This is a genomic window from Actinotalea caeni (assembly GCF_009733795.1).
Lineage (GTDB): Bacteria > Actinomycetota > Actinomycetes > Actinomycetales > Beutenbergiaceae > Pseudactinotalea > Pseudactinotalea caeni.
Genome location: NZ_WNXX01000022.1, coordinates 1 through 54,079, shown reverse-complemented (window position 1 = coordinate 54,079; position 54,079 = coordinate 1). Strand labels below are relative to the sequence as shown.

The 54,079-nt window shown below is 73.7% G+C and carries 46 protein-coding genes, 1 tRNA gene, 2 pseudogenes and 1 riboswitch; of the genes and pseudogenes, 23 read left to right on the top strand and 26 right to left on the bottom strand.

The annotated features are described in order from the left end of the window. Positions 1-112: 112 nt before the first annotated feature. A complete protein-coding gene (locus tag GPA02_RS15780) occupies positions 113-1,192 on the bottom strand; it encodes a thiamine ABC transporter substrate-binding protein (protein WP_156201397.1) in 1,080 nt (359 codons plus the stop codon). Positions 1,193-1,248: 56 nt separating this feature from the next. Beyond that, a riboswitch (TPP riboswitch) is annotated at positions 1,249-1,351 on the bottom strand. Between the two features lie 58 nt (positions 1,352-1,409). On the opposite strand from GPA02_RS15780, the gene GPA02_RS15775 reads away from it, so the two are divergent. Together GPA02_RS15775 and GPA02_RS15770 are read left to right on the top strand one after the other, a co-directional pair. Beyond that, on the top strand, positions 1,410-1,661 hold the full coding sequence (locus GPA02_RS15775) for a DUF4235 domain-containing protein (RefSeq protein WP_156201396.1): 252 nt from the start codon (positions 1,410-1,412) through the stop codon (positions 1,659-1,661). Positions 1,662-1,731: 70 nt separating this feature from the next. Beyond that, positions 1,732-2,964, top strand: a complete 1,233-nt coding sequence (locus GPA02_RS15770) for a glucose-1-phosphate adenylyltransferase family protein (protein ID WP_204986647.1) — start codon at positions 1,732-1,734, stop codon at positions 2,962-2,964. A gap of 30 nt (positions 2,965-2,994) precedes the next feature. Here GPA02_RS15770 and GPA02_RS15765 read toward each other — a convergent pair whose 3' ends face one another. From GPA02_RS15765 to pgi, 11 genes and pseudogenes are all read right to left on the bottom strand, one after another. Beyond that, entirely contained in the window at positions 2,995-4,863 is a 1,869-nt protein-coding gene (locus tag GPA02_RS15765) for an asparagine synthase-related protein (protein WP_156201394.1), read from the bottom strand. A 176-nt stretch (positions 4,864-5,039) separates the two neighbouring features. Continuing rightward, positions 5,040-5,399, bottom strand: coding sequence for a monovalent cation/H(+) antiporter subunit G (mnhG, locus tag GPA02_RS15760; RefSeq protein WP_156201393.1), 360 nt, complete (start codon positions 5,397-5,399; stop codon positions 5,040-5,042). Next, on the bottom strand, positions 5,396-5,800 hold the full coding sequence (locus tag GPA02_RS15755; protein ID WP_193567879.1) for an MrpF/PhaF family protein: 405 nt from the start codon (positions 5,798-5,800) through the stop codon (positions 5,396-5,398). Before GPA02_RS15755 ends, mnhG begins: the two co-directional genes overlap by 4 nt. Then, on the bottom strand, positions 5,797-6,375 hold the full coding sequence (locus GPA02_RS15750; RefSeq protein WP_156201392.1) for a Na+/H+ antiporter subunit E: 579 nt from the start codon (positions 6,373-6,375) through the stop codon (positions 5,797-5,799). The genes GPA02_RS15755 and GPA02_RS15750 overlap by 4 nt, the downstream gene beginning before the upstream one ends. Next, a complete protein-coding gene (locus GPA02_RS15745; RefSeq protein WP_156201391.1) occupies positions 6,368-7,933 on the bottom strand; it encodes a Na+/H+ antiporter subunit D in 1,566 nt (521 codons plus the stop codon). Before GPA02_RS15745 ends, GPA02_RS15750 begins: the two co-directional genes overlap by 8 nt. Further along, positions 7,930-8,613: a Na(+)/H(+) antiporter subunit C gene (locus GPA02_RS15740; RefSeq protein WP_156201400.1), complete on the bottom strand. Its 684-nt coding sequence runs from the start codon at positions 8,611-8,613 to the stop codon at positions 7,930-7,932. Before GPA02_RS15740 ends, GPA02_RS15745 begins: the two co-directional genes overlap by 4 nt. Positions 8,614-8,713: 100 nt before the next feature. Then, positions 8,714-11,593: pseudogene (locus GPA02_RS15735) on the bottom strand (Na+/H+ antiporter subunit A); the annotation flags it as partial. Positions 11,594-11,789: 196 nt separating this feature from the next. Continuing rightward, a complete protein-coding gene (locus GPA02_RS15730; protein ID WP_156201390.1) occupies positions 11,790-12,710 on the bottom strand; it encodes a hypothetical protein in 921 nt (306 codons plus the stop codon). Continuing rightward, positions 12,710-13,288 (bottom strand): dCTP deaminase, encoded by a 579-nt coding sequence (gene dcd / locus GPA02_RS15725; protein ID WP_156201389.1) that lies wholly within the window; start codon positions 13,286-13,288, stop codon positions 12,710-12,712. The genes GPA02_RS15730 and dcd overlap by 1 nt, the downstream gene beginning before the upstream one ends. A 152-nt stretch (positions 13,289-13,440) precedes the next feature. Continuing rightward, positions 13,441-13,869 (bottom strand): VOC family protein, encoded by a 429-nt coding sequence (locus tag GPA02_RS15720; RefSeq protein ID WP_156201388.1) that lies wholly within the window; start codon positions 13,867-13,869, stop codon positions 13,441-13,443. 102 nt (positions 13,870-13,971) lie between these two features. Then, positions 13,972-15,678, bottom strand: a complete 1,707-nt coding sequence (pgi, locus tag GPA02_RS15715; protein WP_156201387.1) for a glucose-6-phosphate isomerase — start codon at positions 15,676-15,678, stop codon at positions 13,972-13,974. A 165-nt stretch (positions 15,679-15,843) separates the two neighbouring features. On the opposite strand from pgi, the gene GPA02_RS15710 reads away from it, so the two are divergent. Beyond that, a tRNA-Gly gene (locus GPA02_RS15710) sits at positions 15,844-15,914 on the top strand. 250 nt (positions 15,915-16,164) lie between these two features. On the opposite strand, the gene GPA02_RS15705 is transcribed toward GPA02_RS15710, so the two are convergent. From GPA02_RS15705 to GPA02_RS15695, 3 genes are all read right to left on the bottom strand, one after another. Further along, positions 16,165-16,383, bottom strand: coding sequence for a hypothetical protein (locus GPA02_RS15705; protein WP_156201386.1), 219 nt, complete (start codon positions 16,381-16,383; stop codon positions 16,165-16,167). Positions 16,384-16,448: 65 nt separating this feature from the next. Continuing rightward, entirely contained in the window at positions 16,449-17,813 is a 1,365-nt protein-coding gene (locus GPA02_RS15700) for a hemolysin family protein (RefSeq protein ID WP_156201385.1), read from the bottom strand. 87 nt (positions 17,814-17,900) lie between these two features. Further along, entirely contained in the window at positions 17,901-18,356 is a 456-nt protein-coding gene (locus GPA02_RS15695; protein WP_156201383.1) for a VOC family protein, read from the bottom strand. A 68-nt stretch (positions 18,357-18,424) separates the two neighbouring features. Here GPA02_RS15695 and GPA02_RS15690 point away from each other — a divergent pair, with 68 nt between their 5' ends. Beyond that, positions 18,425-19,318 (top strand): acyltransferase domain-containing protein, encoded by an 894-nt coding sequence (locus GPA02_RS15690; protein WP_156201381.1) that lies wholly within the window; start codon positions 18,425-18,427, stop codon positions 19,316-19,318. A 33-nt stretch (positions 19,319-19,351) separates the two neighbouring features. Here the strand turns inward: GPA02_RS15690 and GPA02_RS15685 are convergent, their stop codons facing one another. Beyond that, positions 19,352-20,149, bottom strand: coding sequence for an endo alpha-1,4 polygalactosaminidase (locus tag GPA02_RS15685; protein ID WP_156201379.1), 798 nt, complete (start codon positions 20,147-20,149; stop codon positions 19,352-19,354). A 33-nt stretch (positions 20,150-20,182) separates the two neighbouring features. Here GPA02_RS15685 and GPA02_RS15680 point away from each other — a divergent pair, with 33 nt between their 5' ends. Then, positions 20,183-20,647 carry a pyrophosphohydrolase domain-containing protein gene (locus GPA02_RS15680; protein WP_156201377.1) on the top strand — a complete coding sequence of 155 codons (465 nt, stop codon included), beginning with the start codon at positions 20,183-20,185 and terminating at the stop codon, positions 20,645-20,647. On the opposite strand, the gene GPA02_RS15675 is transcribed toward GPA02_RS15680, so the two are convergent. From GPA02_RS15675 to GPA02_RS15665, 3 genes are all read right to left on the bottom strand, one after another. After that, positions 20,640-21,341 carry a M50 family metallopeptidase gene (locus tag GPA02_RS15675; protein ID WP_156201375.1) on the bottom strand — a complete coding sequence of 234 codons (702 nt, stop codon included), beginning with the start codon at positions 21,339-21,341 and terminating at the stop codon, positions 20,640-20,642. The genes GPA02_RS15680 and GPA02_RS15675 overlap by 8 nt on opposite strands. Before the next feature lie 100 nt (positions 21,342-21,441). Then, the gene (locus GPA02_RS15670) at positions 21,442-21,981 is read right to left on the bottom strand and encodes a DinB family protein (protein WP_156201373.1); all 540 of its coding nucleotides are present in this window, start codon (positions 21,979-21,981) and stop codon (positions 21,442-21,444) included. Between the two features lie 71 nt (positions 21,982-22,052). Beyond that, complete coding sequence (locus GPA02_RS15665; protein WP_156201371.1) at positions 22,053-22,715, bottom strand: hypothetical protein; 663 nt, start codon at positions 22,713-22,715, stop codon at positions 22,053-22,055. Between the two features lie 239 nt (positions 22,716-22,954). On the opposite strand from GPA02_RS15665, the gene GPA02_RS15660 reads away from it, so the two are divergent. The 3 genes from GPA02_RS15660 to GPA02_RS15650 are packed head-to-tail and all read left to right on the top strand — an operon-like array spanning position 22,955 to position 26,921. Beyond that, positions 22,955-25,453 carry a circularly permuted type 2 ATP-grasp protein gene (locus GPA02_RS15660; RefSeq protein WP_156201369.1) on the top strand — a complete coding sequence of 833 codons (2,499 nt, stop codon included), beginning with the start codon at positions 22,955-22,957 and terminating at the stop codon, positions 25,451-25,453. Further along, the gene (locus GPA02_RS15655; protein WP_156201367.1) at positions 25,450-26,433 is read left to right on the top strand and encodes a transglutaminase family protein; all 984 of its coding nucleotides are present in this window, start codon (positions 25,450-25,452) and stop codon (positions 26,431-26,433) included. The genes GPA02_RS15660 and GPA02_RS15655 overlap by 4 nt, the downstream gene beginning before the upstream one ends. A gap of 20 nt (positions 26,434-26,453) precedes the next feature. Next, complete coding sequence (locus GPA02_RS15650) at positions 26,454-26,921, top strand: PPOX class F420-dependent oxidoreductase (RefSeq protein WP_156201365.1); 468 nt, start codon at positions 26,454-26,456, stop codon at positions 26,919-26,921. A 12-nt stretch (positions 26,922-26,933) separates the two neighbouring features. Here the strand turns inward: GPA02_RS15650 and map are convergent, their stop codons facing one another. Then, positions 26,934-27,701, bottom strand: a complete 768-nt coding sequence (map, locus tag GPA02_RS15645) for a type I methionyl aminopeptidase (RefSeq protein WP_156201362.1) — start codon at positions 27,699-27,701, stop codon at positions 26,934-26,936. Positions 27,702-28,647: 946 nt separating this feature from the next. On the opposite strand from map, the gene GPA02_RS15640 reads away from it, so the two are divergent. The 6 genes from GPA02_RS15640 (at position 28,648) to GPA02_RS15615 (ending at position 32,907) form a co-directional block, all read left to right on the top strand. Beyond that, entirely contained in the window at positions 28,648-29,061 is a 414-nt protein-coding gene (locus tag GPA02_RS15640; RefSeq protein WP_240134088.1) for a (deoxy)nucleoside triphosphate pyrophosphohydrolase, read from the top strand. 68 nt (positions 29,062-29,129) lie between these two features. Beyond that, on the top strand, positions 29,130-29,720 hold the full coding sequence (locus tag GPA02_RS15635; RefSeq protein ID WP_156201358.1) for a TetR/AcrR family transcriptional regulator: 591 nt from the start codon (positions 29,130-29,132) through the stop codon (positions 29,718-29,720). 48 nt (positions 29,721-29,768) lie between these two features. After that, on the top strand, positions 29,769-30,482 hold the full coding sequence (locus GPA02_RS15630) for a dienelactone hydrolase family protein (RefSeq protein ID WP_156201356.1): 714 nt from the start codon (positions 29,769-29,771) through the stop codon (positions 30,480-30,482). A gap of 45 nt (positions 30,483-30,527) precedes the next feature. Next, on the top strand, positions 30,528-31,214 hold the full coding sequence (locus GPA02_RS15625) for an LmeA family phospholipid-binding protein (protein ID WP_156201354.1): 687 nt from the start codon (positions 30,528-30,530) through the stop codon (positions 31,212-31,214). Beyond that, entirely contained in the window at positions 31,211-32,158 is a 948-nt protein-coding gene (locus GPA02_RS15620; protein WP_240134087.1) for a DUF3626 domain-containing protein, read from the top strand. Before GPA02_RS15625 ends, GPA02_RS15620 begins: the two co-directional genes overlap by 4 nt. Positions 32,159-32,268: 110 nt before the next feature. Beyond that, the gene (locus tag GPA02_RS15615; RefSeq protein ID WP_156201352.1) at positions 32,269-32,907 is read left to right on the top strand and encodes a zinc ribbon domain-containing protein; all 639 of its coding nucleotides are present in this window, start codon (positions 32,269-32,271) and stop codon (positions 32,905-32,907) included. 46 nt (positions 32,908-32,953) lie between these two features. Here the strand turns inward: GPA02_RS15615 and GPA02_RS15610 are convergent, their stop codons facing one another. Next, positions 32,954-35,071, bottom strand: a complete 2,118-nt coding sequence (locus GPA02_RS15610) for a S9 family peptidase (RefSeq protein WP_156201350.1) — start codon at positions 35,069-35,071, stop codon at positions 32,954-32,956. 93 nt (positions 35,072-35,164) lie between these two features. Here GPA02_RS15610 and GPA02_RS15605 point away from each other — a divergent pair, with 93 nt between their 5' ends. Beyond that, positions 35,165-35,344 (top strand): hypothetical protein, encoded by a 180-nt coding sequence (locus GPA02_RS15605; protein WP_156201348.1) that lies wholly within the window; start codon positions 35,165-35,167, stop codon positions 35,342-35,344. Positions 35,345-35,347: 3 nt separating this feature from the next. Here the strand turns inward: GPA02_RS15605 and GPA02_RS15600 are convergent, their stop codons facing one another. The 3 genes from GPA02_RS15600 to GPA02_RS15590 all read right to left on the bottom strand — a co-directional run bounded on the left by GPA02_RS15600 (position 35,348) and on the right by GPA02_RS15590 (position 44,459). Continuing rightward, positions 35,348-37,333: a bifunctional copper resistance protein CopD/cytochrome c oxidase assembly protein gene (locus tag GPA02_RS15600; RefSeq protein ID WP_240134086.1), complete on the bottom strand. Its 1,986-nt coding sequence runs from the start codon at positions 37,331-37,333 to the stop codon at positions 35,348-35,350. A gap of 53 nt (positions 37,334-37,386) precedes the next feature. Beyond that, positions 37,387-39,894, bottom strand: coding sequence for a LuxR family transcriptional regulator (locus GPA02_RS15595; RefSeq protein WP_156201344.1), 2,508 nt, complete (start codon positions 39,892-39,894; stop codon positions 37,387-37,389). 284 nt (positions 39,895-40,178) lie between these two features. Continuing rightward, complete coding sequence (locus GPA02_RS15590) at positions 40,179-44,459, bottom strand: DUF7927 domain-containing protein (protein WP_156201342.1); 4,281 nt, start codon at positions 44,457-44,459, stop codon at positions 40,179-40,181. 808 nt (positions 44,460-45,267) lie between these two features. Between GPA02_RS15590 and GPA02_RS19475 the strand changes: the two are divergent. The 7 genes and pseudogenes from GPA02_RS19475 to GPA02_RS19360 form a co-directional block, all read left to right on the top strand. Beyond that, positions 45,268-45,798, top strand: a pseudogene (locus GPA02_RS19475) (DUF5979 domain-containing protein); the annotation flags it as partial. Between the two features lie 447 nt (positions 45,799-46,245). After that, positions 46,246-47,265, top strand: a complete 1,020-nt coding sequence (locus GPA02_RS15585) for an AAA family ATPase (protein WP_156201398.1) — start codon at positions 46,246-46,248, stop codon at positions 47,263-47,265. Between the two features lie 32 nt (positions 47,266-47,297). Beyond that, positions 47,298-48,185 (top strand): DUF58 domain-containing protein, encoded by an 888-nt coding sequence (locus tag GPA02_RS15580; protein WP_156201340.1) that lies wholly within the window; start codon positions 47,298-47,300, stop codon positions 48,183-48,185. Next, positions 48,172-48,669: a DUF4381 family protein gene (locus GPA02_RS15575; protein WP_156201338.1), complete on the top strand. Its 498-nt coding sequence runs from the start codon at positions 48,172-48,174 to the stop codon at positions 48,667-48,669. The genes GPA02_RS15580 and GPA02_RS15575 overlap by 14 nt, the downstream gene beginning before the upstream one ends. Next, entirely contained in the window at positions 48,663-49,700 is a 1,038-nt protein-coding gene (locus GPA02_RS15570) for a vWA domain-containing protein (RefSeq protein WP_204986646.1), read from the top strand. Before GPA02_RS15575 ends, GPA02_RS15570 begins: the two co-directional genes overlap by 7 nt. Before the next feature lie 43 nt (positions 49,701-49,743). Then, positions 49,744-50,820 (top strand): vWA domain-containing protein, encoded by a 1,077-nt coding sequence (locus GPA02_RS15565; RefSeq protein WP_156201334.1) that lies wholly within the window; start codon positions 49,744-49,746, stop codon positions 50,818-50,820. Next, entirely contained in the window at positions 50,817-51,722 is a 906-nt protein-coding gene (locus tag GPA02_RS19360; protein ID WP_156201332.1) for a hypothetical protein, read from the top strand. The genes GPA02_RS15565 and GPA02_RS19360 overlap by 4 nt, the downstream gene beginning before the upstream one ends. A 49-nt stretch (positions 51,723-51,771) precedes the next feature. Here GPA02_RS19360 and GPA02_RS19355 read toward each other — a convergent pair whose 3' ends face one another. After that, positions 51,772-52,251 (bottom strand): hypothetical protein, encoded by a 480-nt coding sequence (locus GPA02_RS19355; protein WP_240134085.1) that lies wholly within the window; start codon positions 52,249-52,251, stop codon positions 51,772-51,774. A 304-nt stretch (positions 52,252-52,555) separates the two neighbouring features. On the opposite strand from GPA02_RS19355, the gene GPA02_RS15550 reads away from it, so the two are divergent. Continuing rightward, positions 52,556-53,029, top strand: a complete 474-nt coding sequence (locus tag GPA02_RS15550) for a Rossmann-fold NAD(P)-binding domain-containing protein (protein WP_156201328.1) — start codon at positions 52,556-52,558, stop codon at positions 53,027-53,029. A gap of 7 nt (positions 53,030-53,036) precedes the next feature. On the opposite strand, the gene GPA02_RS15545 is transcribed toward GPA02_RS15550, so the two are convergent. After that, on the bottom strand, positions 53,037-54,079 hold a 1,043-nt coding region (locus GPA02_RS15545; RefSeq protein WP_156201326.1), incomplete at its 5' end, for a dihydrolipoamide acetyltransferase family protein.

Sequence of the window (54,079 nt, the reverse complement as noted above, 5' to 3'; positions counted from 1 at the left end):
CCCCGCGGACCGCGCGCGAGCGGGCGCCGTGGCCGCGGGCGCGCGGCTGCCGCCCGGACCCCGCTCGGCGGCGACGTCCGGCCGGTGGGGTCGGGGTCCGGGGTGGGCACGGTCAGTCGAGGACGGTCTCGGTCCAGGTCTCGATCCAGGCGTCCCGGCCGGCGTCGATCGCCTCCGGCGCGACCTCGATCGGGTCGTCGGCCAGCGGTGCGAACGCGACCCACGACTCGGGCAGCTCGACCCCCTCGTCGACCGGGTAGACGTACATGCTCTCCGGCAGCGACGCCTGCACCTGGGGGCTCAGCATGAAGTCGACCCACGCCCGGGCGCCGTCGGGGTTGGCGGCGCCGGCGAGCACCCCGACGTACTCGACCTGGCGGAAGCAGGTGTCGAGCAGCGCGCCGGTCGGGGCCTCGGTGTCGCCCTCGCCGACCTCGAACGCGGGCGAGGTCGAGTACGACAGCACGATCGGCCGGTCGCCCTCCCCCTCGGAGCCGGAGAAGTCGACGTAGTAGGCGTCGGACCACCCGCTGGTCACCTTGAGGCCGTTCTCGCGCAGCTGCGCCCAGAACTGCGCGTACCCGTCCTCGCCGAACGCGCCGACGGTCGCGGTGAGCATCGCGAGCCCGGGCGACGACGTGGCGGGGTTGCTCACGACCAGCAGGTCGGCGTACTCGGGCCGGGTGAGGTCCTCGAACGTGCTCGGCTCCGGCAGCCCGGCCTCGGCGAACCACGCGTGGTCGACGTTGAGGCAGACGTCGCCGATGTCGACCGGCGTGAGCGCCTCCGACCCCGGCAGCAGGTACTGCTCGGCGCCGGCCGGCAGCGCCGGCGAGCGGTAGGGCTCGAACACCTCCTCGGCGACCGCGCGCGAGGCGAAGGTGTTGTCGATGCCGTAGGCGACGTCGCCGAGCGGGGCGTCCTTGGTGAGGATCAGCTGGTTGACGAGCGCGCCGCCGTCGCCGGGCGCGCTCAGCTCGACCTGGTAGCCGGTCTCGGCCTCGAACTGCGCCACCAGGTCCTCGGGGACGTGGAACGAGTCGTGCGTGACCACCCGCACGGTCTCGCCTGCGGAGGCGGAGCCGCTCGGCTCCGCCCCGCCGCCGGCCAGCGAGCACCCGGTCAGGGCGGCGGCCGCGGCGACGGCGAGGGTCGTGACGAGGCGCGGGACGCCCCGGGTGTGGCTGCTCACGTGATGTGACCTCCTCAGGTTCGCTGAGAAGGGGTGCCGCCACCCGGCGGGTGGACGGCGAGAGATGCTCGACTCCCTTCGCCGGTGCTAACCGGAGCAGGTTCGAGGGTCTGCGGCGTACCGCACTCTCAGCGCTGGAGCGCTCCCCTGTCGTGGTGACCACGCTAGCGCACCGCACGACCCCTAGGGTGGGTGTGACCGGCCACAGGAGGTTGCAGTGAACCCGCAGAAGCTGATCACGACCGTCATCACGCTCGGCACCGGGCTCGTCGCCACCAAGGCGCTCTCGCTGGTGTGGAAGGGCGTCACGGGTCACGAGCCGCCGAAGGAGATCGACGACGACGGCGAGATCTCGGTGACCGAGGTGGTCGTGTTCGCCGCGGTCAGCGCGGCCGTCGCGGCGATCGTGCGCGCCTACGCGACGCGCGGCGCCTCGAAGTGGCTCGGCTCCAGCATCGCCAAGTCCTGAGCCGGACGATCGGCCTGGAGGGTCGTCTCGCCCGGCCCCTGGCACCACCCCGCGCACTAGCATGGCGCGGGTGGCCCGACACGACGTCCTCGCGCTCGTCCTCGCCGGCGGCCAGGGCAACCGCATGGAGGTCCTCACCCAGGACCGCGCCAAGCCTGCACTCCCGTTCGCCGGTGTCTACCGACTGCTCGACTTCCCGCTGAGCAACCTGCGGCACAGCGGCGTCGAGGACGTCTGGATGGTCGTCCAGTACGAGACGCAGAGCATCATCGAGGTGCTCGCGGGCGGGCGTCCGTGGGACCTCGACCGCAGCCACGGCGGGCTGCGGGTGCTGCCGCCGCAGCAGGAGGCCGACGGCGAGGGCGGCTGGCACGACGGCAACGCGGACGCGATCTACGCCCACCGCGACGCCATCGCGCGCGAGGAGCCCGAGACGCTGCTCGTGATGAGCAGCGACCACGTCTACAGGCTCGACCACAGCGAGCTGCTCGCCCAGCACCGCGCGTCGGGCGCGGTGGCCACGGTCGTGACCACCCGGGTGCCGGTTGCGCAGGCCGGGCACCACACGGTGATCGACGTCGACGACGACGGCCGGGTCACGGGGCTGGCCGACAAGCCCGAGAAGCCCGCGCACGGCGTCGTCGCGACCGAGGTGTTCGCGTTCGACACCGCCGTCGTGCTCGAGGTGCTGGAGGAGCTCGCGAGCGAGGACCGCAGTCTCGGGGACTTCCCGGACCGGCTGCTGCCCGCGCTGGTCGAGCGCGGCACCGTGCGGGAGATGCGGCTGCAGGGCTATTGGAAGGACGTCGGCCGGCCGGAGACGTACTTCGAGGCGCACCACGACGTGCTGGTGTCGCGCACCCGACGGCGCAGCACCGACCTCCGGCTCGACGACCCCGCGTGGCCGGTCCTCAGCCGCGACGTGCCCCGGATGCCGGCGTTCGTCGAGCAGAGCGGCCGCGTGATCGACAGCCTGATCAGCCCGGCGTGCCGTGTCGCGGGGCGGGTCGAGCGCAGCGTGCTCGGGCCGGGCACGGTCGTCCAGGAGGGTGCGATCGTGCGCGACTCGGTGCTGCTGCACGACGTCACCGTGCGCGCGGGCGCACGGGTGCACCACGCGATCGTCGACGACGGCGCCACGATCGGGGCCGAGGCCGTCGTCGGGAGCGCGCGCATCGCGGGTGCCCTGCCGACGACCGAGGAGCTCACGCTGATCGGTGCGCGGGCCCGCATCTCGGCCGGCGCGAAGGTGCCTGCGGGCGACCGCGTCGACCCCGGCGGCCGACGTCGCCAGGCCGGCTGACCTGCTGATCGAGCGACCAGCGCTACGCCCTCAGGGGCGGAGCACCCTGCCCACCCGGCGGCGGACACCGCGGACGACCTGTCGCGCCCGACGCCACGCCGCCGCGAGGACCTCGCCGGGCCGGTGGCGCACCACCGCGGTGCTCTCGGGACGCCCTGGCTCCACGTGCACCGGGCGGCTGGCCGTCGCCGCCCGACCCTCGGTGCCGAAGCGGCTCGCGAGCGCCCAGGCGACGGTCGCCAGGTGCCAGGTCTGCACCGCGTCCTTCCGGGACGGGGTGCCGGCGCGGCCGAGGAAGCCCTCGACCCGCCGCCGGTCGACCAGCTCCCAGAGCTCGGGCGGCGCGTCGAGCACCACCTCCCGCAGCACCTCCCTCACCTGGTTGAGGTCGGTGCGCCAGTCGAGGCCGGCCCGGCCGCCGTGCCGGCCGCCGACCGGCTCGCGCTGCTCCCACGCCGCACGCGCGGCGGGATCGGTGGGCGCCGTCCGGTCGAACGCCCACCGCTGGCCTGCGAAGCGGATGCCGGCGAGCTCGGGCGCCAGCCGGTCGAGGACGTCGGCGACCAGGCGCTCGCTCGTGCGCGTGGGCAGCGGCACCCGGCGTGCGGTCGCCACGACGTGGTGGTCGAGGAACGGACGCCACCCGAGCGAGCCCGTCGACGTGGCGCTGCGGGCCGCGCCCTGCCACCGCGCGATCCGCTGCCGCACGTAGAAGTCCTCGAGCGCGGCACCGGCGTGCTGGCGCGCGCTCTCGAGCCAGGGAGCGACGTCCTCCTGGTAGGCCGCTCCCAGGTCCGGGTTCAGCCGGCGCACGCCGACGAGCAGACGCGCCCGCAGCTCTCGCTCGGCCTCGACAGCGTCGTCGAGGTCGGCCATCGAGGAGGCGAAGTAGCCTCGGAGGATCTCCCCGCCGCTGCCGGAGAAGGGCACCAGCTCGGGCCGGTAGACGTCGTCGACCTTGCCGACGCGGTCGTAGGCGCCGAGCATGCCCTCGCCCAACCGGACCGCCGCGTGCAGCCGCTCGAGCGGGTCGACGTCGATCGCGCCGTGGCGCATCCCGCTGGGTGGGTGCACGTGGTGCGGGGTCCCCAGAGCGGCCGCGACCTGTGTCGCGACGACGACGTCGGGGTCGTCGGCAGCGCCGGTCGTGCGGGCCTGCACGGGCACGCCGGCCGCATGCAGGAGCGCGAGGATCAGCCGCGAGTCCCGACCGCCGGTGAGGCCCAGCCGGACCGGCTCGGCGAGGCCGGCCAGCGGTCGGACGCTCGCGATCAGGCGCTCGGCGACGTCGGCCGTCGTCGCCGTGCCGAGGTCGGTCGAGGCGAGCGGGTGCACGGCGACCTCGTGGGCGTCGGCGCGCAGCCGTGACGCGGGCGCGAGCGCCCGCACCCCGACGAACGCGGTGCGATCCGTCACGGGGTACCCGGTGGCGACCACGCCCGCCAGCCCGACGAGATCGGCGGTGGGTCCCGCGGCGTCGGCGACGAGGTGGACGAGCAGCGCGCGGTTGCCCACCACGACGGCGTCGGCCGTGCGGGCGTGGTAGACGACCTCGGCTCCGGACGCGCAGGTCTCGGCGGTGAGGCCGTGCTCGTCGGCCGCCAGCCGCGCCCAGACCCCGGCGACGTCACCGGAGCGCGCCGGGCCCGCGGGCTGCACCATGTACCCGGACCACCCGGTGGCGCCGTGCCCGTCGGGGGCGCTGGTCAGCAGCGGGCGGTCCAGCTGGTGCGGCTCGTTGTGCCACGCGTGCAGGTGCACCCGGCCGTCGGCGGAGCGCCACGAGGCGTCCGGTCGGCCGTCGGTCCGGAACGGCAGGCCGCGCCGCGCGACGTCCGCGACCGCGGTCTCGTCCACGGCGCGCCCGTCGAGCCGCAGCACACCGAGGTAGACGCGCAAGGGGCTCTCGCCTCCTCGGTCCCGACCGGCACCGGCGCCGGCTCGCTCACCACTGTAACCAGCGGCACCACGGCACGGCCCGACGTCGGACGGCGTCGAGCACCTCGAGACGACACCGGCCGCTCAGCCGGTCGGGGCGACGAAGCCCTGAGCCGGTCCCGGGTGTCGGGGCGGGCTCAGCCCGGCGTCTCGTCGGCCTTGGCGCGCTCGAGGTCCTCGGTGAGCTCGTCGACCTCGAGCAGGTCCTCGCGGACCTTGCCGGTCCGGTAGCCGGCGCGGCCCACCATGTGCGCCGACACCGGCGCCGTCATGAACTGGAAGACGATGACGAGGATGAGCTTCCACGCCACCTGGCTCGACCCGATCGACAGGCCCAGCCCTGTCATCGAGAGCACGAGCCCCAGCACCTGCGGCTTGGTGCCCGCGTGCATGCGGGCCAGCAGGTCGGGGAACCGCAGGATGCCGATGGCGGCCACCAGCGTCAGCGCGCACCCCAGGAGGAAGCACGCCGACGCCACCCACTCCACGACGCTCACTGCTGCTCCCCCTCCGGGTGGGCGCGCTGCGCTGCGGAGTCCCGGCCCGCGGCGGAGCGGTCCCGCTCGCGCTCGAGCGCCTCGCGCAGCCGCGCGTCGTGGATCCGGACCTCCTCGGGGGTCAGGATCCGCCCCTCGTCCTCGGGCTCGACGGCGACGAACCGCGCGAGCGTGACCGAGCCGATGAACCCCACCAGCGCCAGCACGACGAGCACGTTGACCAGGTCGCTGCGCCCGGTGGCGGCGCTCCACATCGCCAGCCCGCCCATGAGCGATGCGACCAGCGCGTCGAGGGCGATCGCGCGGTCGAGCATCGACGGGCCGCGCTCGATGCGCGCGACGATGAGCAGCGCCGCGACCGCGAGCATCGCGCCGCCGGCCCACATGACCACCGGGCTCATGCGGACACCTCCTGGGAACGACGGCGCAGCAGCCTGCGCCGCGGCGGCAGGCCGGCCTCGGCGATCTCCTCGTCGGTGGCCAGCGCGTAGATGACGCGTCGCTCGATCTCGAGCGCGTGCGCGCGAGCGCCGTCGATGCCGCCGGCGTCGTCGACGTCGAACACGTGCACGTAGAGGGTTCCCGAGAGCCGGTGCGCCTCGACGATGATCGAGCCCGGCACGAGCGAGCACAGCTGCGCGGTGATCGTCAGCAGCAGGTCGGAGTGCGAGCGCAGCCGCACCCGGATGACGGCGGCGCGCGGGTGCTGCCCGAACGCGAGCGCCTTCTTGGCCACCTGCACCGACGCCATGATCACGTCGACGAAGAACCGCACGACGAGGACGACGATGCCGGGCAGCCACGGGCGCCCGTCGAAGCCGACGCGCGGCATCGGCAGCAGCACCATGACGAGGGCGCCCAGCACCAGCCCGGCGAGCACGTTGGCGAGCGTGAGGTCGCCCCACAGCAGCACCCAGGTGGCCGCGAGCCACACGATCATCGGCCAGCGGGTCCAGAGCCTCACGCGCTCAGCCATCGTCGTCACCCCCGGCGTCGGCGGGCTGGTCGCCGACGGCCTCGTCGCTCGAGCCGTCGCCCCGCTCGCCGTCGACCAGCACCGAGGCGATGTACGGGTTGCGCGACTGCAGGTCGGCGGCCGCGGAGTCGGTGTAGGAGCCGAGGGGGCCGGCGACCACCGCGAACGCGACGCCGACCGCCGCCAGCACGGCCGCGGGCCCGAACATCGTGCGCGGCACGGTCGTGTCGGGCAGCGGCTCGGGCGCCTCCTGCCAGAACGCGCGGTTCCACGCCTTGACGATCGCGTACAGCGTGAGCAGCGAGGTCAGCAGACCGGCGGCGACGCCGGCGTAGGCCAGCGGCGTGCCGAGCTCCGCGCCCGCCTGCAGCAGCCCGATCTTGCCGAGGAAGCCCGACATCGGCGGGATGCCCGCGAGGTTCATCGCCGGCACGAAGAACAGCACGGCGAGCGCTGGCGTCAGCCGCCCGAGGCTGCCGAGCTTCTCCAGCGACGTCGTGCCGCCCCGGCGCTCGATCAGACCCGCGACGAGGAACAGCGCGGTCTGCACGGTGATGTGGTGCGCGACGTAGAAGATGGCGGCCGACAGCCCCGCCTTGTTGGCGAGCGCCACCCCGAACACCATGTATCCGATGTGGCTGACGAGCGTGAAGGAGAGCAGACGTTTGAGGTCGTCCTGCGCGACCGCGCCGACGATCCCGACGAGCATCGTGACGATCGCCGCCACCAGCAGGATGTCGTCGAGCCGCCCGGACGGGAACAGCAGTGTCTGGGTGCGGATGATCGCGTAGACGCCGACCTTGGTGAGCAGGCCCGCGAACACGGCCGTGACCGGCGCGGGCGCCGTCGGGTAGGAGTCCGGCAGCCACGCCGACAGCGGGAACACCGCGGCCTTGATGAGGAAGCCGAGCAGCAGCATCACCTGCAGCACCAGCGCCATGCCGGGGTCGATCCGGTCGATCCGCTCGGCGAGCTGAGCGAGGTTGAGGGTGCCGGTCGTCGTGTAGACGAACGCGATCGCGACGAGGAACAGCACCGACGACAGCAGCGAGACGACGACGTAGATCGACCCTGCCCGGATGCGCTCGCCGGTGCCGCCGAGCGTCAGCAGCACGAAGCTCGCGCCGAGCAGGATCTCGAAGCCGACGTAGAGGTTGAAGAGGTCGCCGGAGAGGAAGGCGTTGGCGACGCCCGCCGCCAGCACGAGGTAGGTCGGGTGGTAGATCGCGATCGGGGCGCCCTCGTTGCCGTCGGCGAGGCCCTGGGCGAGCGAGTAGAGGAGGACGCACAGCAGCACGATCGCGGACACGAACAGCATGAGCGCCGACAGCCGGTCGCCGACGAGCGAGATGCCCACGGGGGCGCTCCACTCGCCGACGTTGACCACCTGCGGGCCCTGCGTGTGCGCCACCAGCATCAGTGCGCCCGCGGCGAGCAGCACGAGCGTGATCGCGACGGCCGAGATGATCGACTGCAGCTTGCTGCGACCGCCGAGGGCGAGCGCGAGCCCGGCGGCCACGAGTGGGATGACCACGGGGAGGGGGACCAGCCAGGTCACGGCGCATCACCCTCTCGTCGCGGCGGCTCGGCGCCGCTGTCGTCCGTGTCCTCGGCCGGTGCGCCGGCGTCGCCGGCTCCCTGGTCGACGGCGTCGGGCTCCTCGGTCTCGGCGCGTCCGGGGTCCGGCGGGCCGTCGGGCTCGGTCGGGTTGCCGCCGCTGCCCACCGGGTCCTCCCCGTCGAGCGTGACCTGGTCCGACGGCGGGGCCGGCGGCACCGGGGTCTCCTCGGTCTCGTCGCGGGCCTCGGCGGCCTCGACGTCGAGGTCGGCGGCACCCTCGTCGGCGCGGTCGACCGGTTCGCCGACGCGTGCGAGGCGCGCCGCGATCCGGCGGTCCTCGAGGTCGTCCTGCACCTCGTCGTGGCCGTGCAGCTGCCAGCTGCGGTAGGCCATCGCCAGCACGAAGGCGCTCAGCCCGAGCGTGATGACGATCGCGGTGAGGACCATCGCCTGCGGCAGCGGGTCGGCCATCTCCTCGGTCGGGGTGGTGCCGACGAGAGGCGGGCCGCCGGCACGGCCGCTCGCGATGAGGAACAGCGTGTTGACGCCGTTGCCGATGAGGATGAACCCGACGATGACGCGCGAGAGGCTGCGCTCCAGGACGAGGTACACGCCGCAGCCGACGAGCACGCCGGCCGCCAGCACGAGCACGAGGGCGGGGCTGATGTCGAGCTCCATCACGCGCCCCCGTCCCGCTGCCGACCGGCTCGGGGGCCGGGCGGACGTCGTCGGGCGTCTCGCGCGGGGAGTCGTAGGCGATCTCGGGTGCGGTGGTGCCGGCGACCTCGCCCTGCCGGTCGACCTCGGCGCCGAGGGTGCGCAGGATGTCGAGCACGAGGCCGACGACGACGAGGAAGACGCCGATGTCGAACAGCAGTGTCGAGACGATGTGGATGTCGCCCAGCGGACCGGCGGCGATGTCGACGACGACCGACTGCAGCACGGTGCCGCCGAACAGCATCGGCACCATGCCGGCACCGGCCGACAGGAACAGCCCGCCGCCCAGCAGCGCACCGGGCAGCACCGGCGCCGCCTCCCCGAGCTCGTAGCGGCCGCCCGCGAGGTAGCGCAGCGTCAGCCCGATGCCCGCGACGATGCCGGCCACGAACCCGCCGCCGGGGGCGTTGTGCCCGCTGAACAGCAGGAACAGCGCGAACACGAGCATGGTGTGGAACACGAGCCGGGTGGTGACCTCGAGGATCACCGACCGGCGCCGCGGCGAGAGCGTCGCGCCGCCCGAGAGCCACTGCCGCCCGCGACCGGCGCGCACCTCGCCGGTGGCCATCGCGCTCGCGACCGCCGCGTAGCCCTTGACCTTCTGCGGCAGCGCCTCGGCCCACACGGTGCCGCCCCGCGCGTCACGAGCTCGCTCGACGCCCCCCGAGCGGGTGCGGAGGAAGATGAGCGACGCGATGCCGGTGGCGGCCGCCAGCAGCACCGAGATCTCGCCCATGGTGTCCCAGGCGCGGATGTCGACGAGCGTCACGTTGACGACGTTCTTGCCGTAGCCGAACGTGTAGGCCTCGTCGGGGAACAGCGGCCAGATCGGCTCGTCCACGCGGTAGCCGGGCGCGACGAGCGCGACCGCCATGACGACGAGCGCGACCGCGACCGCGAGCACGACCCGCCACCACCGGTCGGCGGCCAGCGGTCGGTTGGAGTAGTACGCGGGCAGCCGGCGCAGCACGAGCACGAAGACGACGATGGTGACGGTCTCGACGAGCGCCTGGGTGAGTGCGAGGTCGGGGGCGCCGTGCAGCGCGAACAGCACGACCAGGCCGTACCCGGTGATGCCGAGCAGCACGACCGACTTCAGGCGGCGGCGGGCGCGCGCCGTCAGCACTGCGCCGATGATGATGATCGTCGCCACGACGGCCTGGACGGCGGTGTCCCACCATCGCCACGACGTCACCTGAACGCCACCGACGACCATCGCGGTCGCGACCGAGGCGACCATGACCGAGAGGATGACGGCGAGGTAGAGCGGCAGCGAGCCTCGCTGGGTGCGCGACGTCACGACGACCGAGACGCGGTCGATGCGGCGCATCGTGTTGCGGTAGGCGCGGTCCATGTCGGGCGGGCTGACGACGGCGTCCTGGAGCCGCTCGACGCGGTCGCGCAGCACGAACAGCACGACGCCCGCGACGACGATCGCCACGGTCAGCAGCAGCGGCAGCTCGAACCCGGCCCACAGGGTCAGGTGCCCGGCCTCGCCGACCGGGTAGGTCTCGGCGTAGGGGCCGAGCAGGGTCTCGCCGACGACCGGGAACAGGCCGGTCGCCAGCCCGAGGAGCGCGAGCACGTTCGGCGGCACGAACAGGCCCACCGCCTCGCGGTCGACCTCGGTGTCCGGCTGGCCCTTCTTGGTGCCGAACGCGCCCCACACGAAGCGGGCGCCGTAGGCGAACGTGAGCACCGAGCCGAGCACGACGACGATGCTGGTGACGACCGCCGTCGGCTGGTCGGAGTGCAGCAGGCCGGCGAGTGCCGCCTCCTTGCCGACGTAGCCGGCTGCGGGCGGCAGCCCGACCATCGACGCGGTCGCCAGCAGACCGGGCACGAACGCCCACCGCAGCGACCGGTGCAGGCCCGAGAGCTCGCGCAGGTCACGGGTGCCGGCGGCGGCGTCGACGACACCGACCGTGAGGAACAGGGCGGCCTTGAACATCGCGTGCGCGCCGATCAGCGCGATGCCGGCGAGCGCGACGCCGCGGTCGGGCTGCCCGACCAGCAGGATGAGGAAGCCGAGCTGCGACACCGTGCCGAAGGCGAGCAGCAGCTTGAGGTCGTGCTGCCGCAGCGCCCGGTAGCCGCCGAGCAGCATGGTGGCGCCCGCGCTGACGAGGATCACCCAGCGCCAGGCGGGGACCTCGGCGTAGCCGGGCGCGAGCCGCGCGACGAGGTACACGCCCGCCTTGACCATGGCGGCGGCGTGCAGGTAGGCCGACACCGGCGTCGGCGCGGCCATCGCGCCGGGGAGCCAGAAGTGGAACGGCAGCAGCGCGGACTTGCTGAGCGCGCCGACGAGCACGCACACGAGCGCGACCGGCAGCAGCGGCCCGGAGACGGGGTTCTCGACGAGCTCGCGCAGCGAGTAGGAGCCGCCGTCGACCTGGCCGAGGATCACGATGCCGGCGAGCATCACGAGGCCGCCGAACGTCGTCACGATGATCGCCTGCATGGCGGCGCGGCGGGCGCCCTTGCGGTCGAAGTAGTGGCCGACCAGCAGGTAGGAGAAGACGGTCGTCAGCTCCCAGAACACGTACAGCACGAGCGTGTTGTCCGTGGTGACGAGCCCGAGCATCGCACCCGCGAACGCGACGAAGATGCCGGCGAAGCGGCCGAGGTACTTGGCGCCGGTGGCGAAGTACCAGGCGCAGTAGAAGAGCACGCACGCGCCGACGCCACCGACGATGACGACCATGAACCACGACAGCACGTCGAGCCGCATGTCGAGGTTCATGCCGATCGCGGGCATCCACGACATCGACACCGTGGGGCCCTCGCCGCGCAGCACCGCGGAGGTCTGCGTGACCGCCCAGATCGCGGCCGCGGCCGGTGCTGCGGCGAGCACGAGGAACCCGCGCCGCCCCATCAGCTTCATCAGTGCGGGCGCGACGAGAGCCGCGGCCAGGTGCACCAGAAGCAGCAGCAGCACGTCCGCTCCGAACGGTTGGGGTGGGCGTGGTCAGGAGTTGTGACGTCGGGAGCCCTACGAAGACCGGGCGAACCGACACTGCCGAGCTGCCGCGACCGGACCATTCTACCGGCGCACGGCCGTGCTCCCGCGCGCCGTCTCGATGCGACCGGGCGCTCCGGTGACGGGATCGTCGCAGGTGGGCGTGGCGCCCGGGTCAGCCGAGGTCGACGAGGAAGCCGTCGTCGTCGACCGCCTGGCCGTCGACGGCGGCGAGCACCGCGCGGGCGGCGGCGTCGACCCGCGCGACCGCGTCCGCCGGCAGCGTGCCCGAGGGGCCCGGGTAGCAGCGCACCTCGTAGACGATCGGACCCGTCCACTCGCGCCCGCCCAGCACGACCGGCAGGGTCGGCGCGGGCTCGACCGCCACCGTGTAGACCGCGCCGTCGGCGGCCGGTGCCTCGACGCCGTAGGACTCGCTGACCTGGGGCTCCTCGAGCGCGGCGGCGTCGTAGGCATCGGCCTCGGCGTGCCACCAGCGGCGCTCGGCCTCGTCCTGCAGCAGCGGCGCACCGGTGACGGCGTCCGGGGGCACGGCGGCCGCCGTCCCGCCCTGCACGACCACGCCGGGCAGGTGCGGCTCGAGCACGTGCAGCAGCGCGTCCGGCTCCAGCCACACCTCGCCGTAGACGAGCAGGTCCGGCAGCGCCGTCGGCACGAGCAGCATGCCGTCGGCGCCGCTGACGCGCAGGCCGCCGCCGGTGCGGCGGGCGACGGCGAGCGCGAGCTCGACCAGCTGGCGCTCGTCGGCGACGGGCTCGCCGTCGGCGAAGGCGTCCAGCAGGTCGCCGCGGCCGCGCAGCTCGGGCGGCACCGGGTCGCCGCGCTGCTCGGGCGCGACCAGCCGGTAGACGCTCACCACCCAGTCCGGCAGCGGCAGCGGCGGTGGCGGCCAGGGACCGTCGACGGCGCACCCTGGCAGGACCTCGACGAGCAGCCGGTCGCCGCCCTGCACGCTCGCCTCGGGGAACCTGCTGAGGACGAGCGCCTCGACGTCGGTGGCCGTGACGCCGTCGGGCACCACGAGGAGGTGGTGGGCGGCCGCCTGCGCGGCGTCGAGGCCGAGCGGCGGGGTCATCAGCCGACGTCGGTGCGGTGGAAGCCCAGGTGCGACCGCGACGCGGTGGGGCCGCGCTGGCCCTGGTAGCGCGAGCCGGTCGCGCCCGAGCCGTAGGGGTTCTCGGCGGGGCTGGTGAGCCGGAAGTAGCAGAGCTGGCCGATCTTCATGCCGGGCCACAGCGTGATCGGCAGCGTGGCCACGTTGCTCAGCTCGAGCGTCACGTGCCCGGAGAAGCCGGGGTCGATGAACCCGGCGGTCGAGTGGGTCAGCAGCCCGAGCCGGCCCAGCGAGGACTTCCCCTCCAGACGCGCGGCGACGTCGTCGGGCAGAGTGACGAGCTCGTAGGTCGAGCCGAGCACGAACTCGCCCGGGTGCAGCACGAACGGCTCGTCCGGTGCCACCTCGACCAGCCGCGTGAGGTCGGGCTGGTCCGCAGCCGGGTCGATGACGGCGTACTTGTGGTTGTCGAACAGTCGGAAGTAGCGGTCGAGCCGCACGTCGACCGAGGACGGCTGGACCATCGCCTCGTCGTAGGGGTCCAGACCGATGCGTCCGGATCCCAGCTCGGCGCGCAGGTCGCGGTCGGAGAGCAGCACGGGCGACACGCTACAACGCCGGGCGCGGGCGCCGGTGCGGGCTGGCCGGCCTGCAGCGAGGGCGCGAGCTCGTACGCCGGTGCCGAGCTCGTACCGTGCACACCACGAGCTCGGCACCGGGGTACGAGCTCGTGCCCCGTGGCGGGCCGGGGTCAGGCGGCGGGCGCGCTGATGTTGATCATCCAGGTGACGCCGAAGCGGTCGGTGAGCATGCCGAAGGAGTCGCCCCAGGGCGCCTGCGTGAGCGGCTCGATGATCGTGGCGCCCTCGGCGAGGCCGTCCCAGTAGCCGCGCAGCTGGGCCTCGTCGTCGCCGGAGATCGAGATCGAGACGTTGCCGGCGCCGGGTGCGGGACTGCCGCCCGGGGCGTCGGCGACCATGAGCGCCAGCCCGCTCGGGCTCTCGAGGCAGCTGTGCATCACCTTGTCCCCCTCGCTCGGGTCGCCGCCCGCCTCGGCGGCGAACCCCGAGTCGGCGTAGGTCATGATGCTGGGCTCCCCGCCGAGCACGCGTGCGTAGAACGCCACCGCGTCGCGGGCCTCGCCCCCGAGGGTGATGTACGGGTTGAGCAAGCTGGCCATGGCGGTCTCCTCGATCCGGCCGAGCGCGTCGTCGCGTGCCTCCAGCGTCCCACCGGCGCGCGCGGGGCGGAAGGGGTCAGCGGGCCGACGGCGCGGCGGGTGTCACCGGCGCAGCTCGCGGTAGCGCCGGATCAGCGCCTGGGTCGAGGGGTCCTGGGCGGCGAGGGCGTCGTCGTCGCCGGTGACCGCGGGCGCGATCTCGAGCGCGAGCTTCTTGCCGAGCTCGACGCCCCACTGGTCGAAGGAGTCGATGCCCCACACGACGCCCTGCACGAACGTGATGTGCTCGTAGAGCGCCACGAGCTGACCGAGCACCGACGGCGTGAGCGCGGGGGCGAGGATCGACGTCGTCGGGCGGTTGCCGGGGAAGGTGCGTGCGGCGACGACCGCCGGGTCGGCGCCCTCCCCCATCTCCTCGGCGACCTCCTCGGCGGTCTTGCCGAAGGCGAGCGCGCGGGTCTGGGCGAAGAAGTTCGCGAGGAACAGCGCGTGCACGTCGATCGTCTCGTCGCCGTTGCTGCCGGTGTCGACGAGCGGGTGGGCGGGGGTGGCGACGGCGATGAAGTCGGCCGGGATCAGGCGGGTGCCCTGGTGGATCAGCTGGTAGAAGGCGTGCTGCCCGTTGGTGCCCGGCTCGCCCCAGAACACCTCGCCGGTGTCGTAGCCGACGCCGGCGCCGTCGCTGCGCACGGACTTGCCGTTGGACTCCATCGTGAGCTGCTGGAGGTAGGCGGCGAAGCGGTGCAGGTGCTGGGCGTAGGGCAGCACGGCGTGGGTGTGCGCGCCGAGGAAGTTCGTGTACCAGACGTTGAGCAGCCCCATGAGGACGGGGACGTTGCGCACGAGGTCCGTGGTGGCGAAGTGGACGTCGACGGCGTGGAAGCCGGCGAGCATGTCGGCGAACGCCTCCGGGCCGATGGCGATCGCGAGGCTGAGCCCGATCGCGGAGTCCATCGAGTAGCGGCCGCCGACCCAGTCCCAGAACCCGAACGCGTTGGCGGGGTCGATGCCGAAGTCGGCGACCTTGTCGAGCGCAGTCGAGACGGCGACGAAGTGCTTGGCGACGGCGGCGCTGCGGGCGGTGTCGGTGTCCTCGATGGCGCCGGCCTCCTGCAGGCCGCGCCACAGCCAGGCGCGCGCGAGCCGGGCGTTGGTGAGCGTCTCGAGGGTGCCGAACGTCTTGGACGCGACGACGAAGAGGGTGGTCTCGGGGTCGAGGTCGGCGGTCTTCTGCGCGATGTCGGTGGGGTCGATGTTGGAGACGAAGCGGCAGCGCAGGCCGGCCTGGACGTAGGGCTGCAGCGCCTCGTACGCCATCACGGGGCCGAGGTCGGAGCCGCCGATGCCGATGTTGACGACGGTCTCCACACGCTTGCCGGTGACGCCGGTCCACTCGCCCGAGCGCACCTGCTCGGCGAAGGCGTACATCTTGTCGAGGACCTCGTGGACGTCGTGGTCGACGTCCTGGCCGTCGACGACGAGCCGCGGCTCGGCGCCCCGGGGGCGGCGCAGGGCGGTGTGGAGGACGGCGCGGTCCTCGGTGGTGTTGATGTGCTCGCCGGCGAGCATCGCGCCGATGCGGTCGCGCAGGCCGACGTCCTCGGCGAGCTGCACGAGCAGCGACAGCGTCTCGTCGGTGGCGAGGTTCTTGGAGAGGTCGACGTGCAGGTCGGCGAGCTGGTGGCTCATCCGCTGCGCCCGCTCCGGGTCGGCGTCGAACCAGCCCCGCAGGTCGGGCACGAGCTCGTCGCGGTGCCGGGCGAGGTCGGCCCAGGCGGGCGTAGTGGTCGGGTCGATGGGTGCGCTCACGTCAGCTCCTGCCGTCCAGATGCGTCGACGCGATCAATCTAGACGGCCACCGCACGCGCCGCGCGGGCTGCCCGCCGGCTGGTTCACCGGGTGGCGGGCCGGGTTGAGATCGCGCCCGTGGGACTGGGTACACTGACCACTGCTGCGGGCCAGGGGCCCGCGCACGCGGGTGTAGTTCAATGGTAGAACTTCAGCTTCCCAAGCTGACAGCGCGGGTTCGATTCCCGTCACCCGCTCGCATGACAAGGCCGCCCGACGAAGTCGAGGCGGCCTTCGTCATGCGAGCGCGGTGCCGGGACTCGGGAGGAGGAGCGCCCGGCGAGGAACGAGCCGGTCGCGACGACGGCTCCCGTCACCCGCTCCATGCGAAGGCCGCCCGACGACGTCGAGGCGGCCTTCGTCATGCGAGCGCGGGGGCGGGACTCGGGAGGGCGGCTGGGCTCGGGAAGAACGGACCGCCGCGCGGTTGCCCGGCTCCGCCGCGACTCACCTGCTGCGTGGCGGCACCCTCGGCGCCGCCCCGTCGCGCCGGGGCCGCGGGCCGCGGGGTCTCCTGTCGAGCCACACGCAGGCGGCCACGACCACTGCCACGACCACGGCGACCTCCAGCACCGCGAGGGTGTGCTGGAGCCACGGCGGCAGCCCGTCGGTCGCGCCTGTCGCCGCGCCGGTCCCCGCGGTCGGCCAGCCGGTCGTCGTCACCATGGGGCGAGCCTGACCGGCCCCGCTTTCACGGCGCTTTCCTGGCTCCGCGACCGGCGTGGACCGACCTACTCGGCGGGTGGCCCCTCGCCGTCGCCGGCGGGCACGGGCGAGACCCGCACCCGGACGATGCGGTTGCCGTCGATCTCCGTCACCTCGATGCGGTGGCCGTCGATCTCGACGACGTCGCCCACCGCAGCCACCCGTCCCAGCCGGTCGAGCACGAACCCCGCGACGGTCTCGTAGTCGCCCTCGTCGGGCAGCTCCAGACCGCTCGCCTCGGCGAAGTCCTCGAGGTTGAGACCCCCGTCGAGCGACACCTCGCCGGTCGGGAGCCGCCGCCCGGCGGCGCGCGCGCCACGGTCGAACTCGTCGTCGATCTCCCCCACCAGCTCCTCGACGAGGTCCTCGAGCGTGACGATGCCGTCGGTGCCGCCGTGCTCGTCGATGACGAGGGCGATGTGGATCCGCTCGCGGCGCATCATCGCCATCGAGGGCAGCAGCGCGTTGGTCGAGGGCAGCACGAGGATGCGCCGCACCAGGTCCCGCACGGTGCGCGGCTCTCCGGTGAGCTCGGCGACCGGGTGGGCGCCGCTGTCGTCGTCGCCCGCGTGCGCGCCGAGGTCGGCGAGCAGCAGGTCGCGCACGTGCACGAAGCCCAGCACGTCGTCGAAGTCGGTGCCGATGACCGGGAATCGGGAGTAGGGCTGCTGGACGATCTCGCGGATCGCGTCGTCGAGGTCCAGGTCGGCACGCAGGAAGACGACGTCGTGCCGCGGCCGCATCACCTCGCCCAGCGTGTGCTCGGTGGCGTCGAAGACGTCGCCGAGGATCTTGCGCTCGTCGGCCGGCAGCGACTGGTTGGTGATGACGAGGTCGCGCAGCTCCTGCTCGGTCATCTGCTCGCCGGTGGCCCTCGGGTCGCCGCCGAGCAGCCGCACGACGACGTTCGTCGAGCTCGACAGCAGCCAGATGACCGGGCGCATGATGCTCGCGAACCGGTCCAGCGGCGGCCCGACGGCGAGCGCGATCGTCGACGCGCGCTGCAGCGCGAGCCGCTTCGGGACCAGCTCCCCCAGCACCAGCGAGAGGTAGGCGATGAGCAGCGTCATCACGACGAACGCGACGTTGTCGGCGGCCGCCTGCGGCAGCCCGAGCGCGACGAACGCGGGCGCGACGGCGGGCGCGATCGTCGAGGCGCCGTAGGCGGCCGAGAAGAACCCGGCCACCGTGACACCCACCTGGACCGCGGAGAGGAACCGGTTCGGGTTGCGCGCGACGGCGGCGACGCGCGCACCCCGGGCGCTCTGCTTCTCGAGCTGGCCCAGCTGGCTCTCGCGCAGGGACACCAGCGCGAGCTCGGTCCCTGCGAACACGCCGCCGATCAGGATGAACACCAGCACGAGCGCGATGTTCGTGAGCAGACCGTCCATCAGGTCGCGGTCGCCCGTCTCTCAGGGTCCATGGCCGACACGCTATCCGACGCGCCCTCGCGGCCCACGTGGCCGCGGCGCCGCTCGTCAGCGGCCGGTCGCGAACCCGTCGCGCGCGGTGCGCTCCTCGCGGGACTCCAGCTCCTGGAACAGGGTGATCTGCAGGCCTGCAGGCGCGTCGAGACGCGAGTTCAGCGACCGCCACGGCGTCTCGACCGGCTCGGCGACGACCGTGGCGCCCGCCTCGGCGAGCTCCGCCGTCGCCGTGGCGGCGTCGTCGACCTCGAAGGCGAGCCGGATCCGCTGGCTGGGCCGCCCGCCCGCCTCGACGCGGTCGATCGCGCGCTTGTGAGCGGGGCTCGCGATCTCGAGCGTGGCGACGCCGGCCTCGAGGATCGCCACCCGGTCCTCCTCGCCCTCGGCGAACGCCGCCTCCTCGGGCATCCCGAGCACGTCGCGGAAGAAGTGGACGGCGGCGTCGTAGTCCTCGGCCTCGACGACGACACGCAGCTGGCGGACCTTGGCGGGTGCGGGATCGGTCATGCCCACGCAACGTGCGTCCACCGGCGAGCATTCCGCACGAGCCCGCCGATCTCGTAGCGTGTGTGCCCGTGATCGACTCGACGGAGGTCCGGCGCCGGCTGGCCGACGACGCGCTGCCCGAGCTGCTGGTGCACCTCGGCTTCCGGGACGACGACGCCGTCGACGCGGTCGCCGCGGCCACCACGGTGCGGCGACGCCCGAGCGAGCTCGCGCAGGTCGCACGGTTCGCGTCGCTGCTCGCGGCCGGCGTGGGACGGTTCCGCCCCGACGAGGCGCCTGACCCGTGGGAGCAGCTGCCGTCGGACCGCGAGGACCTGGCGCTGCTCGCGCTGCTCGCCTCGGTGCCGGAGGTGCGCGCCGAGCACGCGCGCCGGCGCATCCCCGACGAGGTGTCCTGGCGGTCGCTGTCCGACCTCGGCCAGCAGGTCTCCGTCAACCGGCGCACGCACGGCCGGTTCGGGCTCGACACCTACGGGTGGATGCGCACCGCGTGGTCCGGCGGGCTGATGTGGCTCGGCCGGTTGCAGATGGTGCCGAAGCCGACGACGACCGGTTGGGTCCTCGACACCCACATCCCGGCCACCGGGCCGCTGACCCCGGAGAGCGTCGACGACTCCTTCGCGCGCGCCGTGGGGTTCTTCCGCCGCCACTTCCCCGACTGCCCGGCGACCGCGTTCGCGTGCACGAGCTGGCTGCTCGACCCGACGTTGGCGGAGGTGCTTCCCGAGTCGTCGAACCTCGCCCGGTTCCAGCGCCGCTGGACGCTCGTCGGGCAGGGCTACCAGGCCGACGAGAGCGTCCTGTACTTCGTGTTCAACCGCCGCGCGGACCCCGAGCGGGAGATCGACCACGAGGCGCTGACGCCGACCTCCCGGCTGCAGGAGGTCGTGCTCGAGCGGTGGCGCTCCGGGCAGCACTGGTCGGTGTGGTCCGGCACCGCGCCGCTGCCGCAGGTCGACTGACGCCACCGCCGACCGATGGCCGGACGGCGCCGCTCAGCAGGTGCCGTGCACGTACCCCGGGTCGTCCGGTGTGACGAGCTCGCGGTCACGCAGCACGACGCCCGCGACGTCGCCGATCGCGGCGCACGCCGCCGCCAGCCCCTCCTCGGTGTGCTCGACGGCGTAGACCCGGCCGTCGTAGGTGTCGACGAAGGCCTGGCACTCGTCGTGCTCGCCGCACTCCTCGACGATCGCGAACCCGAAGCCGATCTCGGTGCGCGCGACGTCCAGCAGCTCGGGGGTGTTCTTCTGCGCCACCGCGAGCCCGAGCGAGGTGGCCTCCTCGACGACGAGCCGCGCGTAGGCGACCGCGTCGTCGCGGTCGAACGGCGCGTCCGGGTACCGCAGCCAGGTGTCGAGGTTGTCGAGCTCGACCGCCTGGAAGCCGCGCACCACGCACTCCTCCAGACGGGCGGTGAGGAACTCGACCGCGAGCCGCCGCTGCCGGTTGCTGCTGATGTCGACCGGGTGCTCGCCCGGCCAGGCCGGGTCCTCGCCCTCGAACCAGATCGTCCCCGGCGGCCAGTTGCTCGCGTGGTCGGGGTGCCCCTCGGCGGCCTCCGTCTGGAAGGCGTTGAGGTAGCAGACCGAGTACGCGTCCGGCTCCGCCTCGCCGTCGCGCCACTGCCGCACGACGAGCTCGGCACCCTCCGGCAGCGGGTAGTCGCCGCCCAGCTGGTAGTCGAGACCGACCCCCGGCGGCGGCTGCACGGGCTCGGGCGCGGGCGAGCAGGCGGCCACCGTGAGCACGAGCGCCCCGGCGAGCACCGCCGTCGTCCATCTCCCGCGCACCGGCCCAGGGTACGGCTCGCCTACCGTGGGCGGATGGACGGACGCGACCCCGAGGCCCTGGTGCGGCAGTTCCACGCCACCTACGACGTCCCGGTGGCCGACGGCGCCGCGAGCGTCGCGACGGACCGTGTGCACATGCGGATGGCGCTCGTCGCCGAGGAGTTCGCCGAGCTGGTCGCCGCCGTCTACGGCGCTCGCGCCGGCGAGCACGTCGCCGCCGCGTTCGCCGCGGCCGTCGCCGACGACGACGGCACGCGCGACGTCGTCGCGGCGGCCGACGCGCTGGCCGACCTCGTGTACGTCGTCTACGGGATGGCGCTGGAGTGCGGCATCCCGCTGCCCGAGGTGCTGGCCGAGGTCCACGCCTCGAACCTGTCGAAGCTCGGCGCCGACGGTCGGCCGGTCCACCGCGCCGACGGCAAGGTCCTCAAGGGGCCCTCCTACGCGCCGCCCGACGTCGCCGGCGTGCTCGCGCGGTCCGCCGAGCGGCTCACCTGACCGCGTCGAGGACCACCCAGGCCGCGCCCGCGCACACGAGCACGAACGTCGCGAGCCACACCACGCGCGGCAGCCGGGTCAGCCGCGCCAGCACCCGGGCGTCGTTGCCCGGGCTCGGGTCGCGCGCCGCGACCACCACGTGCCGCCAGGCGCCGACCAGCAGCACCGCCGCGGCGCCGACGAGCACCTGCGCCTGCAGGTGCGCCTCGCCCCACCACCACAGCGCCACGACACCCGCGAGCGTGCCGACCGTGACGACGCCGGTCAGCACCGAGCGCACCCGCACCAGCGCCACGACGAGCACGAGCCCGAGCACGGCGAGCACGGGCGCGGCCCAGCCACGGCCGGTGGCGGCCGCCAGCCCGGCGGCCAGCAGGGCCGGCGCCGGGTACCCCGCCCAGGTGGTCGCGGCGAGCCCGGGCCCACGGCCGCGACCGTGGGTGACCGCGTGCCCGGACGCGTCGCCGCGCAGCACGAAGCCGGTGAAGCGGCGGCCCACCGCCACCCCGACCACCGCGTGACCCAGCTCGTGCACCAGCGTCACGCCCAGCCGGGCGACGCGCCACGCCTGCGGCACGAGCACGACCGCGAGCGCGACGGCGGCCACCACCGCCAGCTCGGTGCCCCCGAGCACGACCGGGTCGCCGGGGCGCACGCGCCGCAGCGCCTCGGCCACCCAGGAGCTGGCGGACATCCCCCGAGTGTAGGAAGCGGCCCGGCGCGCGGTCGCGGCCCCGTCGGCCCTGAGGAGATCACCCCATGCGACCGTCGTCGACCCTCGGGCTACCGGAGGGTCATCGCCCTCCGGCCACGGCGCCGACGTCGTGCAGGTGGTGCTCGAGGTCGTGCAGCGCGTAGACGCCGAGCGTCCACGCGGTGAACACCGACCCGTTGCTGCGCAGCCCCGGCCGGTCCCACTCCTCGTCGGCCACGGCGCCGTAGGCGGCGGCGAGGGCGCCGACGGCGGCCTGCAGCTCGGTGGTGACGCGGGCCGGGTCGGTGCTCGGGTAGTCGCCCTCGACGGCGGCCGCGTCCTGGTCCCAGCTCGGGAATCGCGGGTCGTCCTCGTCGAGGATGAGGCGCAGCCGCGCCGCCATCACCCCGGCGACGTCGCGCACGTGCGCGGCGTACTCGGTGGGCGACCACACGGTCGGGTCGGGGCGGTCGCGCGCGTCGGGGCGGGCGAGCCGGTCGGGCCAGGGGGCCGCGGCGGCCGCGATCCTCGCGGGCAGCGTGCCGCGCGTGACCGAGCCCGGGTCGAACCCGCACTCGGGACAGGGGCGCTCGACGACCCAGGTCCAGTCCTTGGTGTCGGGGGTGATCGGTGTGCTCATGGACTCACCCTGCCGCGCGCGGGCGGTCGCCGGCGGGCCGGACGGCGGTCGTCTCGCCGGCGGGTGCGCGCTCAGCCAGCGGCCCGCACCAGGCCGCGCCAGTCGTCGGCGACGAGGTCGGGCGCCTCACCGGCCTGGACGAGGTGGCGCGCGAACGAGACCGCCTCCCGCAGGAGGGCCTCGAGGCGGTCGTCGGCGTCGGGGACGCACGCGACGGCCAGCGCCGTCACGGCGACCTCCAGCAGCGCATGGGCCGGCGACTGCCGGTGCGGCACCGAGACCCGGCCGAGGAAGCGGGCAGCCCACCGGTGCGCGTCGGGGACGTCGCGCAGCGCCGCACGGGCACGCGTGCGCAGCTCGGGCGAGGCGGTCGCGCCGTCCGTCTCGAGCAGCCGCAGCGTGCCCACGGCGAGCGCGCGCTGGTGGGAGGCGGCGACCACCCTGATGCTGTGGTCGACCGCGAGCAGGGCGAGGTCGCCCGCGAACGTCGGCGGCATCCCGGTGACGCCGACGACCGACGGCACGAGCGGCGCCAGGGACGGCCGGGCGCCGTCCGACATCGCGTCGTTGACCATGCGGGCGAGGCCCGCGAGCGACGGGTCGGTGCACGCCGGTGCGTCGCTCCAGCGCTCACCGGCGAGGTAGGAGGCGAGCTCCATGAAGCACGCACCCCGGCGGGGGCTGCGGTGCCGGCCACGCGCGAGCATGGGGAGCAGGTCAGGGGACGTGGTCACGGTGGCCTCCTGGGTCGGAGATCGTGCTCCCAGTGTGCCCCGGCGCCCGCGGTTGCGCCAGGGAGATGCGGGGGACCGACCGATCGCGGGGATCGCGGGCGCGCCGCCGGCGGCGTCGTCGGGCGCGTCCCGGCGCGGCGCGGTGGACACCGTGGCACCGCGTGGCAAATCACCCGTAAAGTGATGAGTGGAGCGTCTCGCACGCCCCTCCCGACCTTTACCGCTCCTTGGAGAACCGCGTGACCGACCTCCTCGCGTCCTACCGCGCGGCCGGGCCGGGCCACGACGAGATGCTCCAGTCGACCGGGGCCACCCGGGCCGCGTGGGACCAGATGGCAGCGCTCGCGGGGCTCGACTCCTGGGACCGGCTGCGGCTGCGCAGCGACGACGTCGTCACCCTGCTGGAGGACCACGGCGTCCGCTACGGCACCGACCCCGACGACGTGCCGTGGCCGCTCGACCCCCTGCCGGTCATGATCGACGAGGAGGAGTGGACCGACCTCGAGGCGCGGCTGCGCCAGCGCGCGGAGCTGCTCGACGCCGTCCTCACCGACCTGGTGACCGACCGACGGCTGCTCTCATCCGGGCTGCTGCCCGCCGAGATCGTGCTCGCCCACCCGGGCTTCCTCCGAGCCGCCGACGGCATCACGATCCCCGGCCGCCACCAGCTGTTCACCCACGCGGCCGACGTCGTGCGCAACGCCGACGGCGCCTGGGCGGTGCTGGCCGACCGCACCCAGGTGCCCGGTGGCATGGGGTACGTCATGGAGGACCGGCGGGTCGTGGCACAGGTGCTCGCGGGTCTGTACCGGCAGGCCCGCATCCGGCGCGTCGGGCCGTTCTTCCACGCGATGCGGCAGGGCCTGCACGAGGTCGCGCCGGTCGGCTCCGACGACGACCCACGGATCGTCCTGCTCACGCCCGGCCCCGACTCTCCGACCGCGTTCGACCACGGCTACCTCGCGACGATGCTCGGGCTCCCGATGGTCGAGGGCGAGGACCTCACGGTGGCCGACGGCCGCGTCTGGATGCGCTCGCTCGAGGGGCGCGAGCCCGTCGACGTCGTCGTCCGCCACGTCGACGGCGCGCACTGCGACCCGCTCGACCTGCCCGGCGGCTCGCGGCTCGGCGTGCCCGGTCTGGTGGAGGCGGCGCGCACCGGCAGCGTCACCGTGGTCAACCCGCTCGGCTCCGGGGTCCTGGAGAACCCCGCGCTGCTCACCTACCTGCCGCGGCTGTGCCGCGAGCTACGCGGCGAGGAGCTCGCGCTCGCGTCCGCGGTCACCTACTGGTGCGGCGAGCGGTCGATGTGCTCGCACGTCATCGCCAACCTCGACCGGCTGGTCATCAGCACCACGACGCCCGGCAGCACGCCCGTGCACGGGTGGGAGCTGTCGACCTTCGAGCGGGCCGACCTCGCGGCGCGGATCTCGCAGACGCCGCACCTGTGGGTCGGCCAGGAGCCGACCGAGGCGTCGACCACCCCGACCGTGGGCGACGGCCGGCTCGACGCCCGGCCGACCGTGCTGCGCACCTTCGCGGTCGCGCGGCAGCAGGGCTACCAGGTGATGTCCGGCGCGCTCGCGCGCGTGACGACGGCGGGCGGCCGCGCCGAGGAGCTCGTGCGCGCCCCGCTCGGCGGCGGCGTCAAGGACGTCTGGGTGCTCGCCGCCGAGCCGCAGCCGCTGACCGAGCCCTGGCCGGAGGAGGACGCGACGCCGATCGCCCCGCGGGGCCGGTGGGCGAGCGCGATCAGCCCGGGTGCCGCCGAGGAGCTGTTCCGGCTCGGCCGCCGCACCGAGCGCGCCGAGGCCACGGTGCGGCTCGTGCGGGCGGTGGCCGACCGGTGGGAGGACTACCACCAGCTGCCCCGCTCGCCGGGCGGCCGTGCGCTGGCCGTCCTCATGGACGCAGTCGCCGAGGTCGTCGGCGAGGGCACGCTCACCGAGCTCGTGCTCGACGAGGACCGGCCCGGTTCGGTGGCCCACGCCGTCGACGGCGTCGCCCGGGCGGCGAGCGCCGTGCGCGACCAGCTCTCCGCGGACACCTGGCTCGCGCTCTCCGGCGTCGTGCGGGCGCTCAACAAGGAGCGGGCGCGACAGCTGCGCGACTCCGGCGAGGGCCTCGGGCTCGGCCGCGTGCTCGCACGCTGCCTCGAGGGGCTGCTGGCGATGGCGGGCATCGCGAGCGAGTCGATGGTGCGCGACGTCGGGTGGTGGCTCATGGACGTCGGCCGCCGCATCGAGCGCGCCCAGCGGCTGGTCGCGACGCTGCAGGCGACCGTGACGACGAGGCGGACCGCGATGGTGGACGCGATGGTGCTGGAGTCGGTGCTGATCGCGCACGAGTCGGTGATCACCTACCGGCGCCGGTCGCAGACGCAGGCCCGCCCGGACGCCTTCCTCGACCTGCTGCTCCTCGACGAGTCCAACCCCCGTTCGCTCGCCTACCAGCTCGAGGAGATCCGCGCCGACCTCCTCAGCCTGCCCGCGAGCGGCAGCCGCGTCGCCGCGCGCGACCAGCTGCTCACGGACCTGCACGACCTGCTCGCCGAGCTGGACCCCGCGGCCGCGATCGTCGTCGACGCCGATGGTCATCGGCCCCGGCTCGCCGAGGTGCTGGAGTCGCTGCGGTGGCGGCTGGAGGAGCTCGCCGGCGAGATCGCCCGCGTCCACTTCCGGCACCCCACGGCCAGCCCGTGGGCCGACGCCGCCGAGTGGGGCGGAGGTGCGGGATGAGCGACGCGCGCGAGGCACGCCACTACCGGCTCACGCACCTGACGACCTACACCTACCCGCAGGAGGTCACCTCCTCCTACGGCCGGGCGGTGCTGCTGCCGCGGCCGGGTGGCGGGCAGCAGGTGCACGCCAGCCGGCTCGACGTCACCCCCGCGGCCGCCGAGGTGCGCGACCACCGCGACTACCACGGCAACACCTCGACCTACTTCCACGTCACCGAGCCGCACACCGAGCTGCAGGTGCGCTCGTCGTCGGTGCTGACGGTCACCCGCCGCCGCGCGGAGCGTTCGCGGCTGCCCAACGTGCCGTGGGAGCTCGCGGCGCAGGCCGTCCGCACGGTGCTCGCACCCGACGCCCGCAGCAGCGGCAGCACGGCCGGTGCGCTCGCGATCGCGGAGTCGCGGCTGGCGTCGCCGCTGGTCGACGTCGGCGAGGAGGTCCGCGCCTACGCCGCACCCAGCTTCGGCCCGGGTCGGCCGCTGGCGGACGTGGTGCTGGACCTGACCAGCCGCATCCACGCCGACTTCGAGTACCGCACCGGCTCGACGACGGTGCGCACCCGGCTGCCGGAGGTGCTCGAGCGCCGCACCGGGGTGTGCCAGGACTTCGCGCACCTGCTGATCGGGTGCGCCCGATCGATGGGCCTGGCGGCGCGGTACGTGTCGGGGTACATCGAGACCCGGCCCGCACCGGGCCGCCCGAAGCTGCGCGGCGTCGACGCGTCGCACGCGTGGGCCGCCGTGTGGATCCCAGGCGGCGGCTGGCTGCACGTCGACCCCACCAACGACCAGGTGATCGACAACCGCTACGTCGTGCTCGGCTGGGGTCGCGACTACCGCGACGTCTCGCCGCTGCGCGGCATCGTCTACACCGAGGGCTCGGGCTCGCAGCTGAACGTCGGCGTCGACCTGTGGCCGATCGAGCCGGAGGAGCTCGACGCCCAGGTCGCGGAGGTCGAGGCGGGGGTGCCCGCGACCTGAGGTTCTGCCAGGCTGGGGGCATGCCTCGACAGATCGCGACGACCAGCACCGTCGACAGGGCCGGCATGGAGGAGTTCGTGCGGCCCCGCCACCACGGCGTCCTCATGACGACCCGCGCCAACGGCGGCCCCCAGCTGTCGCCCGTGACGATGGGCCTGTCGTCCGACGGCAAGGTCGTCGTCTCGACGTACCCCGACCGCGCCAAGGCCGCCAACCTGCGACGCCGGCCCGCCGCGTCGGTGTGCGTGCTCTCCGACGAGTTCAACGGCGCCTGGATCCAGCTCGACGGCACCGCGGAGGTCATCGACCCGCCGGACTCGGTGGATCCGCTGGTCGAGTACTACCGGTGCATCGCGGGCGAGCACCCCGACTGGGACGAGTACCGCGAGGCCATGCGCAGGCAGGCCAAGTCGCTCATCCGCATCACGATCGAGCGCTGGGGCCCCATCGCCACCGGCGGCTTCCCCGCCCGGCTCGCCGAGGACTGAGGTCGCGCCGGCTCAGTCGCGCGCGGTCAGCACGATCGGTCCCTCGTGGGTGATCGCGACCGTGTGCTCGGAGTGCGCACCCCGGGAGCCGTCGACGCTGCGCAGCGTCCAGCCGTCGGGGTCGGTGTAGATCTGGTCGGTGCCGAGCATGAACCAGGGCTCGATCGCGATGACCAGGCCGGGGCGCAGCGGCAGCCCGCGGCCGGCGCGGCCCGCGTTGGGGACGTGCGGCTCGCCGTGCATCGTGCGGCCGACGCCGTGGCCCCCGAAGTCGGTGTTGACGCCCCAGCCGTGCGCCGTCGCGACCGCGCCGATCGCGGCGGCGATGTCGCCGATCTTGTTGCCGACCTGCGCGACCTCGATCGCCCGCTCGAGCGCCTCCTCGGTGGCGGCGATCAGCTCGAGGTCCTCCTGGCGCGGCGTGCCGACGACCACGCTGAGCGCGGAGTCCGCCACCCACCCGTCGACGCTCGCCGCGAAGTCGACCGAGAGCAGGTCGCCGTCGGCCAGCTCGTAGTCGTGCGGGAGTCCGTGCAGCACGGCGTCGTTCACCGAGGTGCACAGCACCTTGCCGAAGGGGCTCGCACCGAACGAGGGGTGGTAGTCGATGTAGCAGGACGTCGCACCCGCGCGCCGGATCATGTCGTGCGCGAGCTCGTCGAGCTCGAGCAGGTTGACGCCGACGGCGGCCTTCTCCTTGAGCGCGGTCAGCACCTCGGCCACGAACCGGCCGGCCGGTCGCATCGCCTCGATCTCACGCGGGGACTTGAGCTCGATCACCAGGCAAGGGTACGGGGCGCGGTCGGTGGAGGCGGACCGCGGCGCCGTCGACCCTGCGCCCGGGGCCCGGCGCGCGCGTGTCGCTGCTCCTGCCCCCGGTCATCGTCGGTCACACTGGTGCCCGAGCAAGCAGCCCGCGCAGCAGTGCCCGGGCAAAGCGAAGGCCCCTCGGAGTAGGCGTCCGAGGGGCCTTGCTTCGTTCGTCCGGATCAGGTGGCCGAGGGATGAGCCACCGGCCGGGTCCAGCACCCCGAGGGGTCCTGGTCCCCCGCCGAAGCGGGTGGCCGTCCGGATGAACTCCTGCCGGGCCGTTCGATGCGGGTGTCATCCAGCACCCCGGCGCCGAGAGCCGAAGCCCTGCGGCACCGCCATCGTCGGTGTCCGACCGGTCTCGTGAACGATCCTCGGACTCGGTCCGGAGCGAGCTCCGTTGTCCTCGTCCGCCCCCGCCGCGGTCTCCCGCTGCGAGGGGCCGATCACACCCACCGGGTGCGAGCTGGTCCACCTTCGTCGGTCCCGGCTCCCCGTGCCTCCCAGGTCTCCCTGGGCGACTCGGATCACCGCCGAACCCGCGTCCGGTGGGGCTCTCACCCCGCTTCGTGATCGACCGGGTCGATCTCGATGGACAAGTTCTAGTCCTGCGCTCCTGAGCTCCGCAAGAGGGTTCGGAAACCATTTTTTTATCCCCACATGACGCACAGGTGGATCCACAGGTCGACCTGGCACAACGCCCTTTGTCCACACAGGTGTGCACGAAATTTGTGGACAGCGCCCTCGTGCGCGCCCGGCCGGACCCTCTCGACGGCTCCTGCGCGAGCGGTGTGTGAACGGTGGATGAACTACTCACAGCGGTGGACACAGCATGTGGAGACCCGCGACCGTGCGCGCCGGCACCCGAGCCCTGCACGTGCGAGGTGCGTGCGCGCGCGCCCGTAGGATCGTGCCCGTGCGAGCTCCCCTGGTCGTCGCGGCGGCGGTCGTCGACGACCTCGAGCACCCGACCCGGCTGCTCGCCGCGCGCCGCAGCGCCCCGAAGACGCTCGCCGGGCGCTGGGAGTTCCCGGGCGGCAAGGTCGAGCCCGGCGAGGCCGACGTCGACGCCCTGCACCGCGAGCTCGACGAGGAGCTCGGCGTCGCCGCCACCCTGGGCGAGCGCATCCTGGCCCCGGGCGGGGCCGACTGGGTCGTGACCAAGGGCTACTGGATGCGGCTGTGGTTCGCGGTGATCGATCGCGACCCGGAGCCGCTGCTCGACCACGACGAGCTGCGGTGGCTCTCGCGTGCCGAGCTCTACGACGTCCCCTGGCTCGACGCCGACCTGCCGATCGTCGACGTCGTCGCGGCGCGCCTGCAGGCCTGACCGGCTGCACCAGCGCGGCGTTTCCAGACAGATTCGGCCGCCACGTCACGACGTGGCAGGATGCTCGGGTGCCCAAGATCATCGGCTCCACCCTGGCCGAGCACCGTGAGCAGGTGCGCTGCCGGCTGTTCCGCGCGCTCGCCCAGCTCATGGACACCGCGGGGTTCGACACCCTGACGATGTCCGACATCGCGGCGGAGGCGGGCGTGGGCCGGACCTCGGTCTACAACCACTTCGCCGACAAGGAGTCGCTGCTCCTCGCCTACATCGAGCACGAGACGTCGACGTTCCTCGCCCAGCTGCGCGAGGCCCTCGCGACGGTCACCGACCCCGAGGAGCGCCTGCGCGTCTACGTGCGCCAGCAGGTGCAGCTCAAGGCCACCTATCACCTGGCCCCGGGCCCGGACCTCCGCTCGATCGTGTCCCGCGAGACGCTGCGGCGGCTGCGTGAGCACGTCCGCGAGGTGGAGCGGCTGCTGCGCGAGATCCTCACCGACGGGATCGAGGCCGGGCGGCTCCCGGACCAGGACCTCGACGCCGTCGTGCCGCTCGTGCACGCGTGCCTCACCGGCCGCGACGTCCCGCGCGAGCCGCACGAGCGCCAGCGTGCGCTCGTCGCCACCGAGGACTTCGTGCTGCGCGCGGTCGGCGCCGCCTGACACCGGTCCCGCGGCGGTGCGCCCGCGCCATGTCCTAGGGTCGCGTGCATGAGCAGCGCCGCCGCAGCCGACCAGCCCGACGACGTGATCGGGGTCGAGGTCCCCGGGGGCACGCTGCCGGTGCAGGTGTGGCGCCCCGACGGCGGCGACGGCCCGCGGGTCGTGCTCGTGCAGGAGATCTTCGGCATCTCGCCGTACATCACCGACCGGGCGGCCGACCTCGCGGCCGCGGGGTACGTCGTGCACGTGCCTGACCTCTACTGGCGCCTCGGCGAGCCGCCGCTCGACGAGAGCGCGCCCGACCTGCTCGCGCAGGCGATGGCGCGCGCGCAGGCGCTGCCGTGGGACGACGCGGTCGGCGACACCGCCGCCACGGTGGCCACGCTGCGCGCGGACGCCGCCGTCGGCCTCGTGGGGTTCTGCTACGGCGGCGGCGTGGCGTTCGCGACGGCCGCCCGGCAACCGGTCGACGCGCTGGTCTGCTACTACGGCAGCGCGCTGCCCTCCCTGCTCGATCTGGCGCCGACGGTGACCGCGCCGTCGCTGCACCACCTCGGGGAGGCCGACACCTACATCCCGATGCCGACCGTGGAGGCGATCCGGGACGCCGTCGTGCGCGAGGGCGCCGAGCTCCTCACCTACCCCGGCGCCGGGCACGCCTTCGACAACACCCGCCCCGAGTTCCACCACCCCGAGGCGTCGACGCTGGCCTGGCGCCGCACGCTGGAGTTCCTGGCCCGGCACCTGCCCGCCGGTCGCTGACGCGCCGACGAGCCGACCCGCCGACGAGCCGCCTACGGTGAGGGCATGCGTCGCCTGAGGTCGGCCCTCGCCGTGCTCGTGGCACTGGGTCTGCTCGCCGGTGCCGCGTGGCTGGCCGACGGCTGGGTGCGGTCGGAGGTCGAGAGCCGCATCGAGACCGCCGTGCTCGCCGAGCTCCCGGAGATCGAGAGCGGTGTCGAGGCGCGGCTCGGCGGCACCTTCGCGATCCCGCAGCTCGTCGCCGGCCGTCTCGACGACGTGACGGTCACCGCTCCCGAGGCGGTCGTCGACGGCGTCGCGCTCGCCGACGTGCGTATCGAGGCCACCGGCGTGCCGATCCGCGGCGAGCGGGCGATCGCGTCGGTCCACGCGACCGGCACCGTCCCGATCGAGACCGTGCTGGCCGCCGTCGAGCGCCGGGTCCGGCTGCCCGACGGCGTCACGCTCGAGCTGCACGAGGGTGAGATCGCCGCCGTCGCGAACGTCCTGGGTGTGCCGCTGGAGGCCTACGTGGTGCTCGCGGCGGAACCCCGTGCGATCGTCGTGGACCTCGACCGGCTGGTGCTCGGCGGCGCGACCGTCGACCCCGACGACGTGCCGCTCGACCTCGACGGGTTGCTGAGCACCGTCGTCGACCTCGAGGTGCTGCCGCCCGCGGTCGAGCTCACCTCGGTCGAGGTGACGCCGGCGGGGGTGGTCGTCGAGCTGGCCGGCAACGACGTCGAGCTGTGAGCCGGGTGCAGCGCGCGCTGGCCGCGGTCGAGCGCCGGGCCGGGCAGGCGCCCGCCGACGCACCGGACCGCTCGGTGCTCGAGCGCGCGGTGCTGACCGTGACGTTCCACCCCGACCGCCCGGCGCGTGACGGCCGGACGGCCGCCGAGGCCCTCGCCGACGACGGCGTCTACCGCACCCAGTTCGAGACCGGGGTCTCCTCTGGCGGCCTCGACGAGGTCCTCGCCGGGGCCCGCCGGCGGTGGGAGCAGGCGATGTTCGACGGCGCCTACGACGACGCGAGCCCCGCCGAGCGTCCGCGCTACGGCGGTCTCGACCTGCTCCCCCACCCCGACGGCGCCTGCCCACGCTTCGGCTCGACGCACCTGCGGCTGCGCCCGCACGTGCTGTCGCGCGCGACGTTCAGCTGGGGCGACAGCGTCCTGCTCCCGACCGCCGTCGGGACCTGGGACCGGATCGAGCCCGTGCTGGCGGCCGCGGCCGCCGCCGACGCCCCCGAGCTGGCGGGGAGGCGGCGGCCGGGCCCGGAGCGGCTGGACCACTACGTCGAGGCCCAGGTGCACGGCGGGCTGCACCTGAGCGACGTCGAGGCGGTCGTGACCGACCCGAGCTACCGGGGCACCGCCGTCGAGCGGCACCTCGCCGCGGCGTGCGAGCGGTACGGCGCCGCGCTGCGGTGGCACGACGGCTACGCGCTGCCCCTCGACGCCCTCGACGAGGCCTTCCGCGGCCCCGAGCCGGTCCGCCTGGCACGCACGGCCTGTGAGCGGCTGGGCGGCGACGTCCTCGACCCGGCGCTGCTCGGGCGCGCTGCGGTGTCGATCCTGGCCGATCCCGGGACGTGGCACGACGAGGGCGCCGTCACCGCGCTGCAGCACCTCAAGTACCTCTGGCACCACCTCGCGGCGTTCGGCTACCGAGGCGACGGGGCGCCCGGCACCTGACCGGCGGGCACCTCTGCCCGGAAACCTCCGCCGCGTGCGGCGCCGTGGCGACGGGCGTCTCGGCTAGCGTGCAGGGCACCACATCCGTCGTGTCGAGAGAGAGTCTCTGCGTGTCCGAGGTCGTCCCCTTCACCGACAACATCCGCGACCTGTCCAACCGGGACGGCTTCCAGTTCGAGTTCCGCTGCGAGCGCTGCGGCAACGGCTACCGGTCGGCGTTCCAGCGCGACGTCGTGCAGACCGGGCAGACGATCGCCCGCGGGGTCGGTCGGCTGCTCGGCGGGTCGCTCGGCAACCTCGGCTACGCCGCGGAGAGCCTGCTCGACCGGTCGACCAACTCCAGCGGCAAGGATCGCGCGATGCGCCAGGCGGTCGCCGAGATCGCGCCGCGGTTCCAGCAGTGCCGCGGCTGCGGCTCGTGGGTGTGCGTCGACGTGTGCTGGAACGGCGAGGTGGGCCAGTGCGCGCGCTGCTCGCCGGTCGTCACCGAGGAGCTCGCCCAGCTGCAGGCCGAGGCCCGCCGTCGGCAGCTGCGCGAGCGGCTCGACACCGTCGACATGGTGGGCGGGCTGCCGCTGGCGCAGCAGGCGCAGCCCCGCTGCCACGGGTGCGGCGCGCAGTCCACCGGCGGGAAGTTCTGCGCCGAGTGCGGCTCACCGCTCGCCCTGACCAAGGCCTGCCGCGAGTGCACCGCGGAGAACGCCTCCTCCGCCCGCTTCTGCGCCGAGTGCGGCTCGCCGTTCGGGTGACGCCGCCGAGGTCGGCGGCGTCACCGCGTCGGGCGGGTCTCGCCGGTCAGCCGAGCGACTCCGGGTAGGTCGCCGGCTCGCCGTGCACGTGCTCGCCGAGAAAGGCGAGCACGACCTGGTACCAGACCTTGGCGTGCTGCGGCGTGAGCACCCAGTGGTTCTCGTCCGGGTAGTAGAGGAACCGGTGCACGGTCGTGCCGTCCTCGCCCATGGGCAGCCCCGAGGCGGAGAGCAGGTCGTACCAGAGCCGCAGGCCCTCGCCGATCGGCACCCGGTAGTCCTTGTCGCCGTGCACGACGAGCACCGGCGTGCGGATGTCGCCGACGAACCGGTGCGGCGAGTTCTCCAGCGCCATCTGGGGCGACATCTCGCGACCCCAGTAGTAGGCGGCGTCCGTGGTGCCGCCGAAGGCGTCGAGCGCCCACAGGCTGGCGTGGGTGACGATCGCCTTGAAGCGGTCGGTGTGGCCGGCCACCCAGTTCGCCATGTAGCCGCCGAAGGAGCCGCCCATCGCGGCGGTCCGGGTCGCGTCGATCTCCGGCAGCTGCTCGGCGACGTCGGTCGCCGCCATCAGGTCGGTGAACGGCGCCTGGCCCCAGGCGCCCCAGCCGCGCTGGACGAAGTCCTGCCCGTAGCCGGTCGACAGCGCCGGGTCGGGCAGCAGCACCGCGTAGCCCTGCGCCACCAGCAGCCACGGGCACCAGCGCCACGACCACGCGTTCCACGACCCCAGCGGGCCGCCGTGGATCCACAGCACCATCGGCGCCGGGCTCTCCGCGGACGCCCCCTCCGGGAGCGCGAGCCACGACCGCACGCGGGTGCCGTCGGCCGCGGTGGCCTCGACCTCGCGCAGCGTGCCCGGGAGAGCGGGCCGCTCGGCCGGACCGCGCAGCGCCGTGACCTGGCCGGTCGCCAGGTCGATCCGCACGGGCTCGGCGGGGAAGGCATAGGAGCTGCGCAGCGCGTAGGCGGTCGCGCCGTCCGGGGCGACGACGACGTCGGTGTACGCCGCGTCGTCGGACGTCACCCGCTGCGGGGCGCCGCCGTCGAGCGGCACGCGGAAGACCGGGGCGCGGCCGTCGTCGTCGGCGACGACGAGCAGCGCGTCGGAACCGGGCAGCCACGTGATCGCACCCGGCCACCGGTCCCAGCCGGCGGCGAGTCGGCGCGGCTGGCTGCCGTCGACCCCGGCGAGCCACAGCGTCACGGTCGGCGCCTCCTGCGGCGTCGAGTGGCTCTCCCGCACGTACGCGACCTGCGTGCCGTCGGGGCTCAGGCGGGGCTGGAAGAGGTCGGCCGCGGGGTCGTCGACGATCCGGGTCCGGGTGCCGGTCGCCACGTCGATGCGCTCGATCACGCTGCGGACGCCGCCACGGGCCACCGGCACCGACAGGGTGGTCACGACGGTCGTGCCGTCGCGGCTGAGGTCCTGGCTGGACTCGACAAGCCCGGCACCGACGTCCGGGGTGAGGTCGCGCAGCTCGAGCGGGCCGTCGTCCTCGGCGGGGCGCACGTCGTCGGCCGCGGCCACGGCCGGGGTCAGGGTGCCGGCGAACAGCCGCGGTGCGTCCGGGCCGAGGTCGTGGTCCCAGTAGCGGATCGGGTAGCCGGCGTGCAGGATCGCCGAGACCTTGGTGTCGGAGCGCAGGTCGCGCAGCCGCTTCTCGCTCTCGGTGTCCGTCGCGCTCGGCATCGTCGCCGCGGAGACGAGCACGGTGGTGCCCTCGGCCGCGGTACGGACCGCGCCGACGCCGCCTGGCCGCTCCGCGAGCAGCCGCGCCTCGCCGCCGCTCGCGGGGAGCATCCACAGGGCGGGCTTGGCCTCGTCCTCGCCGACCTTGCCGTGCGGACGGCGCGCGACGAAGAGGAGGTCGCCGGAGGCGGTGAACCCGGCCTGGCTCTCGCCCTTGGCGCCACGCGTCAGCCGGCGGGCGGGCCGGGTACCGGCCGGGTCGATCTCCCACAGCGCGGTCACGTAGCCGGTGCTCTTCGCGTCGAGCGTGCTGACCCCGGTGACGAGCCGCGTGCCGTCGGGCGAGAGGGCCAGCGACCCCAGCCGCGGGAGCCCGACGTAGGCGTCGAGGTCGTGGAACGGCGTCTGCGGGTCGGCGCCGGTGCTGTCGGGGTCGGTCGGGCTCTCGTGGGGCCCCGTCGCGTCACTCATGCGCACGTTCCTATCACCCGGTCGCGGCGGCGAGGTATCAGAATCCGCGGCCGGCGCTCCTTCGCCTACGTCAGCCCCGACGAAGGATGGACGATGCCCGAGACCGCGACCGAGACGCTCGACGACGACGAGCTGGACCTGTCCCCCGAGGTGCTCACGCTGCTGATGCGCCGGCGCTCCGCGACCGCGGCGCTCGCCTCGCCGGGCAGCGGGCACGACGGCGACCGCCGCCACCGTCGCGCACCCACGCGCGGCCACCGCGCATCCGTCTGAGGGTCAGGAGCGCTCGCGCTCCGCGAGGTCGGCGAGCATGCGGTTGTACTCCTCGAGCTCGACGTCGCCGTCGCGGTCGGCCGCCCGGTCCTTGCGACGCGCCAGCCGTGCGTCGTCGCGCGCCCAGGCGAGCGCGAGCAGCACCGCCACCCCGACGGCGGGGATCTCGCCGATGCCCCAGGCGATCTCGCCCGCGGCGTGCTGGTCGGCGAGCGCGTCCACGCCCCACGGGAGGCCGAGCGCGCCGTAGTAGTCGGCCGCCAGCAGCTCGGTCATGGTCATCAGGGCGAGGCCGAAGAACGCGTGCGCGGCCATCGTGGCGAACAGCAGCAGGAGCCGCATCGGGTAGCCGGGGCGCTGCGGGCCGGGGTCGATGCCGATGAGGCCGTTGATGAAGAGGTACCCGCTGAGCAGGAAGTGCACGACCATGAGGATGTGCCCGATATGGGTGGTCGCGGCCAGCAGCAGCAGCGGCGAGAGGTAGAACCCGACCATCGTGGCGATGAAGACGACGGCCGCGACCACCGGCGTCGCGACGAACCGGCCCCACCGCGAGTGGACGATCCCGAGCAGCCACTCGCGCGGACCGTGCGAGCCGTCGGTGCGGGCGGGCAGCGCGCGCAGCGCGAGCGTGACCGGTGCGGCCAGCACCAGCAGGATCGGCACCACCATGACGTAGGCCATGTGGGCGGCCATGTGCACGCTGAGCATCACGTGCCCGTACACGGCGGGCGCGCCGAGCACGAGGTAGCCGAGCACCAGCGTGCCCGCCACCCAGGACAGCGTGCGCCCCAGCGGCCACCGGTCGCCCCGGCGCCGCAGCCGCAGCACCCAGCCCAGGTAGACGACCAGCATCGCGACGACCACGAAACCGAAGAACAGGTCCGGGTAGAACGCGGTGAGGATCGCCTCGGGCGTCGGCGTGGGCGGCGGCGGGCGGTCCGAGACGAGCTCGGTGGGGGTGAGCCGGCCGACCGGCTCCTGCAGCACCGGCGGCGCGCTGCCCGCGAGCGCGACGCCGAGCCCGCTGGCCAGCCCGACGAGGGCGACCTCGACGGCGATCAGGCGCCAGAACAGTCCGTCGCGACCCCGGCGCATCGCTGCGATCGTGCGGGTGCGGTGCCACCAGCCCGCGGCGCCGAGGGTCGCGAGCAGCGCGATCTTGCCCAGCAGCACCCAGCCGTAGCGGGTGCCGAGCGCGACCGGCGACCCGACCCGGATCCACGCGCTGGCGGTGCCGGAGACGACGACGAGGGCGAAGCACCACACCGCGACCGCGGAGAACCGCTGCGCGACGTCGGCCGCCGTCGCGCCGAGCCGTCGGGCGGTCAGCGCGAGCACCGCGAGGCCGCCGGTCCAGACGGCGGAGCCGAGCACGTGGCCGAAGACGCCGTTCATCCCGAGCTCGTGGTTGCTGCTGCCGGCGGCGTGGCCACCCGCGGCGTCCGGCACCAGGGCCGCCACCCCCAGCACGAGCGCGGCGAGCGCGGAGCGGTGCCCGGCGACGGCGACGCACGCCAGCGCGACCAGCGCCGCCAGCACCGCGCTCACCAGCTGTGCGCGGCCGCTGGAGATCTCGCCGAGGTAGTAGCCGAGCTCGTTGCCGAAACCGGCCCCGCCGATCGGACGGCCGGCCACCAGCGCGTAGCCGAGCACGAGGTCGAGCACCGACAGCAGCGCCCACACCGGCCCCGCGACCGCGACGAGGCCCGTCGTCGTCCGGCGCGCGGCGCCGTCGGGCAGCACGAAGGCGAGCATCACGAGGCCGCCCAGCGTCGCGGCCTGAGCGAGCTGGATGAGCACACCCACGAGCGGCTCGCCCCACCGCACCAGCGCGCCCGGGTCCCCGACGAGGGTGGGCGCGCTCGCCCCCGTGAGCGCGAGCCCCACCAGGGTCGCGAGCAGGGCCGCGGGCACCGCTGCGACGGCCCACGGCCACACGGTCGTCGCGCCGCCCGCAGGCGCGCCGACGGGCTCGGCACTGCTCACCGGGGCAGGGTAGCCCGGCGTGGACCATCGGTACGCAGGGCGGTCACCTCCGCTCAGAGTTCCACCGACGGCGCTGACTCATCGATCAGACCGAGCATCGTCGCCGCGCGCAGCGCTTCCTGGCGGGTGCTGGCACCCAGCTTGCGGTAGATGCTCTGCAGCTGGCTCTTCACCGTGTTCGGCGAGACGTGCAGCATGGCCGCGAGCGTGCGCGTCGTGTCGGTCTCCTGAAGTCCTCGCAGCACCACCAGCTCGCGATCCGAGAGCCGCGCCTGCAGGGACGACAGCCGCATGCGCTCCCTGGCCTCCTCGAGCCGGTCGAGCAGGGCACGCGACGGGGGGTCGAGCCGCAGTTGGCGGGCGCGCTCGATCAGCTGCGTCATCCGCTGGGCTCCCTGCCGGGCGAAGGGCAGCATCGCACCGGAGCGCGAGGCGATCGCCACGCCCCGGCCGAGCAGCAGGTCGGCGCGGTCGTCGTCGCCCAGCTCGTCGAAGACCAGGGCTGAGACGACAAGCATCCACGTCGGATAGTTCGACGCCCACGTCGACGACGAGGGCAGCATCGGCTCGACCAGCTCCGCGGCCGCCTCGGCCCGCCCGAGCGCCAGCAGCACCACGCACCTCACGAGCACGGACACCAGACCCGCCGCAGGACCACCCTCCTCCAGGACGGTCAGTGCCGCCTCCGCCTCACCGACCGCGACGAGCATCTCGGCACGGGTGTTGCGCAGAAGCGTGGCCTCGAAGGGGGAGAGCGGACGGCCGTCCAGCAGCGCGTCGATGACATCGAGGGAGCCCAGCCCGGCGGTCGCGGTGCCCGAGAGGAGGTGAGCCATGGCCTCGGCCTGCGCACGCAGGGCGAGCAGCGCCGCAGGATCCTCGTTGCCCGTGGCGACCGGCAGCCGAGCGAGCGCCTGCCATGCGCCCGCCACCTCGAGCTGGGCGATGAGCCTGGCGGCCTCGCCGAGGTCGCGCACGGCCGCGGCCGGGGTTCCCGGCGCCGGCGGGTGGTGCGGGCTCGTCGCCGCGTGCCGCTGCCCGAGATAGCCCTGCAGGAGGATGTCCAGCTCGGCGGCGAGCACCGTGGTCGCCGGGTCGCCCTCGGCGCCCAGTGCCTCCTGGGCCTGCGCGACCATGTCGCCGGCACGCGCGAGATCGCCCTCGCCCAGCGCCGTGAGCGCCGTCTGCATCCGGACCGTCGCCAGGACGTCCGGGATCGGGGTCGCGGGCAGGCGATCGTGCGCGCGTGCGTGCCAGGCATCGGCGCTGCGATGGTCGCCCGCCATGCGCGCCAGGGCCGCGAGCAGCGTGAGCCTGAGCGCGGCCGGCTCGGCATCGGGATCGGTCGCCTCGAGCAACGCCCGGCTGCGACGCCGGTCGACCTCGGGCACGCTTGCGCTGTGGCCGGTGTGGGTCACGTCGATCGTCGCTCGCACATAGGCGGTGACCAGCTCGGGAGCCGCCTGCCGGAGAACGGGCCGGAGGGTGGCCGTGACGACCTCGGCGGGCAGTCTGGCGAGATCGTTCCAGTGCGGCGCGAGGACCTCGAGCAGGTCGCTTCCGATGTCGTGCTCGGCCTCCACCGCGAGAGCCTCGGCGAGCTCGCCCTGGGTGGCGAGCCGCCGCACCAGGTCGACGACCGCCGTCCGGAGCTGCCGGGCGGGCATCTCGACCGCGAGCCGGCGCCGCAGACCGGTGCGGAGACTGGGGATGAGCCGTAGCCGCGCCTCGCCGGCCGGGCCGTCGAGGAGTGTGGCGAGTCCCGCCGACTCCAGGACCCGCGCCACCGCCGCGGGGCTCTCGGGGTCCCAGATCAGACCGAGCTGGGCGAGAGACGGCGCCTCCAGCAGCGTCGTCAGGAGCATCCGCCGCCACGCCTGTGCCGGGATGCTGCCCTCGGCGACCGCCGCCGCGGCGGCGGTCGCGAGCGCGTCGGTCGATGCCCGCAACACGTCGCCGTCGTAGCGGCCGCGTTCACTCGCCAGACCGATCACGGCCGAGACCCCGAGCGGGTAGCCACCGGTGTCGGCGAGCACGGCGTCGGCATCGGCGTCGGTGAGCGGTGCCTCGGCCAGCCGGGCGAGCGCCGCGATCTCCTCGCGCGTGAACACGAGATCTCGGGCGGTGATACGCGCGGCACGGTCGATCGTCCGGCCGAGGGAGGCGCGCAGCCCGACGACGTGGACCAGCCGGAGCCGTCGCTGTCGACGCCGCAGCTCGGCGAGCTCGCGCTCCAGGTCGGCCGACTCGCGGTCCGAGACGCGGACGGCGGCGACGACGGGCCCGGAGCCGCCCTCGAGCCGTTCCTGGAGCTCGGGCCACCCGGAGGCCTCGGTGAGCGACCAGCCCTCCATCCAGACGACCGGGACCCCCGTGTGCTGCTGCCAGCTCAGCAGCAGCGTCTCCTTCCCCGACCCGTACAGGCCGCTGACCACCAGGCCTCCGTTCGCGAGCGCGCTCGACACGCGCCGGAGCAGACGCGGCCGGTGCAGCAGCGGCAGCGACCCGGACGGGACACGCACTCGCAACGGCTCCGAGGCGCCGTCGGTGGGCAGGGGCACGAGGCGGTCCGACGATGGCACACGCCCCCTGTGCAGCCCCACGTCACGTCGCTCCCTTCGTGCGCTCGGGTGGCACGAGCTCACCGCGGCGACGCCCGGCCCCGCCGGGCGATCACGAGGCTCGTCGCTCCTCGTCAAGTCTCCCGCATCCGGCGGACCGGGACGCACCGACGCTCGGCGGACCGCCGACGTGCCCTCGGACCAGGGGCCGCATCCGACGGATCGGACGAGCCCCTGGCCCGAGGCCCCGCCGCCCGCTGGGGGACGAGCGGCAGGTCGAGGGGTCAGGCGGACCCGCGACCCCGTCGTCGTGAGACGGCCACGAGCACCGCGCCGCTCACGAGCACCAGGAGCGCAAGCGCCAGCGCGACGGCGACCTCGGGACGTACGCCCGTGTCCGGCAGGCCCGGTGCCGGGGGTGAGACGTCGTGCGAGGTGCACAGCGGGCTGTCGGGCACGCAGATCGGCTCCTCACCGGTGATCGCGACGACGTTGCCGAGGTGGCGGTCGCCCTGCTCGGCGTCGTCGAGCACGCGCACGGTGTAGGTGATCTCCGCTCGCTCACCCGGTGCGAGCTCGCCGACGATCCGGATCTCATCACCGGTCAGCCGAGCCGTCAGGCCCGCGGCCGAGGATGCGGGGCCGTCGGTCAGCTCGGCGTCATCGAGCACGTCCGCCAGGTGGTCGGTGACCTCGACCGTGGCAGGCGCCGAGGACTCGTCGGCCGAGACGTTGGTGAAGGTCAGCGTGTAGGTGACGCGCTGGCCGGGCTCCACCTCGGTCCCCGACTCGGGATCGGCCGACTTGACGACGTCGATCGCCGAGACGTGGTTGACGGTGCAGGTCGGCAACTCGTCCGGCTGCGGGTCGCACGTCTCCGGCGGCTCCTCACCGCTGGGGACCACGTGGTTGCCGAGCCGGTCGTCGCCGCGCTGCCCGTCCGGCAGCACGCGGACGACGTAGCCGACCTCGACCTGCTGACCGGGCTCGAGCGAGCCGGTGATCGTGATCCGGCCGTCGACGACGTCCGTGACCCCCAGTGCCGGGTCGGAGGGCTGCGGTGCCGAGACGATCTCGGCGTCGTCGAGCACGTCGAGGAGGACGTCGTCGTGCGCGACGCCGACCGGCGCCTGTCCCACGTTGGTGAACAGCAGGGTGTAGGTCAGCTCGGCACCGGCCTGCACCGTGGTGCCCGACGCCGGATCGACGTGCTTCGCGACCTGCAGCTCGCCGACCGGGTGCTCCACCGGCGGCGGCCCGTCGACCGGCGCGTCCGGCACCAGCACGTTGGTCAGCACGTTGTCGCCGCGCGCGCCGTCCGGGCCGACCGTCACCTCGTAGGTGATCACCGCCGTCCGGCCGGGCTCCAGCACGCCCACGATCCGGATCTGCTCGTCCCGCACCTCGGCCTCCACGCCCTCGGTGTCCGACGACGGACCATCGGTGACCGTCGCGTCGTCCAGCACCTCGGTGAGGTCGTCGGTGGAGTTGACCGACCCCGGGGCCAGCCCGGTGTTGGTGAACGTGAGCGTGTAGGTGATCGCGTCACCGGCGACGACCCCCGAGCCCGGCTCCGGGTCGGACGACTTGTCGTAGCCGATGTCCGGCAGCGGGACGGTCGCGGCGGCACAGTCCGCGGTGTCGTCGCTGCCCGTCTCGCACACGACGTTGTCCAGCAGGTTGTCGCCGGCGCTCGTCACCGTGACCGAGTATGTGATGGTCGCGACCTCGCCTGCCAGCAGCGGTCCGGACCAGGTGAGCTCGTCGCCGTCGACCACCGGGTCCTCGGCCACCGAGCCGGCCGAGGTCGTGATCGCGACGTCGCCGTTGTAGGTGGCGTCGTCCAGCACGCCCGACAGGTCGTCGGTGATCGACGCCGGGGTGTCGCCGTCGTAGTCGCCCGCGCCGATGTTGGTCACGGTGATCGTGTAGGTCACCGTGTCGCCGACGTCCACGCCCGCCGACGGGCTGGACTCCTTGTCGAGCACGAGCTCCCGGATCGGGTGCGTGGTGGCGCAGTCCTCGGCGCCGTCGGGGCAGTCGAGGACGTTGCCGAGCACGTGGTCGCCCTGCTCGTCGTAGTCGCGGACCTGCACCTGGTAGGTGACGGTCAGGCTCTCGCCGGCCGGCACGGTGCCCGTGACGAGGAGCTCCTCGCCCTGCAGCGTCGCCTCCAGCGGCGCGTCCACGACGAGCGAGCCGTCGACCAGGTCGGCGTCGTCGAGCACGCCGGACAGGTCGTCGCCGGTGTCCACGACCGCGTCCACCAGCCCGCTGTTGTCGAAGTGCAGCGTGTAGGTGACGACGTCGCCCGCGGTCACCGAGGTCCCGGAGGACGGGTCGGAGCTCTTGGACTGCTGCAGCGCGGCGCCGGGCACCACGACGTCGCTGCACAGCGCCCCCGGGTCGAGCGCGAGGCTCGCCGGCAGGCAGGCGACGTTGACCAGCTCGTGGTCACCGGTGCTCGCGTCATAGGCGACCTGGTAGGTGATCTCGGCGGTCTCACCGGCCGCGAGCGCGCCCGTCCAGGCGATCTGCTCCGCTGCGGCGTCGAGAACGGCCGTACCGGTCGTCGCCGTGAGCGACCCCTCGACCACCGCGCCGTCGTCGAGCACGCCGGACAGGTCGTCGACGACCGGGTCGTCCCCCACGGTGGTGGCGCCGGGACCGGCGTTGGCGATCGTCACGGTGTAGGTGACGACGCCGCCGTCGCCGGGCAGCTCGGTGACGTCGGAGATCTTGTCGATGCTCAGCCGCGGCAGCTCGAGCAGCGTGCTGGCGCACGCCTCACCGGTCACCGGGTCACGACCGTCCGCGTCGGCGGGGTCGCACTCGGGCACATCGGTCGGGGGCGTGCCCGGCGGCGGCGGATCCAGCGGTGCCCACGCGACGTTGCGGGCCACGCCGTCGCCACCCGCGGTCAGCGTGACGGTGTAGCTGATCTCGACCGACTCACCGGCTCCGAGCGGACCCTGCCAGCGCAGGAAGGACGGCTCCACGAAGCTCGGGTCGTCCCCGACGTCCGCGGTGGCGTCGTCGTTGTAGGTGCCGTCGTCGAGCACACCGCTCAGGTCGTCGAAGACCACGGCCGGCTCGTCGGCGGTGAAGTCGTTCTCGCCCGTGTTGGTCGCCGTCACGGTGTAGGTGACGGTGTCGCCGACGCGGGTCTGCCCGGTCGCGTCCGAGGTCTTCTCGATCTGCAGGCAGGAGCCGGGCAGCGCGAGCTGCTGGGCGACGTCGACCGGGCTGAACGTCCAGTTGTCGATCGCGACCTGGTTGCCCCACGGGTTGCCGCCGGTCGAGGCCCACCCGTGCACGCCGCCTGTGCTGTCCACACCGGCCGTGCCGTCGGTCTGCGGTGTGGTGCTCGTCTTGCCCGCCGTCGGCACCTGGGTGTCGTCCCAGTACAGCGTCGCGGTGCCGGGCGAGTTGCCCACGAGCTGAGTGATCTGCAGGCCGCCGGCGAGTCCCTCGACGTCGCCGAGCACGAAGTGCACCTCATCGGTGCGGTCGATCGCGACCTCCACGGCGACGTCCTCGCAGACGTCGACCGCCGCACCCGTCCCGTCCAAGCCGTCCCAGGCGTAGGACTGCGCGCCGGAGGCACCGCTGAGCGGCACGATGCGATCCCGCTCGCCGTCGAAGTCGCCATCCCCATCGACGTCGATCCGCAGCTCGTAGCTGCCGGTGAACCCGGCGAGGTCGTAGCTGAAGGTGCCCTCGCGGCTCGCGCCACCGGCTGCGGTGAAGGTCAGCCCCTCGATCTCGGGCGTCACCACGTCCGGGACGATCCACATCTCGCCGTCGGCGGAGGGTGCGGAGCCCGGCAGATCGGCAGCCGGTGGCTCGAAGAACATCCGGTACCGGTCGCCGCACGCGTCACCGGCCGCCGGGTAGGCGGAGGAGTTCGAGCTCATCGCCGTCGAGCGGTAGAGGCTGTCGCAGGTGCCCGGGTCCACGACGCCGAACGGGTCGACCCGCAGCCCCCAGCCGCCGCCGACGAAGCCGTTGGCCGAGATCTCGTACTGGGCGCCGTACTGAGAGACGGCCCAGAACGTCAGGTCGTAAGGGGGCTGCGGGCCCTGCAGGTCGTAGGCGAGATAGGTGTCGACCCAGACCCGGCCCGGCAGCGCTGTGCCCGCATCGACGACATCGATCTGCCAGTCGAAGCGACTGTTCGAGGCCGGGCTGAGGTAGGCCCCCTCCTCGACGTTGGTCAGCGGGGTCTCGACGATCGTCCAGACGCCCGGCGCGCCGGTCAGGCCGGTCTCCTCGCAGGCTGTGCCGCTGCCGGCGCCCGCAGGGATCTCGCACTGCCACAGCTCGGCGCCCGCCGCATCGGCAACCGTGAACCGCACGTTCGACCCGCCGGAGGTCTGGTGGTTGCGGCTCTTGACGAACGACACGTCGAGCGCCTCGCCCGCTCCGACGTAGGCGAAGAACGTGTTGCCGCCGACCGACAGCGTCTGATCGGGGTTGACCGTCGCGCCCGCGGGCTGCGGGCCGGACACCCCGCCGAACAGCGCCGCGACGAGCGTGACGACCATCAGGGTCGCGACCCGCATCAGGCTGCCGCGACCGGACGGCGCACGACCACTGTGGATGTTCCTCGGGTCCGCGACCGGCGGGCCCGCGACCCGACCGTTCCCCTGGCGCGACCTGTTCAGCACACTGCTCTCCCTCGATGAGCTTCGACTTGCGCGCGCACTTCACGACGGTTCGACAGGTGTCCCCCGGGCACTTCCCCGACACACACCCCAACCACGGGTGCCCACGGCGAACAGTTCTAATGGCGCGCGTCGTCACCAGGCCCGCGGCGTGGGCGTTTACGTACCCGCTTCATCCTGCGTTCGCCCTGCCCTCACCCCACCACCGCCCCGCGATCTTGGGCGCGAGGTCATGCGCTGGGAGCAACCACTCCCCCCAGCCCATGACGTCCCGCGGTGGCCACGCAGCCGCCGAGAGATCGCCCCTCAAGGATTGTCGTGGGCTAGATCACATGACATTTCGACAGTTCTCGATAGGCAGAAGATCACACTCAGTGCCGCCAACGGCTGGACGTACAGCAGCCCCGACATCTTCGAGGGCTCGACCGTCACGCTGTCCGAGGTCGACGCCTGGCCGGAGACCGTCACCCAGTCGGCGACGCTCACCGGTCCGGACGGGGAGCCCATCGAGGCGAACGGGGACGGCTCCTACATGTTCACCGCCCCCATGCCGACCGTGCGCTCGGCTACGTTCTGACCAACACCGGCAACCTGTCCACGCAAGCGCTGCAGGCGCAGAAGGACCTGACCAACCCCGATGGTGTGAGCCTCCCGGAGAGCACGACCTTCACGGTCACCGCGACCTGGCCCGACACCCCGGAGGCGAGTGCGAGCGGGGCTGGGCATCGAGGCCGGCTCCGACACCGTCGAGGTCGTCGCCGGTGGAGACCCCACCGTCGTGACCGCTCCGGCGGGCGCCGAGGTGACACTCAGCGAGGCCCCGGTAGAGATCGAGGGCGGCACCTGGGCACAGCCGGTCTTCGAGCCGGGCAACACCTTCACGGTGGGCCGGGATGAGGATGTCGCGATCACCCTGACGAGTCTGATCACGCTCGATGTCGGCGCGTTCTCGGTGACGAAGGTCCTCGACGGCACGGGCGCATCGCTCCTGCCCGAGGACACCGAGCTCACGGTCCGCTACTCCTATCCCGCCGGCATCGGCTTCGAGGGCGGCGAGGGTGACCTGACCGTCGTCGACGGCGAGACGGCGACGAGCCCGCCGCTGCCCTACGGGGCCGTCGTGATGCTGACCGAGCAGGCGCCCGCCGCCGTGGACGACGCCACCTGGTCGGAGCCGAGCTTCAGCAAGAGCACGGTCACCATCGGCGACGGCACCACGGTCGAGGTGACGCTGACCAACACGCTCACCGACGACCGCGAGACCGACCCGAGCCCCACCACGACGGCGCCACCATCGGCTCCGGCCCTCCCCGAGGGCGGGACCACGATGGCGCTCCTCCTCGTCCCGGCGATGCTCCTGATCGCCGCGGGCCCGACGCCGCTGGCCAGGCGGCGGCGTCAAGCACAGGGCGGCTCACAGGCCGACTCTGTGGCTGTGCCGGGCAACCTCCCCCAAAGGGTGCCCGGCACAGTGGCGTCCACAGGAGCCCGGGCGCGCCGCCGCTCACCGGGTAGCGCCGCCGCTCATGGGGTGAGTGGATCCCGCCATGGGCACCGCTGCCCCGCCGCGACCGGCGGGACGCGGAGGTTGGTGAGGCATAATCGCGGGGTCTCGAAGCCTGGCGCACGCCGAGTTCGACGTGCCCCGCATCCGCACCGACATCCAGCAATCGAGTGGGAGCCCATGTCCACGACCACCTCGAGCCTGGCGCCGCAGACCTCGCCGATCTCCTACGACGACTCCCGGCGCGCCACCGAGCTGCTCTCCCAGATCGCCCGCGTCTTCGACCAGCGCATCGTCGGTCAGCAGGCCCTGCGGACCGCGCTCGTCAGCTCGCTGCTCGCGGGCGGCCACGTGCTGCTGGAGTCGGTGCCCGGCCTCGCCAAGACGACCGCGGCGCAGACCCTCGCCTCGGCGATCGGCGGCTCGTTCCACCGCATTCAGTGCACCCCGGACCTGATGCCGAACGACATCGTCGGCACGCAGATCTACAACCAGGCCACGGGTGAGTTCACCACCCAGCTCGGCCCGGTGCACGCGAACCTCGTGCTGCTCGACGAGATCAACCGGTCCAGCGCCAAGACGCAGTCGGCGATGCTCGAGGCGATGCAGGAGAAGCAGACCTCCATCGGCGGCGAGATGTACCCGCTGCCGCGGCCGTTCATGGTGCTCGCGACCCAGAACCCCATCGAGGAGGAGGGCACCTACGTGCTGCCCGAGGCCCAGATGGACCGGTTCCTCATGAAGGAGGTGCTCACCTACCCCGCCCCGGACGAGGAGGTGGACATCCTCGAGCGGATCAACAACGGGTCGATGACCGCGCCGCTGACGGCCGAGCCGATCTCGATCGCCGACGTCGAGTTCCTGCAGCAGCTGGTCCAGAAGGTCTACGTCGACACCTCGATCAAGCAGTACATCGTCGCGATCATCAACACGACCCGCGGCGGCGGTCCGCGCCCGCTGCCGAACCTCAGCCAGCACGTGCGCGTCGGTGCCTCGCCGCGTGGCGGCATCGCGCTGATGCGGATCGCGCAGGCGCTGGCGGTGCAGTCGGGCCGCTCCTACGTCGTACCCGACGACGTCAAGGCGCTGCGGCACTCGGTGCTGCGCCACCGCATCGTGCGCACCTACGACGCCCTCGCCAACAACGTCGCGCCCGAGGCGCTCGTCGACGCCGTGTTCGCGGCGGTCCCGAGCCCCTGACCGACCCGACTCCCGCAGGAGGCCGCACACCCGTGGCATCGACCTCTCGTCTGGCCAAGGTCCGGGCACGCCTGGACCTGCCGACGGTCCGGCGCGCCTCGGGCCTCCTGGAAGGTCGGCACCGCTCGATCTACTCCGGCCACGGCCAGGACTTCGACGAGATGGCGCTCTACCAGATCGGTGACGACGTCTCCGACATCGACTGGAAGGCGACCGCCTCCACCGGGCACCCGGTGATCCGCCGGTTCGTGCGCGACTCCAACCTCGCGATGGTGCTCGCCGTCGACACCGGTCGGAACATGGCGGCGACGGCGCCCGACGGCAGCAGGAAGTCCGACCTCGCGCTGTTCGCGGCCGAGGTGATCTGCTACCTCGCGCGCAACCGCGGCGACACCGTCGCGCTCGTCGCCGGCGACGACGAGCGGATCGTGCAGATCCCCGCCCGCGGCGGCAGCTCCCACATGGAGATGCTGCTGCGCCGCGCCGAGGCGATGTTCGACCTCGAGGCGCCGCGCAGCGACCTCAACCGGGTGTTCGACCGCATCCTCACCTGGTTCACGCGCCGCTCGCTCGTCGTCGTCATCACCGACGAGGCACGGCCCGAGCCCGTCCACGAGATGGCGCTCAAGCGGCTGCGCACCCGGCACGAGGTCATGGTCGTGCAGATCGGCGACCGGCTGCCGACCGACGATCCGAACGAGGTGATCGACGACGTCGACACCCCGTTGGACATCCCCGAGTTCCTGCGCTCGCGCAAGGACCTCGTCGAGGAGGCCACCGAGTACGCGCTGCGCCGCCGGGGCGACGCCGCCGCGCTGCTGCGCCGGCGCGGCGTCGAGGCCGTCACCGCCGACAGCGAGGACCAGCTCATCGACGCGATGATCGACATCCTGAGGAGGCAGAAGCGTGTCCACCGCTGACCTGCCGACCCTCCCGGTGTGGGCCGTCGAGGTCCACGACCCGGTGCCGCCGGCCGCCTACTCGGTGTGGGTGCCGATCGTGGGCGTCGGCCTGCTCGTCGCGATCGCGGCCTGGCTGTGGTGGGTGCTCTGGTACACCCGCAAGCGCCCGTACGAGGAGAAGGGCGGCCGCCGCGATCGGTTCGCCGACCTGCGCGCCGCGACCCTCGCCGACATCGCCCGCGCCGAGGAGCGCTACCGCGAGGGCGTCTCCGACCTGCGCACGCTGCACCTGGACCTCAACCACATCATGCGCGAGTTCGCCAACGGCCGGCTCCGCATGGACACCAGCTCGCTGACGGTCGGTGAGCTCGCCCGGCTCGAGGGCACCGACCGCCTCACCGCGCTGCTCAGCGACTACGAGGAGCCGGCGTTCGCGATCGACTCCGACGCCGAGGCGCTGGCCGCCACGACCAACGCCCGGGCGGTGGTCGAGCAGTGGTGAACCACTACATGCACGGGTGGGCGCTGTGGGTGGTCCTCGCCGTGGTCCTCGTGCTCGGTGTGATCGGGTGGTTCGCCCGCCGCCCGCGCACCCGGCCCCAGGACGTCACCTGGGTGGCGAACGCCTCCTACCTGCCGACGCTGCCCTCGTTCCGCACGCGGCTGTCGCGCTACCGGCTGCTGCTCGCCGTCGTCGGGGTGATCCTGCTCGGCACCACGGTCGCGACCGGGTTCCTCGCCTCCCGCCCGGTGGAGCGCCAGGTCCGCAGCGAGGAGCTCGCGACCCGCGACATCGTGCTCTGCCTCGACGTGTCCGGCTCGATGCTGGAGTTCGACACCGAGGTGGTCGACCGCTTCCTCGAGCTGCTGCCGTCCTTCCAGGGCGAGCGGATCGCGCTGTCGATCTGGAACTCGACGTCGCGGACCGTGTTCCCGCTCACCGACGACTACCAGCTGGTCGAGGAGGAGCTGCGCTACGCCGCCGACGTGCTCGACTTCGACGTCGACTCGCTCAGCGACTGGTCCTTCGACCCCGGCCACTACGACCGGCTGCTCGACTACCTGACCGGCACCACCGGGATGGGCGACAACGAGTCCTCGCTCGTCGGCGACGGCCTCGCGACGTGCGCCCTGATGTTCGACGAGCAGGACAGCGAGCGGTCCCGCTCGATCATCCTCGCGACCGACAACCAGGTGCTCGGCAACCCCGTGTACTCGCTGCCCGAGGCCGGCCAGCTCGTCGCCGACCGCGGCATCGACCTGTTCGGCATCTACGCGGGCGCGGTGACGTCCTCCTCGGCCGCCGAGGAGAAGGAGTACCGCGACGTCGTCGAGTCCCACGACGGGCTGTTCTTCAACGCCGAGGACCCGGACCTGGTCTCGCAGGTCGTCGACCAGATCACCGCCCAGCAGGCCGTCGACCTGGACGCCGACGTCGACGTCGTCATCACCGACCGCCCGGAGCGCTACTTCGCCTGGCTGGTGGTCGCGCTCGCGACCTACCTCGTGGCGGTGTGGAGGTTGCGCACATGACCTGCCGCACCACCGCACCCCCGACCGACGGCGAGGTGCCCCGATGACGCTCCGCATGCTGTGGCCCGTGTGGGCCCTGGCGGCCGTGCTGGTGCCGCTGCTCGCGCTGTGCGCGTGGCGGCTGCGCACCTCCCACGGCGAGCGCCGCCTCGACTGGGCGCGCCGCACCGCGATGGTGGCGTGCGTCGCCGTCATCGGGCTCTGCCCCGCGATCCCGAGCACCGAGCAGGACGGGCTGGTCTCCAACGCCGAGCTGTACTTCGTCGTCGACCGCACTGGCTCGATGGCGGCCGAGGACTACAACGGCAGCGAGCCACGGCTGCACGGGGTCTCCCACGACATGGTCGCGCTCACGCAGGCGCTGCCGGGCTCGCGCTACGCGATCATCTCGTTCGACTCCCAGGCGACACGACAGCTGCCGCTGACCACCGACGCGCGCGCGGTGCGGTCCTGGGCGGACACGCTGCGTCAGGAGATCACCGCCTACTCCGCCGGCTCCTCGGTGGACCGGCCGCTGGACCAGCTGCGCGAGACCCTCACGGCCGCGGCCGAGCGCAACCCCTCCAACGTGCGGCTCGTGTTCTTCTTCTCCGACGGCGAGAACACCAACGGCTCCGGCTCCGACGCCTCGGACGGCTTCGAGTCCTTCGCCGACCTCGCCCCGTTGGTCGACGGCGGCGCGGTCCTCGGCTACGGCACCGCCGAGGGCGGCCGGATGCGCAGCTACGACGGCACCAGCAGCACCGGCTACGGCACCGACGCGCCGTACATCACCGACGACACCGGTGCCGACGCGATCTCCCGGATCGACGAGACGACGCTGCGCACGATCGCCGACCAGATGGGCGTGCAGTACACCCACCGCATCGCGCCCAGCGAGGTCACCTCGCTGGTCGACGACATCGACCTGCAGGCGCTCGCCGAGGACGGCCGGCGCGACCTCACGACCTACACCGACGTGTACTGGCCCGCGGCCGTGCTGCTCGCGATGCTGCTCGCGTGGGAGGCGTGGGACCTCTCGCGCGAGGTGCCCAAGCGCCGCCGCGGCGGCGCCGGCGTCGCGGTGCAGCAGCGTGACACGCAGCGCGCTGAGGCCTTGGCCGGAAGGGGAAGCCGATGACGCTGGACGTCCTCCCACCCCCGGGTGAGTTCAGGACCACCGAGGAGATCCGCGACGCACGCTTCGCCGAGGAGCTCGCGGCACGTCGCCGCCGGCTGCTGCTGTGGTCCGCGCCGCTGATGCTGATCGCCTTCCTGGCGGCGCTCAAGCTGCTCTCGGCCGTCGCGCTCAACATGGCGGGGTCCTCGGCGTACGAGCACGCGAACCACAACACCGCCGCCGAGCGGTTCGAGGCGCTCGAGGTGTTCAACGTCGTCGAGCCCTGGAAGGCGCACTTCAACCAGGGCACCGCGATCTACGCGAGCGGCCAGTTCTTCCAGGCCACCCAGCAGCTCGAGGTCGCGCTCGACCTCGTGCCGAGGTCGCCGCAGGGCGAGCCGCCCGGCAAGGACGAGTGCGACGTGCGGACCAACTACTCGCTCGCGCTGGAGGGGCTGGGCGACGAGTCCCGCGCCGCCGGCGACCCTGCGATGGCCGCCGACTACTACCAGCAGGCCCAGACCATGCTCGCCAACTGCGGCGAGAGCGGCGGCAACGGCGGCGAGGAGGCCCAGGAGGCCGAGGAGCGCCAGCAGGAGAGCCAGGAGCAGGCCGAGCAGGAGCAGCAGCAGCAGGAGCAGGAGCAGCAGGGCGAGGACGGCGGCGAGGGCGAGAGCGAGGAGCCGACCGACGGCGAGTCCTCCGGCGAGAGCGAGTCCCCGACCGACGGCGAGAGCAGCGGCGACGGGGGCGAGAGCGAGTCCCCGAGCGATGACAGCAGCGGCGGCGAGAGCGAGTCGCCGACCGAGTCGCTCGACCCGCAGCAGGAGGAGCTGCAGTCCCGCAACGAGGAGGCCCAGCAGTCGGCCGACGCGGAGGAGCAGGCCTCCGGCGGCGGCAACGGCTCCGGGCAGAACTGGTAGCGCACGGCTCCGCCCGAGCGGCCGGCGGCCCGGCCGGGGTCGGGGCCGCTCAGCCGTGCAGCGTCGCGAGCGCGGCGTCGACGGCGGCGACCTTGAGGTCGGCGTCGGCGACGTCGGGGAACATCACCGTGCAGTCGGCGAGACCGCCGATCGCGACCACGGCACGGACCTGCGCGGCGAGGTCGGCGTCGGCGCCGACCAGCAGTGCGATGACGCGCCGGCGCCACTCGACCACGCGGGCCGCGAGGTCGAGGTAGCCGAGGGTCGCCGGGTCGCTGACGACGAGCCGCGTGACCGCGCGGTGCTCCATCGACATGTCGACGTACGCCTCGAGGAGCCGGCCCGGCGCACGATCCGCATCGACGCCGAGAAGCTCGCCGACCGCAGTGTCGAGGTGCTCCGCGGCCATCTCACCCGGATCCTGCACGAGCGCACCGCCGGGGTGGAGTACCGCTTCGGCGACAGCATCGCCGCGCTCGCGGAGGACGCGACCGGCGTCGACGTGACCTTCGCCGGCGGCGACCGCCATCGCTTCGACCTGGTGGTCGGGGCCGACGGGCTCCGGTCGGGCGTGCGGCGCCTGGTGTTGGGCGAGCAGCCGCTGCACTTCCTCCACGGCTACGTCGCGGTGCTCGGCGTCCCGGCCGAGATGACCGAGCCCGGGACCGCCCGCGTCCACACGGCCCCCGGGATCGCCTGCTACCCCGTGCGCGAGAGCGACGAGGGCCGGGCCGTCGTCGTCGTCCACCGCGAGGAGGTGGCCGACTCGACCACCGCGACGTCGACGCCCAGAGGCGTTCCTGCGCACGGCGCTGGCCGGCGCCGGGTGGGAGGTGCCGCGACTGCTCGAGCACCTCGACGACGTCGAGGACCTCTACCTCGACTCGATCAGCCAGGTGCGGATGCCGACCTGGAGCCGCGGCCGGGTCACGCTCGTCGGCGACGCCGGCTTCTCACCGGGTGCCGCCGTCGGCGGCGGCACGACCCTCGCGGTCGTGAGCGCCTACGTGCTCGCGGGCGAGCTCGCGGCCGCCGGCGGCGACCACACGGTCGCGTTCGGCGCCTACGAGCGGCGGATCCGCCCGATGGTCGAGGCCTCCTGGCGCGCCGGTCAGGGCGCGACCACGACGCTCGTGCCCCGCACCGAGCGCCAGGTCGCGACGCGTGCACGGCTGAGCGCGCTGGTGCCCCGGCTGCCCCGGACGCTGCGCAGGGCGCTGCTCTCGATCGGCGACGGGCACGCCAAGGCGTTCAACGCGATCACGCTCCAGCCGTACCGGCCCACCCACCTGCCGGAGCACGGCTGAGCGGCGCTCAGCCCCAGACGAGCCCGCGCGCCGGGTCGTTGAGCGTCGCCGCGACGTCCTGCAGCACCCGGGAGCCGAGCTCGCCGTCGACCAGCCGGTGGTCGAAGCTGAGCGCCAGCCGGGTCACCCAGCGGGCGCGGACCTTGCCCTTGTGCACCCACGGCCGCTTGGTGATCGCCCCGACGGCGAGGATCGCCGACTCCCCCGGGTTGAGGATCGGCGTGCCGGTGTCGATGCCGAACGTGCCGATGTTCGTGATCGTCACGGTGCCGCCGGTCATCTCCGAGGGCTGCGTCTTGCCCTCGCGGGCACGCGCCGTGAGCTCGTTGAGCTGCACCGCGAGGTCGTGCAGCCCCAGCCGGTGCGCGTCCTTGATGTTCGGCACGACCAGACCTCGCGGCGTCGCGGCCGCGATGCCGAGGTTGATGTAGTGCTTGTAGACGATCTCCTGCGTGTCGTCGTCCCAGGCCGCGCTGATCTCGGGGTGGCGCCGGATCGCGAGGATCAGCGCCTTGGCCACGATCAGCGTGGGCGTCACCTTGACGTCGGCGAACTCCCGGTCGGTGCGCAGCTTCTTGATGAGCTTCATCGTCTTGGTGACGTCGGTCGCCGTGATGACGGTGACGTGCGGCGCGGTGAAGGCGCTCGCGACCATCGCCTCGGCGGTGCGTCGGCGCACGCTGCGCACCGGCACCCGGGTGGTGCGGCCATCGGCGGAGACGGTGCCGCCGTCGAGCCAGGGGCGGTCGTCGCCGGGGTAGACGACCAGCCGCTCCGGCTGCGCGGACTCCACGGCCGCCTGCACGTCCTCGCGGGTGATGATGCCGCCGGGGCCGGTGCCCTTGAGCCGGTCGAGGTCGACCCCGAGGTCCTTGGCGAGCTTGCGCACCGGGGGCTTGGCGAGCACCGCGGAGGAGTTCGACGTCGCCGCCGCGGGGGTGGCCGGCGTGCTCGCGACGGGCGCGGGCCGGGGCTCCGGAGCGGGTGCCGGCTGCTGGGCGGGCGGCGCGGGCTGCGGGGCGGGCTCGGGCTCGGCGGCCGGCCGGGAGG

Coding starts and splice junctions, on each gene's coding strand:
- GPA02_RS15565 (WP_156201334.1), top strand. CDS start 49,744: ATGACGCTCCGCATGCTGTGGCCCGTGTGGGCCCTGGCGGCCGTGCTG.
- GPA02_RS15585 (WP_156201398.1), top strand. CDS start 46,246: ATGTCCACGACCACCTCGAGCCTGGCGCCGCAGACCTCGCCGATCTCC.
- GPA02_RS15675 (WP_156201375.1), bottom strand. CDS start 21,341: ATGTCCGCCAGCTCCTGGGTGGCCGAGGCGCTGCGGCGCGTGCGCCCC.
- GPA02_RS15610 (WP_156201350.1), bottom strand. CDS start 35,071: ATGAGTGACGCGACGGGGCCCCACGAGAGCCCGACCGACCCCGACAGC.
- GPA02_RS15755 (WP_193567879.1), bottom strand. CDS start 5,800: ATGAGCCCGGTGGTCATGTGGGCCGGCGGCGCGATGCTCGCGGTCGCG.
- GPA02_RS15605 (WP_156201348.1), top strand. CDS start 35,165: ATGCCCGAGACCGCGACCGAGACGCTCGACGACGACGAGCTGGACCTG.
- GPA02_RS15750 (WP_156201392.1), bottom strand. CDS start 6,375: ATGGCTGAGCGCGTGAGGCTCTGGACCCGCTGGCCGATGATCGTGTGG.
- GPA02_RS15730 (WP_156201390.1), bottom strand. CDS start 12,710: ATGACCCCGCCGCTCGGCCTCGACGCCGCGCAGGCGGCCGCCCACCAC.
- GPA02_RS15625 (WP_156201354.1), top strand. CDS start 30,528: ATGCGTCGCCTGAGGTCGGCCCTCGCCGTGCTCGTGGCACTGGGTCTG.
- GPA02_RS19355 (WP_240134085.1), bottom strand. CDS start 52,251: ATGGCGGTCGCCGCCGGCGAAGGTCACGTCGACGCCGGTCGCGTCCTC.
- GPA02_RS15655 (WP_156201367.1), top strand. CDS start 25,450: ATGAGCGACGCGCGCGAGGCACGCCACTACCGGCTCACGCACCTGACG.
- GPA02_RS15740 (WP_156201400.1), bottom strand. CDS start 8,613: ATGGAGCTCGACATCAGCCCCGCCCTCGTGCTCGTGCTGGCGGCCGGC.
- GPA02_RS19360 (WP_156201332.1), top strand. CDS start 50,817: ATGACGCTGGACGTCCTCCCACCCCCGGGTGAGTTCAGGACCACCGAG.
- GPA02_RS15670 (WP_156201373.1), bottom strand. CDS start 21,981: ATGAGCACACCGATCACCCCCGACACCAAGGACTGGACCTGGGTCGTC.
- GPA02_RS15705 (WP_156201386.1), bottom strand. CDS start 16,383: ATGGTGACGACGACCGGCTGGCCGACCGCGGGGACCGGCGCGGCGACA.
- GPA02_RS15720 (WP_156201388.1), bottom strand. CDS start 13,869: ATGGCCAGCTTGCTCAACCCGTACATCACCCTCGGGGGCGAGGCCCGC.
- GPA02_RS15630 (WP_156201356.1), top strand. CDS start 29,769: ATGAGCAGCGCCGCCGCAGCCGACCAGCCCGACGACGTGATCGGGGTC.
- GPA02_RS15700 (WP_156201385.1), bottom strand. CDS start 17,813: ATGGACGGTCTGCTCACGAACATCGCGCTCGTGCTGGTGTTCATCCTG.
- GPA02_RS15680 (WP_156201377.1), top strand. CDS start 20,183: ATGGACGGACGCGACCCCGAGGCCCTGGTGCGGCAGTTCCACGCCACC.
- GPA02_RS15650 (WP_156201365.1), top strand. CDS start 26,454: ATGCCTCGACAGATCGCGACGACCAGCACCGTCGACAGGGCCGGCATG.
- GPA02_RS15695 (WP_156201383.1), bottom strand. CDS start 18,356: ATGACCGATCCCGCACCCGCCAAGGTCCGCCAGCTGCGTGTCGTCGTC.
- GPA02_RS15590 (WP_156201342.1), bottom strand. CDS start 44,459: ATGCGGGTCGCGACCCTGATGGTCGTCACGCTCGTCGCGGCGCTGTTC.